The organism is Pedobacter sp. Bi27, assembly GCF_918698255.1.
Taxonomy (GTDB): Bacteria; Bacteroidota; Bacteroidia; order Sphingobacteriales; family Sphingobacteriaceae; genus Pedobacter.
Window position 1 is genome coordinate 865073 of sequence record NZ_CAKKMW010000002.1, and the last position, 57671, is coordinate 922743.

53 protein-coding genes (2 of these 53 running past the window's edge) are annotated in these 57671 nt (G+C 38.6%); 27 read left to right on the plus strand and 26 right to left on the minus strand.

Features of this window, described 5'->3' with window-relative positions; genetic code table 11:
- The 10 genes from LQ227_RS09110 to LQ227_RS09155 all read left to right on the plus strand — a co-directional run.
- Nucleotides 1–362, plus strand: the final stretch of a protein-coding gene (locus tag LQ227_RS09110; protein ID WP_230149095.1) for an HD domain-containing protein. The gene continues 862 nt to the left of window position 1, outside the view; only the last 362 of its 1224 coding nucleotides appear in the window; its start codon lies beyond the left edge, outside the window; its stop codon occupies nt 360–362.
- Nucleotides 363–484: 122 nt separating this feature from the next.
- Nucleotides 485–1561, plus strand: a complete 1077-nt coding sequence (gene lpxD, locus LQ227_RS09115; RefSeq protein ID WP_029274292.1) for a UDP-3-O-(3-hydroxymyristoyl)glucosamine N-acyltransferase — start codon at nt 485–487, stop codon at nt 1559–1561.
- Nucleotides 1551–2963, plus strand: coding sequence for a bifunctional UDP-3-O-[3-hydroxymyristoyl] N-acetylglucosamine deacetylase/3-hydroxyacyl-ACP dehydratase (locus LQ227_RS09120; RefSeq protein WP_108197090.1), 1413 nt, complete (start codon nt 1551–1553; stop codon nt 2961–2963). The genes lpxD and LQ227_RS09120 overlap by 11 nt, the downstream gene beginning before the upstream one ends.
- On the plus strand, nt 2963–3748 hold the full coding sequence (lpxA, locus tag LQ227_RS09125; RefSeq protein WP_029274294.1) for an acyl-ACP--UDP-N-acetylglucosamine O-acyltransferase: 786 nt from the start codon (nt 2963–2965) through the stop codon (nt 3746–3748). Before LQ227_RS09120 ends, lpxA begins: the two co-directional genes overlap by 1 nt.
- A 43-nt stretch (nt 3749–3791) precedes the next feature.
- A complete protein-coding gene (locus LQ227_RS09130; protein WP_230149097.1) occupies nt 3792–4274 on the plus strand; it encodes a GNAT family N-acetyltransferase in 483 nt (160 codons plus the stop codon).
- A 5-nt stretch (nt 4275–4279) separates the two neighbouring features.
- Nucleotides 4280–4894 carry an ABC transporter ATP-binding protein gene (locus LQ227_RS09135; protein WP_230142881.1) on the plus strand — a complete coding sequence of 205 codons (615 nt, stop codon included), beginning with the start codon at nt 4280–4282 and terminating at the stop codon, nt 4892–4894.
- Between the two features lie 461 nt (nt 4895–5355).
- Nucleotides 5356–5916 (plus strand): elongation factor P, encoded by a 561-nt coding sequence (efp, locus tag LQ227_RS09140; protein WP_029274298.1) that lies wholly within the window; start codon nt 5356–5358, stop codon nt 5914–5916.
- Between the two features lie 131 nt (nt 5917–6047).
- Nucleotides 6048–6608 (plus strand): elongation factor P, encoded by a 561-nt coding sequence (gene efp / locus LQ227_RS09145; protein WP_029274299.1) that lies wholly within the window; start codon nt 6048–6050, stop codon nt 6606–6608.
- A gap of 303 nt (nt 6609–6911) precedes the next feature.
- Complete coding sequence (locus LQ227_RS09150) at nt 6912–7496, plus strand: 5-formyltetrahydrofolate cyclo-ligase (RefSeq protein ID WP_230146644.1); 585 nt, start codon at nt 6912–6914, stop codon at nt 7494–7496.
- A 10-nt stretch (nt 7497–7506) separates the two neighbouring features.
- A complete protein-coding gene (locus LQ227_RS09155; RefSeq protein WP_157255332.1) occupies nt 7507–7665 on the plus strand; it encodes a hypothetical protein in 159 nt (52 codons plus the stop codon).
- A gap of 233 nt (nt 7666–7898) precedes the next feature.
- On the opposite strand, the gene LQ227_RS09160 is transcribed toward LQ227_RS09155, so the two are convergent.
- The 4 genes from LQ227_RS09160 to LQ227_RS09175 all read right to left on the minus strand — a co-directional run bounded on the left by LQ227_RS09160 (nt 7899) and on the right by LQ227_RS09175 (nt 11871).
- Nucleotides 7899–8858 (minus strand): formimidoylglutamase, encoded by a 960-nt coding sequence (locus LQ227_RS09160; RefSeq protein WP_230149098.1) that lies wholly within the window; start codon nt 8856–8858, stop codon nt 7899–7901.
- On the minus strand, nt 8851–10092 hold the full coding sequence (hutI, locus tag LQ227_RS09165) for an imidazolonepropionase (protein WP_230149099.1): 1242 nt from the start codon (nt 10090–10092) through the stop codon (nt 8851–8853). The genes LQ227_RS09160 and hutI overlap by 8 nt, the downstream gene beginning before the upstream one ends.
- A gap of 99 nt (nt 10093–10191) precedes the next feature.
- Complete coding sequence (locus LQ227_RS09170; RefSeq protein ID WP_230149100.1) at nt 10192–10959, minus strand: exodeoxyribonuclease III; 768 nt, start codon at nt 10957–10959, stop codon at nt 10192–10194.
- A 213-nt stretch (nt 10960–11172) separates the two neighbouring features.
- A complete protein-coding gene (locus tag LQ227_RS09175; protein WP_230149101.1) occupies nt 11173–11871 on the minus strand; it encodes a peptidylprolyl isomerase in 699 nt (232 codons plus the stop codon).
- A gap of 94 nt (nt 11872–11965) precedes the next feature.
- On the opposite strand from LQ227_RS09175, the gene LQ227_RS09180 reads away from it, so the two are divergent.
- From LQ227_RS09180 to LQ227_RS09215, 8 genes are all read left to right on the plus strand, one after another.
- The gene (locus tag LQ227_RS09180) at nt 11966–12367 is read left to right on the plus strand and encodes a hypothetical protein (RefSeq protein WP_230149102.1); all 402 of its coding nucleotides are present in this window, start codon (nt 11966–11968) and stop codon (nt 12365–12367) included.
- 87 nt (nt 12368–12454) lie between these two features.
- Entirely contained in the window at nt 12455–12991 is a 537-nt protein-coding gene (locus tag LQ227_RS09185) for a heavy-metal-associated domain-containing protein (RefSeq protein WP_230142893.1), read from the plus strand.
- Nucleotide 12992: 1 nt separating this feature from the next.
- Entirely contained in the window at nt 12993–13805 is an 813-nt protein-coding gene (locus LQ227_RS09190; RefSeq protein ID WP_230149103.1) for a hypothetical protein, read from the plus strand.
- 8 nt (nt 13806–13813) lie between these two features.
- Nucleotides 13814–14317: a DUF3347 domain-containing protein gene (locus LQ227_RS09195; RefSeq protein ID WP_230142895.1), complete on the plus strand. Its 504-nt coding sequence runs from the start codon at nt 13814–13816 to the stop codon at nt 14315–14317.
- Nucleotides 14317–14880 carry an AraC family transcriptional regulator gene (locus tag LQ227_RS09200; protein WP_230149105.1) on the plus strand — a complete coding sequence of 188 codons (564 nt, stop codon included), beginning with the start codon at nt 14317–14319 and terminating at the stop codon, nt 14878–14880. Before LQ227_RS09195 ends, LQ227_RS09200 begins: the two co-directional genes overlap by 1 nt.
- A 199-nt stretch (nt 14881–15079) precedes the next feature.
- Nucleotides 15080–15652, plus strand: coding sequence for a YceI family protein (locus LQ227_RS09205; RefSeq protein ID WP_230149106.1), 573 nt, complete (start codon nt 15080–15082; stop codon nt 15650–15652).
- A gap of 107 nt (nt 15653–15759) precedes the next feature.
- Complete coding sequence (gene ygiD, locus LQ227_RS09210) at nt 15760–16584, plus strand: 4,5-DOPA dioxygenase extradiol (RefSeq protein WP_230149108.1); 825 nt, start codon at nt 15760–15762, stop codon at nt 16582–16584.
- 279 nt (nt 16585–16863) lie between these two features.
- Entirely contained in the window at nt 16864–17583 is a 720-nt protein-coding gene (locus LQ227_RS09215; protein WP_230149110.1) for a heavy-metal-associated domain-containing protein, read from the plus strand.
- A 2-nt stretch (nt 17584–17585) separates the two neighbouring features.
- Here the strand turns inward: LQ227_RS09215 and LQ227_RS09220 are convergent, their stop codons facing one another.
- From LQ227_RS09220 to LQ227_RS09230, 3 genes are all read right to left on the minus strand, one after another.
- Nucleotides 17586–17948, minus strand: a complete 363-nt coding sequence (locus LQ227_RS09220) for a DUF6265 family protein (protein ID WP_230149112.1) — start codon at nt 17946–17948, stop codon at nt 17586–17588.
- A gap of 110 nt (nt 17949–18058) precedes the next feature.
- Nucleotides 18059–18583: a YfiT family bacillithiol transferase gene (locus LQ227_RS09225; RefSeq protein WP_230149114.1), complete on the minus strand. Its 525-nt coding sequence runs from the start codon at nt 18581–18583 to the stop codon at nt 18059–18061.
- A 132-nt stretch (nt 18584–18715) separates the two neighbouring features.
- Entirely contained in the window at nt 18716–20113 is a 1398-nt protein-coding gene (locus tag LQ227_RS09230; RefSeq protein ID WP_230149116.1) for an aldehyde dehydrogenase family protein, read from the minus strand.
- A 187-nt stretch (nt 20114–20300) separates the two neighbouring features.
- Between LQ227_RS09230 and LQ227_RS09235 the strand changes: the two genes are divergently transcribed.
- The 6 genes from LQ227_RS09235 (at nt 20301) to LQ227_RS09260 (ending at nt 26181) form a co-directional block, all read left to right on the plus strand.
- Nucleotides 20301–21488 (plus strand): hypothetical protein, encoded by a 1188-nt coding sequence (locus tag LQ227_RS09235; protein ID WP_230149118.1) that lies wholly within the window; start codon nt 20301–20303, stop codon nt 21486–21488.
- Nucleotides 21489–21638: 150 nt separating this feature from the next.
- Complete coding sequence (locus LQ227_RS09240; protein WP_230149120.1) at nt 21639–24023, plus strand: prolyl oligopeptidase family serine peptidase; 2385 nt, start codon at nt 21639–21641, stop codon at nt 24021–24023.
- 346 nt (nt 24024–24369) lie between these two features.
- Nucleotides 24370–25002 carry a peroxiredoxin gene (locus LQ227_RS09245; protein WP_025141704.1) on the plus strand — a complete coding sequence of 211 codons (633 nt, stop codon included), beginning with the start codon at nt 24370–24372 and terminating at the stop codon, nt 25000–25002.
- A 14-nt stretch (nt 25003–25016) separates the two neighbouring features.
- On the plus strand, nt 25017–25325 hold the full coding sequence (locus tag LQ227_RS09250; RefSeq protein ID WP_025141703.1) for a co-chaperone YbbN: 309 nt from the start codon (nt 25017–25019) through the stop codon (nt 25323–25325).
- Nucleotides 25325–25573 (plus strand): hypothetical protein, encoded by a 249-nt coding sequence (locus LQ227_RS09255; protein WP_010599336.1) that lies wholly within the window; start codon nt 25325–25327, stop codon nt 25571–25573. Before LQ227_RS09250 ends, LQ227_RS09255 begins: the two co-directional genes overlap by 1 nt.
- Nucleotides 25574–25728: 155 nt before the next feature.
- On the plus strand, nt 25729–26181 hold the full coding sequence (locus tag LQ227_RS09260; protein ID WP_230149122.1) for a hypothetical protein: 453 nt from the start codon (nt 25729–25731) through the stop codon (nt 26179–26181).
- Between the two features lie 122 nt (nt 26182–26303).
- On the opposite strand, the gene LQ227_RS09265 is transcribed toward LQ227_RS09260, so the two are convergent.
- From LQ227_RS09265 to LQ227_RS09285, 5 genes are all read right to left on the minus strand, one after another.
- Complete coding sequence (locus tag LQ227_RS09265) at nt 26304–28889, minus strand: phosphoenolpyruvate carboxylase (protein ID WP_230149124.1); 2586 nt, start codon at nt 28887–28889, stop codon at nt 26304–26306.
- Nucleotides 28890–29150: 261 nt separating this feature from the next.
- Nucleotides 29151–30698 (minus strand): DHA2 family efflux MFS transporter permease subunit, encoded by a 1548-nt coding sequence (locus tag LQ227_RS09270; protein ID WP_230142915.1) that lies wholly within the window; start codon nt 30696–30698, stop codon nt 29151–29153.
- A 7-nt stretch (nt 30699–30705) separates the two neighbouring features.
- Nucleotides 30706–31785 (minus strand): HlyD family secretion protein, encoded by a 1080-nt coding sequence (locus LQ227_RS09275; protein WP_230142916.1) that lies wholly within the window; start codon nt 31783–31785, stop codon nt 30706–30708.
- An 8-nt stretch (nt 31786–31793) separates the two neighbouring features.
- Nucleotides 31794–33113, minus strand: a complete 1320-nt coding sequence (locus LQ227_RS09280; RefSeq protein WP_230142918.1) for a TolC family protein — start codon at nt 33111–33113, stop codon at nt 31794–31796.
- On the minus strand, nt 33110–33736 hold the full coding sequence (locus LQ227_RS09285) for a TetR/AcrR family transcriptional regulator (RefSeq protein ID WP_230142921.1): 627 nt from the start codon (nt 33734–33736) through the stop codon (nt 33110–33112). Before LQ227_RS09285 ends, LQ227_RS09280 begins: the two co-directional genes overlap by 4 nt.
- A 116-nt stretch (nt 33737–33852) precedes the next feature.
- Between LQ227_RS09285 and LQ227_RS09290 the strand changes: the two genes are divergently transcribed.
- The 3 genes from LQ227_RS09290 (at nt 33853) to LQ227_RS09300 (ending at nt 37321) form a co-directional block, all read left to right on the plus strand.
- Nucleotides 33853–36357, plus strand: a complete 2505-nt coding sequence (locus LQ227_RS09290) for a glycoside hydrolase family 9 protein (protein WP_230149126.1) — start codon at nt 33853–33855, stop codon at nt 36355–36357.
- Between the two features lie 73 nt (nt 36358–36430).
- Nucleotides 36431–36616 carry a hypothetical protein gene (locus LQ227_RS09295; protein WP_025141696.1) on the plus strand — a complete coding sequence of 62 codons (186 nt, stop codon included), beginning with the start codon at nt 36431–36433 and terminating at the stop codon, nt 36614–36616.
- A gap of 135 nt (nt 36617–36751) precedes the next feature.
- Entirely contained in the window at nt 36752–37321 is a 570-nt protein-coding gene (locus LQ227_RS09300; protein WP_230142925.1) for a DUF2911 domain-containing protein, read from the plus strand.
- A gap of 194 nt (nt 37322–37515) precedes the next feature.
- Here the strand turns inward: LQ227_RS09300 and LQ227_RS09305 are convergent, their stop codons facing one another.
- From LQ227_RS09305 to LQ227_RS09370, 14 genes are all read right to left on the minus strand, one after another.
- Nucleotides 37516–37980 (minus strand): nuclear transport factor 2 family protein, encoded by a 465-nt coding sequence (locus LQ227_RS09305; protein WP_230149128.1) that lies wholly within the window; start codon nt 37978–37980, stop codon nt 37516–37518.
- A gap of 163 nt (nt 37981–38143) precedes the next feature.
- Entirely contained in the window at nt 38144–39601 is a 1458-nt protein-coding gene (locus LQ227_RS09310; protein ID WP_230142929.1) for a RagB/SusD family nutrient uptake outer membrane protein, read from the minus strand.
- Between the two features lie 11 nt (nt 39602–39612).
- A complete protein-coding gene (locus LQ227_RS09315) occupies nt 39613–42726 on the minus strand; it encodes a TonB-dependent receptor (RefSeq protein ID WP_230149130.1) in 3114 nt (1037 codons plus the stop codon).
- Nucleotides 42727–43013: 287 nt separating this feature from the next.
- Nucleotides 43014–43880 carry an AraC family transcriptional regulator gene (locus LQ227_RS09320; RefSeq protein WP_230149132.1) on the minus strand — a complete coding sequence of 289 codons (867 nt, stop codon included), beginning with the start codon at nt 43878–43880 and terminating at the stop codon, nt 43014–43016.
- A 4-nt stretch (nt 43881–43884) separates the two neighbouring features.
- Entirely contained in the window at nt 43885–44223 is a 339-nt protein-coding gene (locus tag LQ227_RS09325; protein ID WP_230149133.1) for a VOC family protein, read from the minus strand.
- 132 nt (nt 44224–44355) lie between these two features.
- On the minus strand, nt 44356–44982 hold the full coding sequence (locus LQ227_RS09330) for a response regulator transcription factor (protein ID WP_215165074.1): 627 nt from the start codon (nt 44980–44982) through the stop codon (nt 44356–44358).
- Between the two features lie 35 nt (nt 44983–45017).
- Nucleotides 45018–47882, minus strand: a complete 2865-nt coding sequence (locus LQ227_RS09335) for a two-component regulator propeller domain-containing protein (protein WP_230149136.1) — start codon at nt 47880–47882, stop codon at nt 45018–45020.
- 114 nt (nt 47883–47996) lie between these two features.
- The gene (locus tag LQ227_RS09340) at nt 47997–50366 is read right to left on the minus strand and encodes a phosphocholine-specific phospholipase C (RefSeq protein ID WP_230149141.1); all 2370 of its coding nucleotides are present in this window, start codon (nt 50364–50366) and stop codon (nt 47997–47999) included.
- A 169-nt stretch (nt 50367–50535) separates the two neighbouring features.
- Nucleotides 50536–52041, minus strand: a complete 1506-nt coding sequence (locus LQ227_RS09345; RefSeq protein ID WP_230142940.1) for a glycerophosphodiester phosphodiesterase family protein — start codon at nt 52039–52041, stop codon at nt 50536–50538.
- A gap of 220 nt (nt 52042–52261) precedes the next feature.
- Nucleotides 52262–53395: a thioredoxin family protein gene (locus LQ227_RS09350; RefSeq protein WP_230142942.1), complete on the minus strand. Its 1134-nt coding sequence runs from the start codon at nt 53393–53395 to the stop codon at nt 52262–52264.
- Nucleotides 53396–53399: 4 nt separating this feature from the next.
- Nucleotides 53400–54926, minus strand: a complete 1527-nt coding sequence (locus LQ227_RS09355; RefSeq protein WP_230146645.1) for a retropepsin-like aspartic protease — start codon at nt 54924–54926, stop codon at nt 53400–53402.
- Nucleotides 54916–56097, minus strand: coding sequence for a TlpA disulfide reductase family protein (locus LQ227_RS09360; RefSeq protein ID WP_230142945.1), 1182 nt, complete (start codon nt 56095–56097; stop codon nt 54916–54918). Before LQ227_RS09360 ends, LQ227_RS09355 begins: the two co-directional genes overlap by 11 nt.
- A 53-nt stretch (nt 56098–56150) precedes the next feature.
- Entirely contained in the window at nt 56151–57533 is a 1383-nt protein-coding gene (locus LQ227_RS09365; protein ID WP_230142947.1) for a TlpA disulfide reductase family protein, read from the minus strand.
- 37 nt (nt 57534–57570) lie between these two features.
- Nucleotides 57571–57671, minus strand: the 3' portion of a protein-coding gene (locus LQ227_RS09370) for a PKD-like family lipoprotein (protein WP_230142950.1). Its footprint extends 1423 nt past the window's final position; the window shows 101 of its 1524 coding nt (coding positions 1424–1524); its start codon lies off the right edge, out of view; it ends in the stop codon at nt 57571–57573.

The window sequence follows — 57671 nt, forward strand, 5'->3', positions numbered from 1 at the left end:
ATGCAGCAGTTAAGGTTTGGGCCAAACATCCCGATAAAATTTTGTCTACGTTATGTAAAATGCTTACTTCCAGAAATCTTTATAAGGTAGAAATGGGCAACGAAATGGCCAATCCCGACCGCGTAAATTTTTTACAGGATGCAGCTGTTAATTTATTAGAAATCAAACCCGAAGAAGCAAGGTATTTTGTTTTTACCGATTCGATTCAAAACCGCGCATATAACGCAGGGGTTGGAAATATCAAGATTTTGATGAAAAATAACGATATTGTTGATATTGCGAAGGCGTCTGATTTGTCTAATCTCGAGTCGCTGCAAAAAACTGTAGAGAAATATATCCTCTGTTACCCCAGAGGGATTTAAGGTTATTTAACAAAATATTTAACTTTTAGTGCCGTTTTAAGTCTTATTATTGTGTAAAATATACACCCTTTAACCCGAGCAGGTTTTTTTGTTCATATCAATTTAACATATACCTTTGTACGATGCAATTTACTGCCACGCAGATAAGTCAGTTTCTAAACGGTTCCATTGATGGTAACCCTGATGTAGCCGTTACCGAACTTTCTAAAATAGAAGACGGAAAGGAAGGCTCTTTGTCTTTTCTTTCGAACCCTAAGTACGAAAACTTTTTGTATTCCACTCAGGCCTCAGTCGTTATCGTATCAAAGGATTTCGCCCCTACGCAACCCTATACCAGTACATTAATACGTGTAGAAAATCCATATAGCGCTTTTACAATCTTGTTGGATAAATATAATGAAGCCGTTAATGCCCAGACTGCACAATCTGGAATTGATAAACTTGCATTTGTTCACCCTACGGCGAAAATTGGCAAAAACGTGTTTATAGATGCTTTTGCCTATGTAGCCGAAAATGTAGAAATTGCAGATGGCTGTAAAATAAATGCGCAAACCTTTATCGGCGCGAACTCTAAAGTCGGCGAAAACAGTACGTTTTTTCCCGGTGTAAAAATCTATCACAATTCAATAATCGGCAACAGGGTTGTTATTCATTCCAATACCGTTATCGGAAGCGATGGTTTTGGTTTTGCCCCGCAAAAAGACGGCACTTACAATAAAATCCCCCAGATTGGAAACGTTATAATCGAAGATGACGTAGAAATTGGCGCAAATACAACTGTAGATCGTGCAACAATGGGGTCAACAATTGTAAAAAAAGGTGCAAAAATCGATAACCTGATCCAGATTGCGCACAATGTAGAGATTGGCGAGAACACGGTTTTAGCCGCACAGTCGGGCATATCAGGAAGTACAAAAATTGGCCCTAACAGTGTTGTTGGCGGGCAAGTTGGTATAGCTGGGCACTTAACATTAGCTAAGGGCACTCAGATTGGTGCACAGGCCGGTATTAATTTTAATATTACAGAAGAAAATAAACAATGGCATGGCAGTCCGGCGCAACCATTACGCAACTGGATGCGTGCCTCAGTAATTTTCAAACATCTTCCCGATGTAGAAAAAAGAATAAACGCGCTCGAACAGGAATTGAAAAAGCTCACAGCTGAACTGGAAAAGAATACAATACACAATGAACGTTAGACAAAAAACGATTAAACAAGAAATATCAGCATCTGGTGTTGGTTTACACACAGGCGCTAATGTTACTTTAACATTTTGCCCGGCCCCCGAAAATCATGGCTTTAAATTTCAGCGTATTGATTTAGATGGCCACCCGATTATCGAAGCCGATGCAGATAACGTTACAGACACTTCGCGTGGAACAACACTTACCCAAAATGGCGCCAGCGTGAGCACCGTAGAGCACGTAATGGCATCGTTAGTGGGTATGGACCTCGATAACGTACTGATTAAATTAGACGGACCCGAAACCCCGATTATGGACGGGAGCTCTATCCAGTTTGTTGATTTACTGGAAGAAGTTGGTACAGTTGAGCAAAATGCAGATCGCGAGTACTTTACTATCCCCCATAACATTACCTATACCGAAGAAGATAGAAAGGTAGAAATTGTGGCAATGCCGCTTGACGACTATCGTTTTACCTGTATGATCGATTATAATTCTCCTGTTTTGGGCAGTCAGCATGCTGGCATTAATACCATTGCAGAGTTTAAGAAAGAAATTGCTTCATGCCGTACCTTCTGTTTCTTACACGAATTGGAATATCAGTTATCGCACAATTTAATTAAAGGTGGCGATTTAAATAACGCCATTGTAATTGTAGATAAAGAGGTTACCAAAGATGAATTGAGCCATTTGGCCAAATTATTTAACCGTAAAGATATCGATGTTGCCCCACAGGGAATTTTGAACAACATGGAATTGCGTTACCAAAATGAGCCTGCCCGTCATAAATTATTAGATATGATTGGCGATTTAGCTTTGGTTGGCATGCATTTAAAAGGCCATATTATGGCTGCCCGCCCAGGCCATGCAGCAAACGTTGCCTTTGCTAAAAAAATTAAAGCAGCGATTAAAAAAGAGAAAAACAAAAAAATACAAAAGGTTTACGACCCAAGTGCAAAACCATTATATGACGTTGTTCAGATTATGGATATTTTGCCTCACCGCCAGCCATTTTTATTCGTTGATAAAATATTAGAACTTTCTAAAAATCACGTGGTAGGTGTTAAAAACGTAACCATGAACGAAGAGTTTTTTAAAGGTCACTTTCCTGGTGCACCGGTTTTTCCGGGCGTAATTCAAATTGAGGCTATGGCTCAGGTTGGTGGTATTTTAGTGTTAAGTACCGTTCCAGATCCTAGAAATTATTTAACCTATTTCTTAAAAATAGATAACGTACGTTTTAGGGCCCAGGTTCTTCCTGGCGATACTATTGTTTTCCGCTGCGATTTACTTGAACCAATCAGAAGGGGTATTGCCCAGATGAAAGGTGTAGGTATGGTTGGCGAAAAAATCGTTGTCGAAGCCGAAATGATGGCTCAAATTTCAAAAGTTAAACAAGCAGAACCCGCCCAATAATGATACAACCTTTAGCATACATACATCCCCAGGCAAAGATTGCCGAAAACGTGGTAATCGAACCCTTTGTAGTGATACATAAAGACGTTGTAATTGGAGAAGGAACCTGGATCGGATCGAACGTAACCATTATGGATGGCGCACGTATCGGCAAAAACTGCCGTATCTTTCCTGGTGCTGTTATTTCTGGCGAACCACAGGATTTAAAATTTGCAGGTGAGGTTACCACTGCAGAAATCGGCGACAATACGACTATCCGCGAATGCGTAACCATTAACCGTGGTACAAAAGATAAATGGAAAACTACTATCGGTAGCAATTGTTTAATTCAGGCGTACTCACACATCGCGCACGATTGTGAAGTTGGCAACAACTGTATTTTCTCGAACAGCACTACTTTGGCTGGCCACATTACCATTGGAAACAATGTGGTTTTGGCAGGTTTGGTTGCGATACATCAATTTGTTAAAGTGGGTTCCTATGCTTTCGTTACTGGTGGTTCATTGGTACGCAAAGATGTTCCCCCTTATGTAAAAGCAGCCCGTGAGCCACTTTCGTATGCAGGAATTAACTCTGTTGGATTGCGCAGAAGAGGTTTTACCAATGAGCAGATTGACGAAATCCAAGAGATTTACCGTGTACTTTTTGTAAAACACAATAACGTAACCAAAGCTTTAGACATGATCGAAGCCGAATTTAAACCAACGGAAATCCGTGATGAAATTGTAGATTTTATCCGTAATTCTAACCGTGGTGTAATGAAGGGCTTTGGAATGGGCAGTTAAGCTTAAAGCAGAAAGACCAAAGCTTAAAGCAAAATAAATATTCATGAGTGATTTAATGCTAATCAGAACCGATTCAGACAATGCCGATTTTAGAACATTGGTCGCGTTATTGGATAAAGATTTAGCTGTTAGAGATGGTGACGATCATTCTTTTTATGCTCAATTTAATAAGGTTGATGCCATTAAAGAGGTTGTTGTAGGTTATCAAAATGGAGCCCCAGTTGGCTGTGGCGCTATAAAGCCTTTTTCAGCAACAGAAGCCGAAGTTAAAAGAATGTTTGTACATCCGGATTATAGGAAGCAAGGTATAGCTGCTAAAGTTTTAAATGAATTAGAAATCTGGGCTGCTGAACTCGGTTTTACTTCATGTGTTTTAGAAACAGGCAAAAAACAGCCGGAAGCCATTGCACTTTACCAAAAGGTGGGTTATCACATCACGCCCAACTACGGACAATACATTGGTGTCGATAATAGCGTTTGCATGGTAAAAACGATCACCGTCAAACTCCAAACGCCTAGCGCTTAAACCAAATGAATATCACTTTACAAAATGTTGGCAGAAGGTTTAATAAGGAATGGATTTTTAGAAATTTAAGTACTGAATTCACCTCTGGCAATAGTTATGCAATATTAGGACCCAATGGCTCTGGTAAATCGACATTATTAAGCGTTTTAACGGGTAGCTTATCTCCTTCGGAAGGAGAAATTTCATTCTCAGACATCAAAGAGATTTCTGTAGAAAATATCTATAAATACATCAGCCTGGCTGCACCGTATCTCGAACTGGTTGAAACATTTACCTTAAGAGAGAGTATAGATTTCCATTTTAAGTTCAAAAATTTTGCCTCAGGACTTGATTCAAAAAAGCTGATCACCATACTGGGATTAGAAAAAGCAGCGAACAAAGAAATCAAGTACTTTTCATCGGGAATGAAGCAAAGAACCAAACTAGCTTTGGCATGTTGTACCGATACACCAATTTTATTTTTAGATGAGCCAACGAGCAATTTAGACGTTCAGGGAATAAATTGGTACCGCGAACTGATTGAAAATTTTGGAAAGGACCGCCTAACGATAATTGGCTCCAACCAAATACAGGAATACGATTTTTGCACAAATCAGATACAAATATCTGATTACAAGTAGGTTAAACACAAAATCCACTCCCTACAAAACGTCTGTTTTGTCATACATTTGTATTAAAAATAAATTTTTTAAGAAACATTTTGTAATTCACTAATTATACTTACCTTTGCACCACCAAAAAGAGAAACATTATTTAATTTATCTCTTCAAGTAAAAGATCATATTTTCCGTATTTCGGAATCAAAATATATAGCCCGTAAAAGGCAAAGAGTTTTTCATAGTTTAGTTTGAGGTTTAGGTTGATTATGCCTTTGGAGTGGTTCCCAAAGGCATTTCTTTTATACGGGATTTTTTTCGGTGAATAGTCAATAAGACAAAAATCTGAATCATCATGCGAATGCATCAATACCAATGAACTAATGGCTACTGAACCAATGAACTACGGTTTTTCCTTTCAAAATCATCATTCCTTTTTTTAACTTTGGTGCTCAAAAATTAACAAAACTAGATTTCATTATAAAATGGCAAAGGCATCAGAAGTAAAAAGCGGAAATGTGCTTCGTTTTAACGGAGAGTTAGTAAGTGTAGAAGAGTACATTCACCGTACTCCAGGAAATTTAAGGGCTTTTTATCAGGCCCGCATGCGCAATGTAAAAACCGGAAAAATTGTAGAATACCGTTTCCGGACCGATGAAGAGGTGACCATTTGTCGTGTAGAAACCAACGACTATCAATATCTTTATGAAGACGGCGATTATTTGGTGGTGATGGACAACAATACTTTTGAGCAGTACAATATCCCCAAGCTGCTTTTCGGAAGCTCAATTAAGTTTTTAAAGGAGGGCATGAATGTAACCATCGCTTTTGAAAGTGACGAACCGATTGTTGCACAGCTCCCTAATAGTGTAGAGCTAGAAATTACCTACTCTGAGCCCGCTGTAAAAGGCGATACCTCTACCAGTGCACAAAAATATGCCACTGTAGAAACCGGCGCTGAAATTAGAGTGCCTCTATTTATTAACCAGGGAGATAAGGTTAAAGTTGACACTAAAACCGGCGAATATATGGAGCGGGTAAAATAGCATAGTTGAGGGTTTAAATTTCCTTAAACACTAAGCCTTATACCTTAAACCTTTATAGGTTTTTATCAAAATAATTTTACCTTTGCCGTCACGAAAAACTGAAATATAAATCCAATTTAGGATAACACAATATGGCAAAAGCATCAGAAATTAAAACAGGTAACATTCTTCGCATAAACAACGAACTGGTTACTGTTGACGAATGGAATCACCGTACACCAGGAAAAGGCGGAGCATTTTACACCGGTAAATTCCGTAACATCAAATCGGGCAGAATCGTTGAAGCACGTATGAATACCGACGAGGCTGTAGAAATCTGCCGCGTTGAAACCAATGATTATCAATATTTATACGAAGAAGGTGATTATCTGGTAGTAATGGACAACAACAACTACGAACAGTTTAACGTTGAGAAATCACTATTCGGTTCGGCTATTAAATTCTTAAAGGAAGGCATGAATATCATCGTTTCTATGGAAAGTGAAGAAGCGATTATGGCTCAATTGCCAAACTTTGCTGAATTCGAAATTACCTATTCGGAACCAGCTGTTAAAGGCGATACGTCTACAAACGCATTAAAAGCCGCAACATTAGAAAACGGTGTTGAGGTGAAAGTTCCGATGTTCGTAAACCAGGGAGATAAAATTAAAATCGATACCCGTACCGGCGAGTACGTTGAGCGTGTAAAATAATTTTAAGCAAAATAAATCGAAGCCTTTGAAGTGAATTCTTCAGAGGCTTTTTGGTTTATAAACCTGTGAGGTTTAAACCCATAATGTCAAATAACAGTATTTCTTAGATGTACTAGGATGACTAAGGTGGTCATTTTTTAGAAAAGCAAGGTTCGTGCGCTTGGGCTACGACAGTCCCGCTATTCGCTTCAAAACCTTGGCTCGTGCCTCACCTTCGGATTTTACGCTGCTATCGGGTTTATTTAACCAAAGCCTTTAGATCTTAGGCCACAAAACCTAGCGAGTTTTCGAAACCTGCGAGGTTTGAAAAACATTATCTTTGTTATTATGTTAAAAGCCGAAATCAGAAAGCAAGCGCTAAAAGAAAGGTTATCGCTGAGCGATACAGCATACGAAAGTCTATGCAAAAGCCTCTTAAATGAGTTTAAATCGATCGATTTTAGCCAAATCAAAACCCTCCATATCTTTTTGCCCATTACAGAAAAAAAGGAGCCCAATACTTTTTTACTGATCGAATGGCTTAATAAAAATCACCCAGAAATTAAAATCATTGTACCTAAAGCCGATTTTGAAACCGCTTTAATGACCAATCATGAATATTTAGGTGTAGGCGATTTAAGGAAAAACCTTTATAACATCTTGGAACCGCAAAAAGGAAACCTACATGAGGGCGAAGTAGATCTTGTTGTTATTCCGCTTTTAGCTTTCGATAAACAAGGCTACCGGGTGGGCTATGGCAAGGGCTTTTACGATCGTTTTTTACAGGATATAAATGCTCAAAAAATAGGCTTATCTTTGTACCCTGCTATTGAAAAAATCGATGATGTAAATGAACACGACATCAGGTTGGATTTTTGCATTACGCCAACAGAAATCATAAAATTTTAAGCTTACCAGCATGCCACAGGAAATCGTTATCAAAACCGAAAAACAATACGAAGACAATATGATTGCGGTATTCGAGTTACAGGAAAAGGAGGAATTAACCGCTGAAGACCTGAAACAGATTGAATTAATGCTGAAGGCTGGTGAGAAGTACGAAGCTGAGCACCTGTAAGGGCTCAGTAGTTCAGTGGCCTTTAATTTTTTGGTCTGGGTGCTTTATAAAAAAGTCTTCACCCTTCCCCGATTTTTCGTCATCTCGACTGGAACGGAGAGATCTAAATCAAAAGTAGCTCGAGACAGATTTCCCGGTTACGTTACACCCTGCTCGAAATGACGGCTTTGGCGAACAACTCACCACAGGAATAATCCGTGCGTTCTGTGCCTCCGTGGCTAAGGATAAAAGGCCTAAGAACTCTGTGCTTTAACAAAATCGCTCACCAGATAAGCAACCAGTTTAGCGGTTAACCTACTCACCCTCCCGTCCAACATTCGGGCTGCGCCTTCACTTAAGTGCAAATAAGAAAACTTCTTTGCGCTAGTCAAAATTAGCTTTCTAATATCGTTAACTGCCAAACCAGATGGTGTTTCGGCACTGGAAAGTACATTTTGAACGCAGTCCAGATCGATTTCCAAACCCGCAACTGAACCTATTTCATTCACCAGGTCAGTAAAGTCAGCCCCGGTTAAAATATCGTCAAAAAACACAGCCTTAAGCTTTGGGTTCGTATCTATTTGATTTAAAATAGCCTCATTATTATAGTTTTGATGCAAGCCATACATGAAATAACTATTCAGGTAGTTTTCTTTTAACGCATAAGAAAATCCGTTCCCGCTATGCCTACCTTCCAGTTCTCTTAAATCGGCATGCGCATCTACATTTAATACATCAATTGGGCCTTTACAGGCTAAGGAGGTACCCTTAATTATTGGGTAGGCATTATTATGACCACCACCAATTACAATAGGTATTTTGCCTGCAGCCACAATTTTTTCAATTAGGGGATAAACCAGCTCATCAATCTGCGCTACTTTGTTTCTTAAACCTTTTAAAGAAGAATCTTCGGGCTCATCGATTTCCAAATGACCTAAAACCAAAACCTCCTCGCCGTTTAAAAAGCGGTTGCTCTGGGTATTTAAAAAAGCCACCAAACTTGGCCGCCACATAGAGGCCGCGCCCGCAATACCTAAGTTTGCACGCACGCCTATGTCTTCTGGAATCCCCAACAATACAAATTTCGCACTTGCCCCTTCCAGTTCATCCCATGAGGATAGGACAGCAACTTTTTCACCCAGTTTGGTTTCGCCATTACGAGTAATAATTAAACGGTCGATATCGCCCTGCGAATATATTTTAAGGTTATCCATTATAAATTTCACCGTTTAAAATAACTGTCTCTATTTGAGTTTCACCAAAACTATATGGCAAATAGGCAATTGAAGGCATCGGTTTGGTTATAAACAGGTTCGCTTTTTTACCAACGGTAATGCTTCCATAATCTTCACTCATCTCCATTGCTGCCGCACCATTTAATGTTGCAGCATTTATCGCCTGTTCAGGAAACATCTTCATTTTAATGCATGCGAGTGACACCACAAAATTCATATTTCCTGAGGGTGTTGAACCTGGATTGTAATCGGTAGCCAAAGCAACCGGCAAATCAGCTCTTATAAAGCTTTTGGCATCAGCAAAAGGAATACCTAGGTAAAACGAACAAGAAGGGAGTAATGTTACAATGGTATCAGCATTTCTTAACGTTCGGATCGTTTCTTCATCACTTTCTTCGAGGTGATCAACTGAAATGGCGCTATTTTGCACAGAAACCTCTACTGCCCCCGAAACGGAAAGCTGATTGGCATGTACTTTTGGTTTTAATCCATATTTTGCACCCGCCTTTAATACCTGATCGGTTTCTTCGACAGAGAAAAACCCTTTTTCGCAAAAAACATCAATATAATCAGCCAGTTTTTCTTCTGCTATTTGAGGTAACATTTCATTAATAATTAAATCGATGTAACCTTGATGGTTGTTCTTAAATTCAGCCGGATAAGCGTGAGCGGCTAAGAAAGTTGCTTTTATAGGAATCGGGAACTGATTTTTTAGCCTGCGGATCACCCTGAGCATTTTGATTTCACTCTCTTTGGTTAATCCATATCCGCTTTTAATTTCAACGGCACCGGTTCCCAGATGGATCATTTGCTTTAACCGCACAGATGCGCTTTCAAACAATTCATCTTCTGAAGCTTTTTTGAGTTTATTAGCCGAATTTAGAATCCCGCCACCCGTCGCAGCAATTTCTTCGTAGCTTTTGCCTTGGATTTTCATTGCAAATTCTTCCTCGCGCGAAGCAGCAAAAACAATGTGCGTATGGCTATCGCACCATGAAGGGAAAATATACCTGCCTTCTGCGGAGACATGGGAGGAGAGATTTGAGATATGAGATGGGATTGAATCCATCTTACCAAAATCCTTGATCAGATCATCTTCAATTAAAAGCCAGGCATTTTCAAGAACTGGTAACGAATCTAATTCACTGCCACGCAGCACTAATTTATCTTTAGAATGTAAGCCCACCAGGCCTTTTATATTTATGATTAGCATTTGGTTAGATTAAGGTTAATTGTTTAAACTGTGCAAATTGGTTAATTGAGTTTTGGTTACAGTTAACCGATTTAAACAATTAACCAGTTAACCAAATACCTAATCGATCTCTAAAAGAACCGGACAATGATCTGAATGTATTGCGTCGGGTAAGATTCTAACATTTTTCAATCGGCTTTCCATAGGCCTGGTGGCCAAATGGTAATCGATCCGCCAACCCAAATTCTTTCCTCTCGAACCGGCACGGTAGCTCCACCAGGTATAATGGTGTGGGTCTTTATTAAAATGACGGAAAGTATCGATAAAACCATTATCCAAAAATAACTGCATCCACTCCCGTTCTTCTGGCAAAAAGCCCGATGAATTGGCGTTTGATTTTGGGTTGTGAATATCGATGGACGTATGACAAATATTATAATCGCCACTTACAATTAAATTTGGGATTTCTTTGCGCAATCCCCCAATATACACGTCAAAAAACCGCATAAATTCGTACTTTTTAACCTGACGTTCATCTCCGCTTGAGCCAGATGGCATATAGAGACTCATTAAAGAAAAATCATCAAAATCTGCCCTTAAAATTCTACCCTCTTTATCAATCCATTCTTCACCGCAGCCAAATTCGATATGATTCGGTTTAATTCTGGTCAGAATTGCCACCCCACTATATCCCTTTTTTTCAGCGGGGAACCAATAATGATGGTAGCCAAGTTGCTCAATCAGGACAATAATTTCAGGAATCTGCAATGGCAAGGCTTTTACTTCTTGCAGGCAGACCATATCAGCATCCGTAGCCTGTAGCCAACCAAAAAAGTTTTTGGTACTTGCCGCCCTAATCCCATTAACGTTATAGGAGATAATCTTCATTCAGTAAATTTCAATTGTTGTGGGCGGTAAATTTAGAAATTAATTAAATAAATGCTTAGTAATCCAATTAATGATATTTATTAGCAACCGTCATCTCGACTGAAACGCAGTGGAATGGAGAGATCTGCCTCAATAGATCTCTCGACTACGTTGCACTCCGCTCGAGATGACGCCAACCAGGGAAATTATCATCTAAATGAAGATTATCTTTGATCAACCAATCAATAGTCGTTTCTCTAACTTTTTTGCCGCTCTTCTTTTCAAAACTGTAACTTCCATCTTCACATCCTGTTTAGGGCGGTTGTTTTTATCAGTTGCCAGAACAGCTATTCTATCAACCATATCCAAACCAACTACTATTTCGCCATAAACGGTATAGTTTCTATCCAAATGAGGCGTGCCACCTATCGTTTTATATACCTCACGCTGCCATTCAGGAATTTTGAATTTAAGTCGCTTTTCTTCAACATTGTCCAATTGCTGGTCGGTAAAAACTTTTCCCTGAACCAGGTAAAACTGGCTACCGCTCGATGCTTTGGCCGGATTAACATCATCACCTTCTCTGGCCGCAGCCAGAACGCCTTTTTTGTGGAACAAGCTATCATTAAGCTCTGCCGGAATGGTATATTTAGGTCCACCCTCACCCAACAAGGAGTCTGGCTTGGCATTTTTAGAATCCGGATCACCACCCTGAATCATAAAATCTTTAATTACCCTGTGAAATAAAACACCGTTGTAATATCCCGATTTGGTTAATTTCAAAAAGTTATCGCGGTGTAAAGGGGTTTGATTATATAGCCTAACAATGCATTCTCCAAATTCGGTTTTAATGCGTACATATTGATTTTTGGGCTTTGCGGCAAAAGCTGAAAGTATCGAAAAGGTGCAGAGGAATAATAATATTTTCTTCATTTAATTGGTGTTTAAGGCTAAAGTAAGCTAAAAAATGAAATTCAATAAATAATTACCGGCATTATTCGATATTTTTTCCTTTACCTTTGTATTAATGAAGTTAAAACAAAAAATAGCACTTTCTTTGGCTGTATTCTATGCAGTTAGTGTTATGGGTTTGGCTTTAAGTCTCCATTTCTGTGGAGGCAAATTAGAAAACGTTAAACTTTTCAGCAATGAGGTTTCCTGCAAATTCTGCAAAGACATTCCTGCAGAAAAGAAAAATGATGGTTGCTGCAAAAATACGCAGGTAACGGTAAAAGTTAAAGATAGTCACCAAACAGCGGCACAAGTACAAATACCTAAGTTGTTTTCGATCCAGCTTTTTCTTCATCCACCTGTTTTAGAATTTCTTACTAATATTACCCCGCAGTTTTTCAGTAAAATATCGAATAAAGCTCCTCCACTCTCCTCGCGGGTTGCCTTGCATATTTTCAATTGTATTTTTAGGAATTAGGATTTTAAACATCGGCTCGTCAATGCATCGTTTTGCATTTCGACAGGCTCAATGTGACATTTTCTTAAATTCTAATTCAAAAAAATCATGAAAACAATAAAAATATTCAGCATCATTATGCTATTTTTTGCCGTTAAGGCTTCGGCACAACAAATATCTACAGCCGATTTACAGGTAACCGGTTTAACCTGTTCCATGTGTTCTAACGCAACGCAAAAATCGTTAGAAACGCTAAACTTTATCAGTAGCGTAAAACCCGATCTGAACAAAAATATCTTCGTTTTAACTTTTAAGAAAGATGCCAATATCAATCTTGATCTGGTTCGCAAAAAGGTTCAGGATGCTGGTTTTTCGGTTGGTGGTCTAACCGCAAGTTTCAATTTTAACCAGGTAAAAATAGACGATAAAGGTCAGGCAGTTGTTGATGGCAATGTATATCGTTTTGTAAATGCGAAAAGCAAAACACTTAATGGGACTGTAAAAGCCAGTGTTGTTGATAAAAACTTCATTTCTGGTTCAGCATTTAAGAAGCAAGCCACAACAGCTAATTCTGATGCCTATGCGAGCGGCACAGGAGTGGTTAACGGCAAAAAAACACGTATTTATCATTTAGTTCTTTCTTAAAATGAAAAGGATACTCGTATTGGCGCTGATGATTATTGGCGCCTATACAAATGGTTTTGCACAAGAACTCTATGTATTTACCGAGCCTGCCAGTAATATGCCTACCAAATCAATAGGTGTAAGAATTACGAATGAAGGCATGTTTAACAATCCAGATTTTGTTAGCAGGACCATTCCGGAAGTAATGATTGGCTTTAATAAAAACCTGATGATGCATGCACAAGGTTTTTTATCTGATATGGACGGAAAATACCGTTTAGAAGGTGGGAGTCTTTACGCCAAGTATCGGTTTTTATCACTGGATGAAGCACATAGCCACTTCAGGGCTGCAGCTTTTGGGAGAATAAGTTCAAGTAATCGCCCTAATTTTACGAGAGATATTAACTTAGAGGGGGATAACAGCGGATGGCAAACAGGCTTAATTTTCACGCAGCTTTTGCACAAACTAGCGCTTTCGGCCACATTGGGTTACGCTGATGCCATCATTACTGATAAGGTTTTGAGATTAAATACACCTCAGCCTGACAAAATGCTTTCTTACAGTTTATCATCGGGTTATCTGGTTTTGCCAGTGGTTTACAAGGATTACAAGCAGCCAAACTTTAATGTATATTTAGAGTTATTGGGAAAAACAGATCCAAGTAGCGGCCAGTCTTACTTGGATATAGCCCCAGCCATACAGGTGATTTTAAATAGCACAACCCGTATCGATTTGGGCTACCGTTTTCAGGCGACTGGAAATATGGATAACCGATATACCAAAAATATGTACCTGCTTAGGGCAGAATTTAATTTCTTTAACGTTTTAAAATAAAATAACAGATGAAAAAAATATTAGGAATAGTTGCCATCATGACAATCGCAACAACAGCTTTCACTTACGCACAAAGCAAAACAGATCTAGCTTTAAATCAGGTGCTAACAGCTTATTACGATGTGAAAAATGCTTTAGCAACCGACAAAAAAGACTTAGCCATCGAAAAAGTAAAGGTTTTATCGGCAAAAGTAAATGCGGTGAACCATAAAGATCTACCTGCAGATCAGCATAAAACATTTATGGAACAAGCGGCCATCATCAAAAGTAAAGCCGCTCAACTTGCAGGTTCTAATGACATTAAAACACAAAGAAAAGCCTTTGAAGGAATTTCTTATGCGATGATCAAAACCTTAAAGGGTTTAAAGTTTAATAGCAAGACCGTTTACATTCAACATTGCCCAATGGCAAAGGCAAGCTGGTTAAACGAAAAAGAGAACATCGAAAATCCATATTATGGAAGTATGATGTTTGATTGCGGTGACGTTTCTGAAACCATAAAATCGAACTAATGAAGCTGCATATCAAAAACATGGTATGCAACCGTTGTAAAATGGTGGTTAAAGCTGAGCTGGAAAAGCTCGGCTTTAAACCATTATTGGTTGAACTTGGCGAGGTTACCTTGGCTGAAAACATTTCTCCAGAGGATAAAATCAAGATATCGGATAATTTGACTCATTTTGGGTTCGAATTACTTGAGGATAGGAAAACCCAGATTGCAGAGCAGATTAAAACCGCCATTATTAATCTGGTACACTATACCCAAGAGCCATTAAAAATCAATCTTTCTGCCCATCTCAGCGAGCAGTTAAAATTGGAATACACGAGCTTAAGCAGCATTTTTTCAGACGTGGAAGACCAAACCATCGAGAAGTATTTCATTGCTCAAAAAATAGAAAAAGCAAAAGAGATGCTTACTTATGGCGAACTTACCTTGAGCGAAATTGCCTATCAACTTAACTACAGTAGTGTTGCACATTTATCGGCACAGTTTAAAAAAGTAACCGGAATCACACCCTCAGCTTACAAAGCAGCATCAATGGATAGCAGAAAAACACTGGACGAAGTGAAATAGTTGATCGCTCATGGTCGATAGTCTATAAGACGCCATATACTCACCCCAAATTTCTTATCATACGTCAAGACTGATTGGCTGATACTCAACTACATTTGTATCTAAATAAATTTACTAGTATGAAACCATCATGATTTTTCAAACCACATTGGTGAAAAACCTGATAGCTTCATCACAGTTAAAACTAAATTATAAACTTATGAAAAAGTTATTCTTATTTCTGATCGCTACCTCAATCAGTGTAGCATCATTTGCACAAACAAGCTGGAAAATAGATCCGATGCACTCGTTTGTTAACTTTTCGGTTAGACACATGGGTATTTCTTTCGTTGACGGTTCTTTTAAAAAATTCGACGGAACGGTTACGGCTTCTAAACCAGATTTGACGGATGCTAAAATCAGCTTTAGCGTTGATGTAAACAGCATTACTACAGGTGTTGATATGAGAGACGGACACTTAAAAACTGACGATTTTTTTAATGTGGCGACTTACCCTACGATGAAGTTCGAAAGCACTTCTTTCAAAAAATTAAGTGGAAACAACTATGAGTTAAGTGGAAAGTTAACCATCCGTGATGTAACCAAAGATGTAAAATTTGCTGTAGTTTATGGTGGTACGGCTAAAGATCAACAAGGAAACACTAAAGCCGGATTTGGTGCTACAACGACCATTAACCGTTTAGATTATAACATTAAATATGATCCAACTGGTGCCGGCGTTGCAAAAGATGTAGCCATTAAATTAAACCTTGAATTTGTTCAGGCAAAATAATTAAGGAGATCGTCATTCCGGGCTTGACCCGGAATCTTTCTCATCAGATCCTGAAACAGGTTCAGGAGGACGATTATTTAAATTTCTATCAGGCAAACCCAGTAATCATGTCTACACTATCTCAATTCAGAAGTTTTACTCAGCGCTTACCTCAAACCGAGCTGATGCCTGCACTTTTCATTGGTCACGGCTCCCCAATGAACGGTATCGAAAATAATGAGTTTAGCCAGAGTTGGGCAGAGCTGGCAAAAAACATTCCCATTCCAAAAGCCGTGTTGGTGGTATCGGCACACTGGTACACACACGGAACCTTCGTTACGGCTATGGATTTCCCGAGCACCATTCACGATTTTGGCGGTTTTCCACAGGCATTATTCGATGTACAATATCCGGCACCCGGCGATCCAAAACTGGCTGCAGAAATTCCGAATTTAATTCACTCCACTCCCGTTGGTTTGGATCACGATTGGGGTTTAGATCATGGTACCTGGACAGTGGTAAAACACATGTACCCAAATGCCGATATTCCAGTTTTGCAATTAAGTATCGATTATACCAAATCGCCTGAACAGCATTACGAAATCGCCAAAGAAATTTATGCGCTCCGTAAAAAAGGGATATTGATTTTGGGCAGCGGAAACATGGTACACAACCTCCGCATGTTAAGCTGGGAAATGATTAATGGTGGTGGTTATGATTGGGCAATTGAAATGAACGATAAATTTAAAAATTTAATTGCCAACGGCGACCATAAACCTTTGATCAACTATCGTAACCTGGGTACCGATGCGATGTTGGCCATCCCTACACCAGAGCACTATTTACCCCTGATTTATACCCTCGGAATGAAAAACGACAAGGAAGAAGTTTCTTTCTTTAATGACAAAGCTGTTGGCGGTTCGTTAACCATGACTTCGGTTTTGGTGGGATAAGAAGGGGTTTAGGGTTTAGGGTTTAGGGAAACAACTTGTCTAGTGGCTTGTTTGCTTTGTTTATAAACTGTTGATCAAACCTTAATGACCTTAATTTCTTAATGATAACTATTTAAACGGTGAGGGAATTATCGCACAATCACAGAGAACCGCCCGCAGCAGATAGAGATTCTTTCCTGCGTTCAGAATAAGAGCAGCCTAAAATTCTATAAAACTTTATGATTATTCTGTAACGCTTATGGCCCTATGAAGCGGTAAATTTGTATAAAGATTTTAATCATGACACATACCTATCAACTTACCGGCATGACTTGCGGCGGTTGCGAAAATAAAGTAAAAAGTAACCTGCTCGTTTTACCAGATGTAACTTCTGTTGAGGTTTCGAAAGATACCAATTCTGCTACCATTAGCATGGATAAACATATTGGCTTAGATACACTCCAACAAGCTTTGGGCGGATCAGAAAGCAAATATCAAATTTCTGCCACCCACCATAGCGAAACACTTGAAGAAGCAAAATCGTGGGCCGAAACTTATAAACCCATTTTATTGATATTCGGTTATGTTACTGCCATATCGCTTGTGGTTTCGTGGCAATCAGGCGGAATTAATTTCATGGTGTTCATGCGCGTTTTTATGGCGGGTTTCTTCCTCACCTTCTCTTTCTTTAAAATGCTTAATCTGAAAGCTTTTGCCGAAAGTTATGCCATGTACGATATCGTAGCCAAAAAATTTGGTGCGTGGGGTTACATCTATGCTTTTATCGAACTTGGATTAGGCTTATCTTTTGCTTTAAACTTATCTCCTGTTATCGTAAACTGGGTTACGCTAATTGTAATGACGGTAAGCATCCTTGGTGTTTTGGAAAGTGTTTTAAACAAGAAAAAGATTCAGTGTGCCTGTTTAGGTGCAGTTTTTAACCTACCCATGAGTACCGTAACCATTGTTGAAGATGCCATTATGATTGCGATGAGTGCAGCGATGCTGGTTTTGATGTAAGCCTATTGCCGCTTATACCTAAACTCCGATTTTCGGCTTTTACCATTAAGCTCGCCTTCAATCCAGGCGAGCATTTCGGCTTTACCTTGATTTTGATAAACTATCCGCTGCGGAAAATCGTGTGTTTTGTCTTCGAAAACATAGGTCTCATCTTTTGTGGCAATAAGTTTGAAACAAGTCTCTTTTCCTTCGTTCTGTCCTGTTACAGTTGAACAATAAAAAGTATCTTTTCCAATCTTTTTGATCTTAAGGGTTTCGGTAAGCGCACTATCACCTTTGGCATTTATTCGATAGCTTTTGCCGCTGAATGTTTTATCTGGATTTTGCACCCACTGTTCTACTATTTTACCCTTGGCGGTTTGCATTTACCAAGAGCCTAAAATAAAAGCAAAGGTTTTTGAAGGTTTTTTTTGTGCGTTAACATCAGTGCAAAACCCAATAAGGATTAAGGCCATAAAAATTAAACGAGTTCTTTTCATTTTGCTATTGTATTTGTAATGTGTGCCAAATGATGTTTTCCGTGCCAGGCGTACATGCCCAACATGTTTGCTAATGTAAGTTCTTTTCCCTGAGCTGGGTGAATGTACTTTCGCTGATAATCTTCTTGTTTCAATGTTTTTAAAAAAGAAACCCAACGTTGGTGCAAAGCAGCCAATAAATCAACAGATAATTTGATATCACCATTTTTTGCTTCCCCGGTTTCGGCCCAGCGTTCTTCGTAATAAGGCCTGATTACGGGAACATCTTCGGTAATGGCTTGTTTAAAACGGATATAAGCATTGATATGGCTATCGGGAATATGGTGAACAACTTGCCTCAACGTCCATCCTTCCGGGCGATAAGTTTGGTTTAATTCTTTTTCGGTCAAATTTTCGGTAGCTTTCCTAAGCTGATTAGGCAAAGCCTCTATTTCGGAAATCCATACGTCGATTTGTTTTTGATCGAAAATTTCGGGCATCAAAAATTGACCGATCGGGTATTTAAGCTGTTCTAAATCCATGAACCCAAAATAAGGAGAATTATTGGGTTATTAACCGCAAAGATCACAGAGAGGAAGGCAGCGTACGCAGAGGTGGTCGCATACTGTAAACACAAATCGCGTATATCTCCTCACATCTGCTGGATACTAAATCTACATCAATTTCTTCAGCCATTTTAACAAGCCTATTTTTTTTTCGTAAGGCGGATAAATCATTTTGGTTAACCCCAACTTCGACTGGAAAACGACTGCCCTTTCGTGCGAAAAGGTTTTAAAACCAAAAATACCATGACAACTGCCTATGCCGCTATTGCTTACCCCGCCAAAAGGCAAATTAGGATTACCGATATGGACCAATACATCATTTACGCAGGTTCCGCCTGCACTTGTTTCAGTAATAATTTTATTTTGGTTCTGTTTATTGTCTGAGAAGATATAAAGCGCCAAAGGCTTTTCTTTCCTGTTTACAAAATCAATTGCCTCCTGTAGATTGTTGTAAGTAATTACAGGCAAAATTGGTCCAAAAATTTCTTCCTGCATAATCCTGCTGCCCTCGGCTACCGAAGTTAAAAGCGTTGGTGTAATGGTTAAATCTTGCTCATCCGATTTTCCACCTAAGGCTAGCACAGCACCATCATGAAGGGCTTCTTCAATCAATTTATTTAAGCGCAGATACTGTTTTGTGTTGATGATTTTAGCATAATCTTTTTTGTTAATTTCCGCTTCGCTAAAGAACATTTTTTGAACCGCAGACTTGTAGTGCATTTCAAAATCGGCCAGCTTATTTTCTTTAATTAATACATAATCCGGGGCAATACAGGTTTGTCCGGCATTAACCAATTTGCCCCAGGCGATTTTTTCTGCGGCTCTTTTTAGGTCACAGGGTTCATCTACAATAGCTGGTGATTTACCACCAAGCTCTAAGGTAACCGAGCTCAGGTTTTTTGCCGCAGCTTCCATCACCACTTTACCAATTGCAGTGCTTCCGGTAAAAAATATATGGTCAAACGGAAGTTTTAACAGCACTGTCGAAACTTCGGCATCACCTTCAAAACAGGCAATTTCTTTTGGATCAAACGTATTGGAGATCAGTTTGTTCATTATACCCGCCGTCGCAGCACTCAATTCAGACGGCTTTAGGATGACGCAATTTCCTGCTGCTATGGCAGAAATCAACGGACTCATAATCAATTGTAACGGATAGTTCCATGGTGCAATAATCAGGCAAACACCTTTTGGTTCATAATAAATTTTATTGCCGGCAAAAAGATTGCTCATGGTCCTGCCTGCCGATTTTGGTTTCATCCAGCTACGCAGCTTTTTTATGGCGTGATCTATTTCGGCATAAGTAAAAAACAGTTCAGTTACTGCGGTTTCGAAACGGTTTTTGCGCAAGTCACTCTTCAATGCGACAAATATTTCTTCCTCGGCATTTTCTAACGCCTGTTTAAGCTGCCTTAGTTTTCCAATGCGCGTTTTAGCATCCGTTTTGCGCAACCCGAATTTATGTTGCTGCTGTAAAGCGAAAACTGATTTTATCTGTTCTTCCATAATTACCAAAGCCTCATAATTTTTATTGTTTAAGCAATTTAAGAAAATATAAGGTTCGTAAGGTTATATGAAAATTAAGTGATTATTTGAGCTGGCTAGCGTTGTGCGTTAATTTTAGTTAAAATGCACCCATTTCATTAAAAATTCATTCATTTAAAGCATATTGCAGCAAATTTTAATATTCAAGATGAAAAGATTGTTTTTTGTTTTCGCATTCATAATTCCGATGGTTATACATGCCCAAACCTTAAAAACAGATGTATTGGTTATTGGTAGTGGCGATGCCGCTTATTCAGCATCTTTTCAATCATTCAAATCAGGTGTTAAAACAATTCTGCTTACGCAAAAGGAACAGCTTGATCTTAAGAAAATTTCTGAAAGCAAGCCCAAAGAAATAACTCTTTTTTATCAAAGCTTTTTAAAAAGGGAGATTGAAAACGCTAAAAACTTAGATGCACCTAAACCAAAGCCAGACAAAAAGAAACCACTAAAAGTGACAGTTGATAGCACTCAGCTTTTCAATGTAATCAATGGTATTCCTTACATCGAAATCAAACGATTAGGCAGTGGTTGGGAAGTGAAACTCACGAAAGACAAAAGCATTAAAGCAAAAGTTCTGGTCATGGCCGATAATCCAGAAAAATTAATGACTGCATTAAAAATTACGGGCTTAAATCCTGCAACTTCAAATCAATTAAATTATAGTAAGAATTTATATAGAACAACAGTAGCAAGTGTTTCGTCCAAAGGGGCCAGTTTTTTATCATTATACAGCTTGCTCATCCCAAACCAAGAAAACCTTTTATATATTTCTGCCGATCAGTTCGAAATTGGCCCTGCTGCTGGTGCAATCGCAGCCTATGCTGCATTTTTCGACACCAAAACCAGTTTATCAAATTTAAAAAGGATCCAGGGTGAGTTATTAGCCTATAAACATACGTTAATGCCTTTTGAGGATGTAAAATCAATTGATTCTAACTGGCTGGCCATCCAAAAAGTGGGTATAACGGGAATTATCAAAGCGGAAATAAAACAGGATAAAGCATATTTCAATCCCGAAAAAGATGTTACCTACGATGAAATTAAGCAACCGATCAAAGATTATTATTACAAAGCCCAGATCTGGTTCGATGATCATCAGCATATTCCCATCAATTTAGAAAATACCATTGCGATGGTTTGTTATGTGGGCAATAAATCGGTTGAGGCAATCAAAACCGAACTGCAAAAAAAGTGGAACAAAAACTACAAGTTTACTTCTAAATACGAGCTTAAAAAAGTATTAACCAGACGAGAATTTGCAGTAATCATCAACGAGTACCTAAAGCCTTTCGATGATGTGAATGTAGATAAAACCGGAGGAGTAATCCGCTAGGACTAAACCACAGATCTGATATCTAATTTAAAATTTCATCTGTGTTCATCCTTTTTATCTGTGGTTAATTAAAAACGGCACTTGTAACATTTCCATTTCCTGTTAAAATTAGCAAGTCCATTCCCTAAATTGCAGCCAAACCTAAAATTCATGAAGAAATATTTACTTTTCCTTTTGCTTTGCACAGGCGAATATGCTTTTGCGCAACAATTAGTACCTTTAACCGTCGAAAAGATAATGCGCGATCCAAAGTGGATGGGCGTTGCACCAACTAATTTCCGTTGGACTGCGGATAGCAAAACCCTGTACTTCAACTGGAACCCTGAAAATAAAGCTAAAGAAGAGTTATTTAAAGTTTCGGCAACAGCTACCAAACCCGTTAAAGCGGCAGAAAAGGAAGATGAAAAGCTTTTAAGTTTAAACTATACCTATAACACTGACCGCTCGCTCGGTTTAATCGAAAAAAGTGGCGATATCTATTTACAGAATTTTAAAAACAATAAAGAAACGCGGTTAACCAGCACACAAGAGCGAGAGAACAGCCCTGTTTTTTTAACCAACGGAAATATCGTTTATCAATTGGGCGATAATCTTTTCGAAGTGGACCTAAAATCTGCCGAAACCAAACAACTCACCAATTTCGTTAAAGGTAAAAAAGCAGGCCGACCAGAAACCAAGCCGCTTACCGAGCAGGATAAATGGTTAAAGGCACAGCAAACCGAATTGTTTGATATCATTAAAAAAAGAAATGCAGAAACCAGAAGTGGCGCCCGTGGTGGTAGAGGCCGTTCTGGCACAACATCTGCAGATTCAAAACCATTAAAAGAGCTTTATACAGAAGATAAGTTTTTAAATGGTGTAACCATTAGTCCTGATGGCCATTTTATTACTTATAAGCTAACCACGCCAGCCCAAAATAACCATAGCACTGTTGTTCCGAATTATATCACATCATCAGGCTATACCGAAGATATTCCTGGCAGAACAAAGGTTGGGGAAAATGAAAATATTTCGCAGGGCTTTATCTACGATACTCAAAAAGATTCTGTTTATGCCATTCAGACTGCTACCATACCGGGCATTAAAGATCTACCCGATTACCTTAAAGATTATCCTAAAGAATTGGATACACTAAAAAAGAAAAATGCAGACAGACCTGTAAATTTCTTCGGCCCACTTTGGAACGATAACGGAAATACAGCAATTGTCGTAGCTACGTCTACCGACAATAAAGACCGCTGGATCTTAAAACTAGATGCATCTACAGGGAAGTTTTCTCTAATAGACCGTCAACGGGATGAAGCCTGGATTGGTGGCCCGGGTATTAGTGGCTTTTACCAAGGTAGCACCGGATGGATAGACAATAACCGCTTCTATTACCAAAGCGAAGCTACCGGATTCTCACACCTTTATGTAGCCAATGTTGCCACAGGCGATAAAAAACAACTAACATTTGGCAAATGGGAGGTACAATCTGTTCAGCTCTCAAAGGATAGAAGTACATTTTATCTTAAAACAAATAAGGAGCACCCAGGGATTACAAACTTGTTTAAAATCAGTGTAAACGGTGGTGAGCTTGTTCAGATTACCACCATGAAAGGCTTAAATGATATCACCCTCTCTCCTGACGAAAAATACATAGCCATTAATTATTCCTTTATGGATAAGCCTGGAGAGTTATATCTTCAGCCAAATAAGGTTGGTGCCAAAGCCGAAAAAATTACCCAATCTACCTCTGCCGAATTTAATTCTTACAAGTGGCGTCAACCGGATATGGTAAGCTTTAAAAACCGTTATGGCGCAGACGTGTATGCAAGGGTGTATAAATCTGATAATCCACATGCTAACCATCCTGCAGTAATTTTTGTTCATGGAGCAGGCTATCTTCAAAATGTACATTTCGGCTGGAGCACCTACTTCCGTGAGTTTATGTTCAATAATTTACTAGCCGATAACGGTTACACAGTAATCGATATCGATTATACCGGAAGTTCTGGTTATGGTCGCGATCACCGTACAGGCATTTACCGCCATATGGGTGGAAAAGATTTAACCGATCAGGTTGATGGCGTTAAGTTTTTGGTAGAGAAATATGGTGTTAATCCTCAGCACGTCGGTTTATATGGCGGCTCGTACGGCGGCTTTATTACTTTGATGGCAATGTTTAATGAATCGGATGTTTTTGCCAGCGGTGCAGCATTACGTTCAGTTACCGATTGGGCGCACTATAATCACGGCTATACTTCGAACATTTTAAATGAACCATTTAACGATCCTATTGCTTACAAAAGAAGTTCTCCGATTTATTTCGCCGATAAATTAAAGGGCAACCTTTTAATGGCGCATGGAATGGTTGATGTGAATGTTCACTTTCAGGATATTATTCGTATTAGTCAACGTTTTATAGAGTTGGGCAAAAACAATTGGGAGCTGGCCGTTTATCCTGTTGAAGACCATGGTTTTATCGAGCCAAGCAGTTGGACCGATGAGTATAAGAGAATATTTAAGCTGTATGAAAATACGTTGAAGAAGTAGCCTCCCATAAATAATTCGTCATTGCGAGGAGGCTTTTTCAGCCGAGGAAGCAATCTTACAACGACCGCTCCTAGCGCGTTTACATTAGGATTGCTTGCTACCTCGCAATGACAACATTGCATTTAATCGCCTAGGGTAGCCACAAAGCATCTTCAACCTACGAAAGGATGCTTCGTACCTCAGCATGGCAGCCAAGAACCCAAATAGCACACAACTATATTTCACCCTAACAATATAGTTTTCATCTATATCGTTATCAATAAATACAATTAACAATTAGTAAAACTGGGTTGCTTAACACCTGTTTTAGCCTTACCTTTGTGGCATAAAATTAAAGACAAAAATTATGGCAATAGTAGGCAAAAAATTCCCAAGTGTTAGTATTGATGCAATGTCAGACATGGGTGATGACTTGAAAATCAATGTATTTGAAGAGGCTGTAAATAAAAATAGCAAAGTGTTATTGTTCTGGTATCCAAAAGATTTTACTTTCGTTTGCCCTACAGAATTACATGCTTTCCAAGCTGCTTTACCTGAGTTTGAAAAAAGAAATACAATTGTAATCGGTGCATCTTGTGATACCAACGAAGTTCACTTCGCCTGGTTAAATACACCAAAAGATAACGGTGGTATTGAAGGTGTTACTTATCCAATCTTAGCTGATACCCACAGACAGTTATCTGGCATCCTTGATATTTTAGATCAGGAAGTTAACTATGACGAAGAAGGAAACGAATCTTTCTCAGGATCAAATGTTTCTTTCAGAGCTACTTATTTAATCGACGAAACTGGTAAAGTTTTCCACGAAAGTGTTAACGATATGCCATTAGGTAGAAACGTTAAAGAATATTTACGTTTAATCGATGCTTACGCTCACGTTCAAAAACACGGTGAAGTTTGTCCTGCAAACTGGGAAGAAGGAAAAGAAGCAATGAATGCGAACAGAACTGGCGTTGCTGAATATTTAGCCGCTAACTAATTAAACAAAACGTTATGTTTTTAGAATTAACAGAAGATAATCTTCAACAATATTTGGCCGATAACTCAAAGGTTATGGTTCAGTATGCTGCATCATGGTGTGGAAACTGCAGAATCATGAAACCGAAGTTTAAAAAATTGGCTTCAGAAAATGAAGATGTAGCTTTCTTGATTGTTGATGCCGAAAAACTTCCAAACTCGCGCAAATTTGCAAACGTTGATAATTTACCAACTTTCGCAGCTTTTGAAGGCGGTAGCTTGGTAGATCAGGTGCAAACAAACAAAGCAGAAGGTTTAATTGAACTATTTAACAAGATAAAGTAATGAAGATTCCGGTTATAAGACAATTATTTCAAAACACCACTCCAGCACAACTGGAGACCACTTTGGAGGTTTTAGAGGCTTTTTGCGAGTTTAGAGGGGTTAGTGAGCACGAGGTTGATGTTGCAGGTGAAATGATTACCAATATCTGTGGTGCCTTAGAAGTACACCAGATGGTAAGCGAAGGTGCTGCCGAAAAGGACGCATTAAATGCTTTCGGCCAAAAGGTAATGGGATCGATTGATCGATAATCGTTTTAAAGCTTAATCTGACTTTTATAATATAAAATCCCTCGCTGATGAAAATCAGCGAGGGATTTTTGTTTGTTAGCAATCTGTCATTCTGAACGCAGTGAAGAATCTGCTAAGCAAACTTGAAGACGATTAAATTAATTATACTTTTGGATATGAGCATGCTACTCAAAATAGGCAAGTGGTACTGGATGGCAGTTTTTATAGTTGTTGCGGTTTTAGAAACTATACATGCATTTCAACATGAAAGTCTCTTAAAATGGACATTATATTACTCACATATTCCGCTAATGCTGTTTATAACTCTCTTAATTTTCCATCGCAATTGGCTATCGTGGTTGTTTATGATTACCCTATGTGCTTTCGGATTATATAATTTATTTACATGGGGTCTGATTGCTAGCGGTCCAACAAGTATGGATTTTGGTTTTTGGCCATCTTATCTTTCTAATATATATCCATACAGAAGGATTATTAAAATTTCAACAAGCCCAGAATTTTTCTACTTCTTTACCCTAATTCTGTATTTAACAAAACCTGTTAGAAAAAAATATTTTAACCCAGAAAAACTAGCCAGTGAAGAATCTATCTTACCGCAATCTTCATAACCCATCACAGTAAGATTGCTTCGTAGCTCCTCCTCGCAATGATGAAATTATTAGAACAGTAAAAAAGGTCCGTGAGGACACAGACCTTGGATTATATTTCAAAACCTGAAGGTTTCGCTTAATTAAGCCAAATTCCTACCCGCATTTACAATACCGAATACCGTTCTTACCGCCAACTTTTCTAAAGCATGCTGATCTTTCTCGTTCTGATCGTGTTGCAGTTTTTCTAAAGCGAAATGCTGAATCAATACCAATGGCAAGATGATTTTTTCGCGGGTGGCGATTGATTTTTTATCTACAGGATAATTAGCCATTAATGTTGGCTGTCCGGATAGTTTTAAAAGCATCTCCTTAGCTAATTCGAATTCGTTATGTAATTGAGTCCAAAAAGCACCAAACTCCTTATCTGCGGCCAAATGCGCTGTAATGGTAAAATCTGATTTACTCATGCTCATCATACAGTTATCTACAATCGTTTTCAGATAATCAGAATCTTGATAAACTTTAAGCACTTTATCCCAATTCCCAGCTTTTTCCTGATTTTTTAAAGCTGTTCCCATCCCATAGAAACCCGGAACATTCTGTTTCAGCATACTCCAGGCGGTAACAAAACTGATTGCCCTTAAATCTTCGAGTTTCATTTCGCCTCCACCGTTTCTTTTAACCGGGCGGCTACTAATGTTAGCTTGCGACAATAGTTTTAAAGGAGATAATTTCTCTAAATAACTCACAAATAATGGGTGCTCGCGCAAGTCGACAAAAGCCTTGTAGCTTTCTTCAGCCATTTCGTCAAGCAGCGTTTTATTCTCAGAATCTAACAGAATATTGTGTTTCTCTTTTAATCCGGAAGTAAGTCCTGCATTGATTAATTGCTCGATATTAAATTCAGCACTTTCTATCGAACCATATTGAGAACTGATGGTTTGCCCCTGAACGGTTAACTGCATGTTCTTGTTCGCAATTTCCTTACCCATAGAAGCATAAAAACGGTGTGTTTTACCTCCACCGCGTGCAGGCGGACCACCACGGCCATCAAAAAATGCCAGCTGAATGTTGTGTTTTGCAGAAACCGCAGATAATGATGTTTTTCCGTTAAAAATAGACCAATTGGCCATTAAGTAACCACCATCTTTGGTGCTGTCAGAATAACCAAGCATAATATCCTGCTTATTTCCACGGCTGGCTAAATGTGCCTTATAGAATGGATTACTATAAAGCGTATCCATAATTGCAGCTGCTCCCTTTAAATCGTTAACGGTTTCAAAAAGCGGCACAAAATCAATAGTCAACGACTCTTTACTCCAGCCATTCCAAAGGAAAAGCTCAATCAATTGCAAAATATCGCTCGCTTGCTGGCAATTACTGATGATAAAACGGTGACAAGCTTTTTCGCCATTACGTCTTTGAATGCCTTTAATTTCTTTGATTACTTCAATGGTATCTTTTGTCAAAGCATCAGGCTCACTGGCGTAAACAACTGTTGCCTCTTTAAAAGAAATCAAAGCTAATTTCTCTGCTTCCGAAAGTTTATCATAATCGGCAGGATACAGCGAAGAAATCGGCTTATTTGCGCGGCAATAAGTATGCACGTTTCTGAGCACGCGGCTGTCCTGACGAATATCTAGCGACGCAAAGTAGTTACCATATAAATCTATCTTACGGATCAGATCATTAACCAGGTCAACAAATAAACCTTCATGTTCGGCTAACAATGTTTCTTTAATTTTATTCAGGTTATCCCTTAGTTCATCAGAAATATCATGAAGTTCACAGGTCTGGTCGAAAGCATTCAGATACAGTACATCGTGCAGTTTTGCGATATTTTCTTCAACACCTCTAAAGGTGATACGGCGTTTAATTACCCTGAAATCGCGGTAATAACAACGGAAAAGGATCTGGCGCAACATTTTAGAAACTTCCAAGGTGGTATCAGCATGAATGTTCGGATTTCCATCTCTATCTCCCCCCGGCCAGAAACCCAGCTCTAAAATTTTCTTGGTCTCCAGGTTGTATTCATCAAGGTTCTGGTCTATCTCTTCCTGAATATTCGCCGCAGCAAAATAAAATGTATTCTCTAAAAACCAAGCCAGGTTTAAGGCCTCATCAACCGGGGTTGGCGATTTTTTATTAAAAAACGGCGTTTTACCCAATTGCTGCAATAAAGAGTTCATCGAAGTAAGGTCGTTATCACGAATGGCCTTGGTTAAATCGGTAATAATGGCCAATACACTTCCAGGATAAAACTGGGTTGGGTGCGCGGTTAAAACCAAACGGAGCGAAAGTTCATCAATCAACTTCTCAATTTTTGATAACATCGGTTTGTTATCGGCATTCTTTTTTAAGATAAATGCCAATGTACTCTGTTCATCAGTTGTATTTAACTTGGTAAAAGAAGCATCTTCTACGGCATCAAAAAGTACCACCTGCCGTTCGATATACTGGATAAAACGGAAAAGCAGGTCAACAATATCCTTAGGGTCGGTATAACTGGTATACTTGGCAAAAAATTCCTCGATAATCTGTGCAGGTTTTTCTCCGTTTGCAATGCCTTCTTCACAGCTCTTAAAAAACAGCGGAAGCAATGTTCCGGTATCTTTAATTTTGTAGAAAGGCAAGGTGAGAAATAAACTGTTAAATAGTTCGAATTTTGAGATTACCTCATTATTAAAAATAGATTCTCGTTGCGTAGTTAAACGAAGTTTAGGCATAGCTTATGCAATAGTTTTGTATACCGTAATACTACAAAAAATGCGTAAGGTATTAAAATTCTAAGGCTTACAATTTGGAAAATTGTAGAATAAATTTTAATTTTAGAATCTTATTTGGCCACTATGTGGTTAAGTAAGAACATTTGCAATGTTTAAGGGCATTGCATTGATTGTTAATTTTTTGGGTTAAAACAGCCGATGTAATAAAATACACCGGCTGTTTTTGTTTTTTGCCATTTTTAGGGCATTTCTTTGCAAATTTTAGTGCGCATCTGTCACAATGTTTGCATTCTTCTTAAATTTCTGAAGATACAACAAAGGTATAGAAAACAACATGATCAGTCCTGCAACCCAATAGGCATCGTTATAAGTAAGCAACATAGTTTGTTTGGTTACCGCACCCTCTATTGCTTTCATTGCCATTAATTTTGCATCCATAAACGAAGCGCCTTTAGCCATAAAATTACTGGTTAAGCCATTTACCCGTTGCATAAATGCAGCGTTGAATTCGTTTATGTTCGCCAACAGATTGCTTCTGTGAAAACCTGAACGTATATGGATCAAGGTGGTTAACGCAGCGATTCCGAAAGAACCACCTAATTGTCTGCTCATATTGTTTAATCCAGAACCTTGTCCAATTTCAGGGCCAGATAAATCCTGCATAGCCAATGTTGTTAACGGAACGAATAGCAAAGCCATTCCAAACCCTCTGATTACCAAAGGCCAGAAGAAATCGCCCGTTCCAGATGCCAATGTTGATTTACTCAACATCCAACAGAAAACGAAGAATAAAAACATCCCACCTGTAGCCATAAACTGAGCTGGTACGCCCTTCTTAAGCATTATACCAATAAACGGCATCATAGCAATGGTACAAATACCTCCGGCAATAAATAGCTTTCCGGTTTGTAACGGCGTAAACCCTAAAAGATTTTGGGCAAAAACCGGAAAAACAAATACAGATCCATAAAGTCCGAATCCTAAAATAAATGACGTAAACATTCCGATAGAAAAACTTCGTTTCTTCATGATCTTAAGGTTTACAATTGGATGGTCGGTACTTATTTCTCTCCAGATAAACAGAAGCAATCCAAAAACCGATAATACAGCCAAGGCGACAATGTAAGGTGTAGAGAACCAATCTTCGCTTTCACCTTTTTCTAATAAGGTTTGTAAGCTGCCTACTGAGATTGCCAATAATGCAATACCCCACCAATCAACGGGTTTTCCTTTTCCATCTTTCGGTGTCTCTCGGATAAAAGTTATGGTACAGTAGGCCGCGAGGATTCCGACGGGAATATTTACATAAAATATCCAAGGCCAATCTGCTATCTCCAAAATATAACCGCCAATCGTTGGACCCACGGTTGGACCAACAACGGCACCTAAACCAAATAATGCAGTTGCAATACCCACATCTTCTCTTGGCCAGGTTTCGATCAAGATTGCCTGAGCGGTAGAAATTAAACCGCCACCGGCTACACCTTGTAAAATCCTGAACAAAATAAGCTCGTTTAATGAAGTTGCGTTACCACACAAAAATGAAACGAGTGTAAAAACAATAATTGAGGTTAAGAAATAATTTTTACGCCCGAAACGACTGCCCAACCAGCCCGACATAGGCAGGATGATCACGTTCGCAACGGCATAACCAGTAGATAACCAGGCGATATCCTCAAGGGTAGCGCCCAGGTTTCCCTGTATTTGAGGGATTGCCACATTTACAATAGTGGTATCAATCAGCTCCAACAAAGAAGCTGTGATTACCGTAAACGTAATAATCCACTTTTTTAAACCTACTTCGGCCATTTTAATATTATTTAGTAGATACTGATGCTTTAACGCTCATTCCTGGGCGCAACTTAGCCAACAGTTCTTTTGATGGATGGATTTTGATTTTTACCGGAACACGCTGTACCACTTTAACGAAGTTACCAGTCGCATTATCGGGAGGTAATAAAGACCCTTTTGCACCAGTAATCGGAGAGAAATTATATACTTCGCCTTCAATTTTTTCGTCTGGATAAGCATCAACCTCAATTTCTACTTTAGAACCTTCTTTAATTTTCTCTAACTGCGTTTCTTTAAAGTTTGCCGTTACATAAATGCTTCCGTCATTCACGATAGAGAATAAAGATTGACCAGCCTGAACCAGTTGTCCTTTTTGAACATTCTTTTTAGATACAATACCGGTTGCGGGGGCTTTAATATCAGTATATGATAATTGAAGCTTTGCAAAATCGATATCACTTTGACGCTGGCTGATTACATTGCTACTCACTGCCAACTGCGATTGTGTAGTACCAACTTGTTTAACCGCAGCATTATATTGATCTTGTGCCGCACGATATGCTGCCAGAGCAGATTGTCTGGCCGCTTCTGCTGATTCCTTACTCGCCTTAGCCTGATCGAAAGCTTGTTGAGTGATTGAACCGTCTTTCACCAGGTTTTCGTAACGATTGTAATCTTTCTGCGCTAAATTTAATTTTACATTTGCAGCTTCAACATTTGATTTTGCAGCATCAACGTTTGCTTTTGCAGTACCGGTATTTGCCTGGGTAGCTACAATTTGCGATTCGGCAACACCAACACCCGCACTTGCACCTTTCTGTCCAGATTCTGCCTGCTCCAACTTAACTTTGTAGTCTTTATCATCGAGCTTCACCAAAACCTGTCCTTCGGTTACATGTGTATTCTCTTCAAAATTAATCGCTGCAACATAACCACCAACACGGGCAACAACAGGACTGATATCGCCATCAATCTGAGCATCATCCGTATCTACGTGTTTGCTATAATAATTCCATTCTGTAATCCCGAAGATTATGCCTATTACTAGTAAAACACCTAAAATGATGGGTACTACTTTGTTCTTTTTTTTCTTTTCAGTTGTCATTGCTGTATTTATTGCGTTATTTTTCCTGTTGATTTTAATAGGGTATAGTAAGCCAAACCTGCGTCTGCCTTAGCTATCTCTAAGTTAATTTTTGCCTGGTACAATAAGGTTTCAGCATCGATACGATCGGTAACCGAAGCCACATTGTTTTTGTATTTAGATGCCAATAACTTATCATTTTCTGTTGCTTGTGCAATTGAAGTTTCCAATACCTGGATTTTGTTCATCGCCACCTGGTAACCTTGAAAGTTTTTGTTGATATCTGTTTTTACCTGATCAGACAAAATGTCTTTCTGAATGGTGATTGCACTTTTCTGAACCTTCGCTTCGCTTACCTTGTTCTTGTTTGTCCAAAGGTTGCCGAAATTCCAGGAAACCGTTGCGCCTAATGTAATGGGCATTAAATACTGGTTGGTTGGCGGGATAAAATTGCCGCTTGGATTAATGTAATATAAGTTTGCACCAACACCAACGGTAGGCAATGTATTTGCCTTGATTGTTTTAATGTTAAAATCGGCAACTTTGTTCTGCACATCAAGTTGTTTTAACTCCTGGCGGTTAGCCATTGCTTGATTAATGTATTCATTTAACGAGCCTGGCGTTTTTAAGCCAGCCGTTGGGTCAACAATTTTAACTTCAGTATCTTCTGGTAAACCCAACAAGATATCCAGGTTATAATTAATCACTTTACGGTTGCTCTCGATATCCATTTGTGTTAGCGTAACATTTGCCTGTTGCAATTGGAAACGCAACACATCGTTTTTAGTTACAATGCCTTGTTCGAAGAAACGTTGTGCCTGTTTAATCTGTGCAGCAATTGATTCTATATTCTGATCAACCACTTTTCTGCTCTGCAATACTTTGTATAAAGCGTAATAGGTATTAATAACAGCATAAGTAATTTCCTCTTTGCTTTTATCCGCATCTAAACGTGCCACATCGGCCAATAATTTGGTCGATTCTTTTGCATATCTTAATTTACCTCCACCGTACACCAATTCTTGTACCGCTGCCGTTCCTACAAAAGCATCGGCTCTTTTAGGCAAGTGGAAAGACGATTCGCTACCGGGTAATGTAAAAGTAGTGGTTGGTATTTCAGCGTGATTGTACATAAAACTTGCGTTTGCCGTAGGCAAAACATTGTCTTTTACAACCTCCAGCTGTGCAACAGCCTGATCGATCTTGTTTTGAGAAAGTTTTAAGTTTTTACTATTGGCTATGCCAAGTTCTATTGCCTGGTTGATATTTAATTCTTTCTGGCTCTGTGCAAATAAAGCTGTCGGAATTAATGATGCCGCAAGCATTAATCTTATTGATCTGGGTATCATTTTTTTGTTGTTAAATAAACTGTTGTTAGATCTTGTAAGTGAGCAATTGTCCGCTCCTTAATCATTTTTTTATCTTTCGGATTGTTCAAATCGAAGTTGGAGCACGATATCACCTTGTGGGGAGCAATAACAATGTTAGTTATGGTGCCCATAATGGTGGCGATTACCATCCGAACGTCTACCTTGTTAAAGGTCCCATCTTCAATCCCGTCTGTAATAATGCGATCGATAAGCTGCATGTTGTGGCTCATGGCGTCTTTTATCTTATCGTACATTTCTGGCCTTTGGGTTAAAGAAAGCTCTCTGTGCATCATTTTATGAAATGCCGTGTTATTCAGTATTCTATTTACATAGCCCTCTATAACCCTGTGCAATTTTTCTAATGCCGAAATCTTATCTTCATTGATGATTTTTAACTGAGAAGCAAAACCTGCAATGCGCTCGTTCATGATCTCTACAAAAACCCCTTCCTTAGAACCGAAATAATAATTTATCATCGCCATGTTTGCTCCAGATTCCTTGGCAATCTGGCGGGTGGAAGTACCTTCGTACCCGGTCTCGCAAAACAGCTTTTCAGCTGCCTCGAGAATGGCCTGTCTTTTATCTACTTTTTCTGTTTTCATTTCTTTTTGACGGCACAAAATTAATCAAACGATTGATTAATTTCCAAATGTTTACCTACTTCTTTTACATTATCTTGATAAAACCCTATTTTTAAATGAAATAATCATCAGTCACAATGAAAAATAAGTTCTTTTTAGCCTCAACTTTCTCATTTGCCCTATGGTTCTTTTGTTCATTTATTGGTAGCCAGAGAAAAATCCAACAGAGTTGGATCAGAATTAATTTGCTCGGTTACCCCACCGGGGGCATTAAAGTTGCGGTATGGGCAAGCAAAACAGGCGAAATTCCTACCCAATTTGAAATTATAGAAAAGGAAACCAATAAAATTGTTTATACCTCGACCAATATTAAAAACTTCGGCAGCTATGGTCCTTTTAGTCAAACTGCCCGATTAAATTTTAGTGATTTTAAAAGCACAGGGCGTTTCTACCTCAGGGCAAATGGTATTGTTTCTCCCCTGTTGTTGATCAATAACGATGTGTACAAAGGTGCAGCAGATTTCTGTTTACAATATATGCGCCAGCAACGGAGCGGTTTTAATCCGTACTTAAAGGATAGCTGCCATACCCACGATGGCTTTGTTTTATATGGCGCCAAAGCTGGCATTAAAGACAGTACACATTTTGATGCTTCTGGTGGTTGGCACGACGCCAGCGATTACCTCCAATATTCAACTACTTCGGCAAATGCAGCCTATCACCTACTAATGGCCTATCGCGACTTCCCTCAGGTATTTAGCGATAGGCAAACGGCAAATGGTTTGGATGGAAAAAACGGCCTTGCTGATGTTCTGGACGAAGCTAAATGGGGATTGGATTGGCTGTTGAAAATGCACCCACAAAAAAAGATCATGTTCAACCAACTGGCCGATGACCGTGACCACATCAATATGCGGATTCCAAAAGAAGACAGTCAATATGGAAAGGGTTTTGAGCGCCCGCTCTATTTTATTACCGGCGAGACACAGCAACGGGGCAAATTTATGAACAACACCACCGGTACCAGCTCTACTGCAGCTAAATTTACGAGTGCTTTTAATTTAGGATCCGTTTTATTTAAAGATATAGATCGTAATTACGCCGAATTACTTGTTAAAAAGGCCAAAACAGCCTATAAATTTGCATTACAAAAACCCGGGGTAACGCAAACAGCCGCTGTAAAATCGCCGTACATTTATGCTGAAGACAACTGGGTTGATGACATGGAGCTGGCCGAAACATCATTCAATTTCGGAAGAGAAAAGATCGATCAAAAGAAAATAGCACAGGCCTTAAGCTACGCCCAACAAGAAAGTATCACGCCCTGGCTACAAAAAGACACCGCAGCGCATTATCAATATTATCCTTTTATCAACCTTGGTCATTACGAAATCGCTAAGCAAGATTCAACAGACAAAACAGCCATCAACTATTATCAACAAGGCATATCGCAAGTTTGGAGCCGTGCGAAAAACAATGCCTTTTATCGTGGTATTCCTTTTATTTGGTGCAGCAATAACTTAACGGTTGCCTTTGCCATGCAGTGTAGCTGGTACTCGGCACTAAGCGGCGATAAAACTTATGCGGAACTGGATCAGGCTAATTTCGACTGGCTTTTTGGCTGTAACCCCTGGGGAACGAGCATGGTTTATGGCTTACCTCAATGGGGAGATACACCAAGCGATCCGCACTCGGCTTTTACCCATTTAAAGAATTACCCCATTAACGGCGGATTGGTTGATGGACCTGTTTATACCAATATTTATAAGGGTTTAATCGGGATCAAACTCAATGACGTTGATGAATATGCTGACTTTCAGAGTGACCTGGCCGTTTACCACGATGATTATGGAGATTATAGCACCAATGAACCTACAATGGACGGAACGGCATCTCTTATTTACTTATTAGCGGCAAAAGAAGCACAGGCTAAACCCTTACCCAACCATAAAACTTATAGCCTGGGTGCGAACATTCGGGGCGATTCTACCCAAAAGAAAATCTACCTGGTTTTTACAGGTGACAAATATGCAGATGGCGGCGAAAAAATAAGCAAGGTGCTGGCACAGGAGAAAGTTAAAGCATCCTTTTTTCTTACCGGAAATTTTTATCGGAATCCTAATTTCCAGTCATTGATTAAAAAACTAAAAAACGACGGGCATTACCTGGGTCCACATTCTGATAAACATTTATTGTACTGCGATTGGAATAAACGCGACAGCCTCTTGGTTACAAAAACAGATTTCGAAACCGATTTAAGCAACAATTATCAGGCAATGGCCGGTTTTGGGATTAACAAAGAAGCGGCGGGCTATTTTTTGCCGCCTTACGAATGGTACAACCAAACCATAGCCAACTGGACCAAAGCGCAAGGCTTACAATTGATTAATTTCACTCCTGGAACACGCGCTAACGCTGATTACACCTACCCCGAAATGGGAAAAAGTTATCGGTCGAGCGATGAGATATATAGGTCGATTACTACTTTTAACGAAACAAAAGCCAATGGTTTAAATGGTTTTATCTTGTTGTTGCACATCGGTACCGATGCCAGAAGAACTGATAAATTTTATAACAGGCTGGCAGAATTGATTACTTATCTGAAAAAGGCTGATTATAAATTGGCTAGAATTGATAATTAATTAGAATATTGGCTACAATGACAAATTAAAATTTAAAATAAATATTAACTTTGCCTCCAAATAACAAAAAAACATGAGTGTACAAGAGAACAGCAGCAATAATTTCAACTGGTTATATTATGCTTTAGGTTTATTCTTCGGAGTTTTAACTGGAGCAATCATTACGCAAAACTATATTTTCGCTTTGTTAGGTGGTGTTTTAGGTTTGTTAACAGCAGGCTTATTTTTAAACGCTATCGTAAAAGGAAGAAAATACTAGTTTTTAGTCCTTTTATACAAATTAGATCCTTTTAAGGATTAAAAATTTAATTCCACAGCACATGAGGCCGTTATGATTTTACCGATAGCTGTAAAATCATGATTGCTCATCGCTACTGAAAACAAAAACCTACAAATGAAAAATATCTTCATTGTTGTTTTCGCTCTTCTTTGTTTTAGCGCAAAGGCTCAACAGGCCCCTACCGCTGAAGTAAAATTTCCTGTTGCAGACCCAAGTCCTGCAGATATTGTTTATTTTCCCCTTAATGCTCCAAAGGCAAAGGCTGGAGATCCAACAAAACCGGTTATAAAGATTGTTTATTCGCGCCCACAGAAAAAAGGACGTGATATTTTTGGCGTTTTAGAACAGTACGGAAATGTTTGGCGTTTTGGTGCCAACGAAAGTACAGAGATTCGTTTCTTCAAAAAAGTAAGCATTGGCGGTAAAAAAATCAAAGCAGGTACCTATAGCTTATTCGCTATTCCAAACAAAGATACCTGGACGATTATTGTAAATAGCGAAACCGATAAATGGGGTGCTTTTACTTACAATCAGGCTAAGGATATTGTTCGTGTAAATGTTCCGGTTAAAACCTTGGCTAAACCGATCGAATATTTCTCCCTAACCTTTGCAGAGATTACTGGAGGCGCTAATCTGGTTATTGGCTGGGATAGAACGCAGGTAGAATTACCAATTAACTTTTAAGTCGAAAAGAAAGAAAAATATAAAGTCCAGGTTTTGCCTGGACTTTATATTTTAATCGCTTTTTATCTTCTTGCACCTATTAAACAGATTATAAAAATCAGTTGTCATTTCGACTGAAGCGCAGTCCCGAACATTGGGAGATAAACCTTTTACTTTTTAACGGAAGCTGGCCAACGCGAAAAAGGGCTTTAAGGTTAATTTGAAACGAGCTTTTTAGCCTCGCTTTCGCCAGTGATGAATACTTTGTAAACCTGGGTAATTTTCCATTCGCCTTCTTTATCTTTCTCGATGATCACAAAGTTTTGTTGTGCGCCATCAAACAATTCGTAATTAATATCTACGCGTGCAATTACCAGGGCATCGGTTTCAGAAACAATTGAAGAGCTGATGTTGCAGTCTTTCTGAATTACGCCTTCATTTTTCTTCATTTGATTTAACACATCACTTGCTTTATGTTTAATTACCCTCACATCTCTATTCGACGTAAAAACAGCATCCTCACTTAAAACAGCTCTTAACTTTTTATAGTCAGAATTCATATAGCTGTCCATATAATAATTGATAACCGATTTATGGCTTGCGGTTGGTTTTTCAGCTGCAAAAACATTATTTGTGATTGTAATACCTAGTAATAAAATCACCAAAGCTTTTAGTCTCATAACTATCTGTGTTTTTTTATTAAAGGTCGGCTGGAATAAAAGAAAATAATATGCCGATAACACCATAATGCTGAGGTAACTAAAATGTGATATTAAGCAGAAAGCCCTTTCAAAATGAATTGAAACGGCTTTCTATCGCTTAGATTTTGTTTGTTAAAAAGAACTAATATCCAGGGTTCTGTTGTGGTTTCAACACTGGATTTGCATCTAATTCTGCTTGTGGAATTGGAGAAACCAATCTGTTATCGCCAGACGGAAAGTTTACAATTTTCCAGTGTACAGTAGAGCCGGTTCTGTCGACACCTTTTTTCGTACGCAACAAATCAAAAAACTTATGTCCTTCACCATATAACTCTTTATTGCGCTCCGTTAGTATCTCTTCAATTAAAGCATTACCTGTGTTCACAGAAACAACTGTAGCTATCCCAGCGCGTTGTTGAATAGCCAATAACGCCTGTTTAGCTGCGGGTTCGTTACCTAGTCTTGCTTCAGCCTCTGCTTCAATTAAATACATCTCTGAAGAGCGAATTAGCACCTGATTATTAGCAGGCGTAGTTGTAAAGTCGAACTTATTGATCAGATACCCCTCACCCCTTCTTCTATATGCTGCGGTACTTGCAGCTGCCGTTGGGCTACTTTTAACCAGAAATTGCTTTTTACGCTCGTCGTTTGCTGCAAAAGAATTAAAGAAATCATCAGTAACCCTAAAGCTTGAGTAACCTGAATCGTAAGGGTCGTAAAATGATGATACCGCAAGGAAACCCTGGTTATCATCTGTTCTTACATTGATGGCGTAAATCCACTCAGAAGTTGGATTATTAAAACCTGTTAACAATGCGGCTGCCGTACTTAATGGTTTGGCCGCACGCGCTAACTTAGCATAGCGACTAGCTTCGGCCCAATTACCCATGTTTAAATAAACACGAGCTAACATACCTTGTATAGCAGGAACACTCATTCTATAAATACTGGTCCTGCCTGTTGTTGGTAAGTTTGTTTCCGCATATTTCAAATCATCAATAATAAAAGCGTATACATCTTTTACTTTATCCCTTGCCGGAGATGTTTCATCTGGTCCAAGTGGTTTTCTTAAAATGGGTACACCAAGGGCTTCAGGATTTACGCTGTAAGGTTGGGCAAACCAACGCACCAGCCAAAAGTAAGTATAAGCTCTCAATGCACGTGCTTCCGCTAAATATTCTGTTTTTAGGGCATCGCTTATAGGAGCATCCGGAATATTAACAACAAACTGATTTGCATTTGAAATCACTTTATAACTGTACTGCCACCAGGCATAGGCATCGCCGTTGTTTACTGTTTCTACAAACTGATATTGTGCTACAAAACGGTTATAGTTTCCAGCACCGCTGACAATCATTACATCGTTACCCTTAACATCGGCACTTAATATCATGTTATTAGTATAGCCCGAAAAGGTAGTAAGATCGTAAATACCAGTCATGGCTGCCTGTATTTTTGCTCCTGATGAAAAAGCATCTTTAGCATTTATTTGTTGTGTTGGGGTTACTTGCAAAAATTCTTTCTTGCAGGATGTTGCCCCAACAAGAAGAAGCATTACTCCAGTATATAAGGCCGTTTTATATGTTTTTATCTTTCTCATTACTTTATCAATTAAAATCCAACATTAAGACCTAACGTGAATGTTTTAACATTTGGAATATCGTTATCAGTTAAACCGGTAAGGGCTGATTCAGGATCCATACCTTTATGTTTAGCCCATGTAAATGGATTTTCAGCCATTAAATACACCCTAACATTCGACAAATGGACGGTTTCTAACCAGTTTTTCCTTAAAGAGTAGCCTAAGGTGATATTTTTAACACGCATAAACGATCCGTCGTACAAGAAACGGCTTGATTGGTTGTTTCCTAAATCAGTATTATTGATTACAAAGCGGGGCACATCGGTTATGTCACCTGGTTTTTGCCAGCTGTTAAAATTATCTATTGATAATTGCTTACCTACAGAACCCCCACTATGCATCAGATTACCATATAAGGTGTCGTAAATTTTAGCACCGGTAGAAAAATAAGTGAATACGCTTAAATCAAATTCTCTATATCTAAATGTATTGTTAAAACCTCCGGTGAATTTTGGTAGCGAAGAACCTAAACCATCATAACGTGTTGCGGTTGACCAGTTTTTTGTGGTAATTCTGTTGCCTGTAGCCTGACCATTTACAATTTCGTCGGTATACCACATTGGCCGGCCATCTGCCGGATCAACCCCTGCATAATCGCGTAGATACCACTGATATCTATCTTCACCCACTTTCCATCTTTTGGTACCATCAATTACCTCATTTTGGGTCATTGCATTGATTTTGTTTCTATTAGAAGTAATGTTAAAAGAGATATTCCAATCGAAATCTTTGGTTTTAACCGGGTTTCCGTTTAATAAAATCTCTACACCGTAATTATCCATTGAGGCAAGGTTTGTAGTCAAATTATCAAAACCAGTCAATCTTGTAAGAGGCTGATCAAACAATAAGCCTTTAGATCCTCTTTTATAATATGAGGCTTCACCGCTAATTTTTCCTTTCAGGAAAGCGAACTCCACACCAATATCTAAAGTTGAATTCTGTTCCCATTTCAGGTTTACATTTTCGAGTTGAACGTAGTTAATACCCGATTGTCCTTCGTAGTTTTTACCCAGGCCATATAAACCTTGGGCTGCATAACGATCAATTCTGTCATTACCTGAAGTACCATAACTGGCTCTTAACTTTAATTCATCAATCCAGTTTACATCTTTTAAGAAATTCTCTCTGCCGATGCGCCATCCACCACCAACAGAATAAAATGTTCCATATTTATTGTCATTTCCAAAAACAGATGAACCGTCTCTTCTTAAACTCCCAGATAGATAATACTTACCTGCATAGTTATATTGCAAACGCGAAAAATACGAGGCAAACCTTTGTTGAGTATAATAAGATTGTACTGTTGACGGTGTTGATGCTGCTATTTGCTCATTAGTACCCGGGAAAGGGAATCCTGTAACCTGCGAGTAGTTAAAATCACGCTTTGAACGGTACGCTTCCTGCCCTAATAAAACATCGAAATTATGCTGATTGAAAGTTTTGTTATAGGTTAAAGTATTTTGAAACGTTACAGTAACATCCTCTTTAGAATAACGGTATGCGCGTCCTTTTACACTCACCCCGTCGCCATGCTCCATGTTGTAGAACTGGCGCTCCCGGTTGTTGATATAATCAACTCCTACCATACTTTTAACAACAAAATCTTTTAAAAACCGAACCTCCGCATAAGGGCTGGTAATAACCCTGTTGGTTATGGTATTGTATTCATTCAGTTTAGATAAACCAACGGGGTTAAAATCTGGTGTAACCGGGTTAATGTAGTTGTAGACAGGGTTTCCGACTGCATCGTACACTACGTTTCCGTTTGTATCACGTACATATAACGGATAAATATTGGCTGTTTGATCGGCAAAGTTTACCGGGTTATCAGAACCAGTACTTCCGGCCGGGGTGTTTTGTTCGGTACGGGTCAAACTGTTGTTAATACCCACTTTTAAGAAATCGGTAACATCGGTATTGAAGTTAAACTTGCCTGAATAGCGTTTAAAATCAGAGCGAATTACAATGCCATTTTGCTCAAAGTACCCCCCAGAAACAAAGAATTTACTTCTGTCATTACCGCCGCTAGCTGATAAATCGATATTTTTAGTTACACCTCTACGTAATACTTCATCACGCCAATCGGTATCGTAAAGCAATGATGCTCCATTAGCCAATACTCCATTTGCTGTGTAAGGATTAACTGTGTTGTATGGATTTACAACTAATTTAGCATTAGTTAATCCGTTTGCAGCAGTAGCTGCGGCATCAGGAGCTAAACCCGCTGCTAAACGCTGCGCATAATAAACATCCCAAAATGTTTTGTAATATTGTGTGGCATCCATTACCTCGTGTTTATCTACTGCCTGGTAAGAATATCCGGTGCTAGAGCTTAGATTCAATTTAGTTTGGCCTGCCTTTCCTTGCTTTGTTGTGATCAATACCACACCATTTGCTGCCCTAGAACCATAAATAGCTGCAGCGGTCGCATCTTTTAATACCGTTACCGAAGCAATGTCGTTGGGATTTATTGAAGAAAGTACATCAGAAGTTTGTGCAACTGAACTTAAATCGCCATTAGTAATGGCAATACCATCAACTACATAAAGCGGGGTACTCGAAGCTGTGAAGGAACCTACTCCACGAATCCTAACAGTAGAAGTAGCGCCTGGCTGACCAGATACACTGGTAACTTGAACACCTGCAGCTGCACCCTGTAAGACCTTTTCAAAAGAAGTAACCGGACGGTCTTTGAAAACGTCCTCTTTAACTACCGCTGCAGAACCCGTAAAGTTTTCTTTCTTTACTGTTCCATAACCAATAACCATAACATCCTGAAGATTTCTAGCTGATGATACCATGCGAATATTTAACGTTTCGCCGGTTATTCTTACTTCCTGCTCGGTATAGCCCACATAACTTAGCACTAGCGTTTGTGCATCTGAAGGTATGGCAATAGAAAAGGTTCCCTGTCCAGTGGTTTGCGTCAACTGTGTAGTACCCTTTACTTTTATTGATACGCCGGGCAATGGTAAACCATCATCAGCATCAACCACCTTTCCGGTTATTGTTTTATTCTGCGCCAGGGCGTTGAAATAAGACAAAACCGCAACCATTAAAATCAATAGTAATTTTTGTTTCATGTTTCGAAATAAATAGTTAGTAAATAATTTGTTCTTTAGTTTTAGCAGATACGCATGAAACCAAATCAACAGGCAATTTAGGCGCTGCCGAAATTCGAAAATGTGCGAAAATCACCATTTTAGAAACGGTCGGTATAAACGCAAAAAAGCAAACCCCAATCCTGGCAGTTTGCTTTTTTAATCATTATTAACCTAAACAGGAAAAAACTTCTACAAATTGTCCTGCAAGAGCTTCAAAAATAGTTTCATCCCAACATTCTAAATATGCAGAAATCACTATTTATACTTTAATTCAACCTACTCTTTCTATATTTTAGCGGGGTAATATTGAACGTGTGTTTAAATAACCTGATGAATGAACTTGGGCATTCAAACCCAACTAAACCTACTATTTCGTTTAAGGAATAAGTAGTAGTTTGCAATAGTTTTTTAGCCCTGTTTAATCTTAACTGCACTAAAAACTGGTATGGGCTAATCTCATATGCTTCTTTAAATGTTCTTAGCAAATGGTTAACCGATAAACACGCCTGTTCGGCAATGTTTTCTAATGTTATATTTTGATTGTAATTGCTGCTAATGTATTCTTTAGCAAGTGTTAATCTTTTTAAAACCTCTTCGCGGGTTTTTGGTTTGATAAAGCTGAGTTTATCCAATTTCTGAGCTACCTCTTTATCATAAATTTTATAATAGTTTAAAAGGCAGTGGTACAGGTATTCATTAATCAGCATTTCGTCTTTCAAACCTTTATCGAGCTGACTTTTTAAATGCAGCACATTAAAGCGCATATCGCCAGAAAACGGATAAAGTGATTCGATAAAAGGAGGTGTTTCACCAGCTTCTTTTCCGGCAAGCAAACTTTCGTTGCTGTTCGAAAAAGTGTGGTGAAAATCTTTAATAAATTTTTCGCCAAAAGAAACTGAAAATGTATTTACCGGACTTATCGAATCTATTTTGCTGCTAAAATTTGTTCCGGCATTTACTACAGCGAAAGTATCGGGATAAATGCTAAACTTACGCTTGTTAATTTCGCAATTTTCGGTTCCGTTAAAAACGAATTTAATGGTATAAGCATCGTTCTGTTGCTCATAAATGGCCTCACAGGTGCTTTCACTTATAATTTTATTCCTATTGCTCAATTCTTTTACGTACCTCATAACATTAATCCTCATTGTAGTTACGCTGTTCCAATATGATAAAATGATTACCATAAGGATCAGAAAATTCGATACTTAAACCCTCACTTAAGTAAGCTGGTCTGTTTTTAAAAATAACCCCTCTCGATTTTAGTCTGCAGTAATCTTCTAAACAATCATCGCTGGTTAATACAATTTTATTGGTCTGGTTTTGATGCTTTTGTTCTGACAGGAAAATATTGGTCTCGTGATCTGCCCTAACCATGATTCCTTTTTCCTTTTCAGAAATCATTGTCGATTCTGTCGGCATCCCTAAACAGTTGGCATAAAATGCATCTGCATCATTTAGTTGCTTTACTTGCATATAAAAGAATTTTACAGATTGGTTCATTGCCTTGTTTAATTGTATGATGTAAAATTAAACTGAAATTGAACCCAAAGCATCACCCAAAAAGGGTGATTTTCGCATTATTTTTTAGAAAAATATAGGTATAGATTAAATAAAGCGCTTTTCTTTGGCTGTTTTAATCGCTTCTGATTTGGAGTTTACATCGAGTTTGATGTAAATATTTTTTACATGGCTCCTTACGGTTTCCTGATCAATAAAGAGATCGTTTGCGATTTGAGATTTTGTTTGTCCATTTGCAATCCGATCTAATATTTCGGTTTCGCGTTTAGTTAAAGGAGAATTCAGGTTTTTTTGAAAAGAATGCATTACAATGCGCGCTACATTTGTACTCATGGCCCCTCCGCCAGTACTCACTTCTCTTACGGCATCTATAATTTTTGAGGCGCTCGAATTTTTGGTGAGGTAGCCACCTGCGCCCATGGTTAGGGCTTCGAAAACCAATTCGGGCGAATCAAAAACGGTGAGGATAATAATATTCGCGTTAGGTAAGGCCTTTTTGATAAAAGGTAAGGCCTGCAGCCCGTTGGTGCCTGGCATCTGGATATCGAGCAAAATCACATCTGGATGATCGGCCTCTAAGTATTTTTTGGCCAAATCGTATGATGCATAAGCGTTAACGACTACAAAATCTTCAACATCGCTTAATAACGATTCATAACCCATTCTTAAAATATCGTCATCTTCGATTAGAACAATTCGTAAATTCTGGCTCATTTTTGTGGTTGGTTTTAATTAAGACACTTTTAGTGCTATTTTGTAACAGGAATTCTGGTAGAAATTGTTGTAGTGGTGCCTTTCCCCTTTATAGAAGAAATCTGAAAGGTCGATTTTATACGTTTGCAGCGTGTTTGAATATTGTTTAATCCTCTTCCTTTCTGTACCGTTTCAAGGTCAAAACCTTCGCCATCGTCTGTTGTTAAGATGTTTACTGTATCATGATCGGTTTCAATAACCATAATCAATACCTGGCTTGCTTTGGCATGTTTTAACACATTGTTTAACATCTCCTTAAAAATTAATGTTAGGTTTCTGTTAAACTCCATCGATAGGTGTAGTTTTTGATATTTGCTTAACACGCCTTCCATTTTAAATGTAACGCCGGTGTTTTGGAAAAGATCGATTCCAAAATTTTTAATGTGCATCAATATCTCAAAAAGATTATCGCTATGTGGGTCTAGCGCCCAAAGAATATCTTTAGTTCCGGTATAAAGCAGGCTGGCATTCTCTCTGATTAGCCTGATCAGTTCTTTTTGCTCTTTTTCGGTTCCAGCTACCTTTTTATCCAAAATTTCGGATAAAACATTAATCCGGGTCAGTTTATTGCCAATGTCATCATGAAAATCTTCTGCAGTTTGCTTTCTTATTTTTTCCTGCTCTTTTAATTTTAACTTTTCGAACTGATGTTTTTTACGTTCTCTGGTTTTAAAAATGAGATAAAAGATAAGCCAGATCAGGAAAATAAGCACCAAAAATGCGCCAATCTTAAATATAATGGTATCATAATACGGCGGTACAATGGTAAAGCTAAACTGTTCGATATTTGATTGCTCGCCATTTGCAATAGCATAAACCTGAAAAGTATAACTACCTGGTCTTATGGCCGAATATTCGATCTCTGTGTTGGGTACAGGTTTGCTGAAATCGTTATCTACCCCGACCAGTTTGTAGCGGTAAAGTACACTTTCTGGATTGGTGAGATAAACCCCTTTAAAACTTATCGAAATGTGGTTTTGACTGTAGTTAAGTTTATAAAATTTATCGCCTTTTCCGTTCAGATCTACTGAAAGATCTTTTGCCCGATCATTTTTATGAAAAACACTAACCTGTTGAATATGGATAAAAGGATTTTTTTTATTCCCTGGGAGTACATTGGTTTTGCATTGAATGAGTCCATTTATAGTACCTACCAAAATGCTGTTTTTGTAATTGATAATTGCGTTTTGGTTACACTCAACAATTAACGGATGATCCCTGAAAACTTCATAACTTTGTTGTTGCCTATTAAAAGTTAATTTGTTAATCCCCCGCCCTGTTCCGGCCCATAAATTATTTTCATTATCGGTTGCAAGGCTATAAATATCATTTGAGTTTAACCCATTGGCAACAACATAACGTTTAATGGCTTTTGTTTTTAAATTCCAGGTGATGATCCCATCGCCAAGCGTAGCAAAAATTAAATTTTCACCCTGCCTTATAATGCTCAGTACGTAAACATTGGTGAGCGATTTGATACGAAATGTTTTATCTATCTTTTTGTTTTTGATAAGTGTAACGCCGTTTGAGGTGCCAAGAAACACGCTATCCTTCCGCAAGGGGTAAATACACGATAAATAGCCATCAAATCCGCTTATCCGTTCGGTTTTCCCATCCTTTAAATAGGTAGATGACATGAGACCGTTTATCCAGATCCCTCCTTCCTCGTCTTCAGCTATCGAGCTGTTATCAAATTTATCTGGCTTTAATACCTGACTAAATTTCTCTCCGTCGTACTTCCAAATGCCTTTACCATAGGTAGAGAACCAAATATTTTTGGCTTTATCGGCATAAACGAAGTAGATTTTTTTATCCTTAAAGGCGGGAATATTAACGTTTTGTACCTCTTTACCATCATACTTAAAAACACCTTTATTAAAAGTGCCAAACCAGAGGTTATCATTTTTATCTGCCGCTATTCCGCTTATCGGATAAGCCAGATTCTTGCCCTTAAACCTATTGTAACGAATAAAAGCATCGCCTTCATATTTGTAAATACCATCACTAAAACAAGATATCCAGATATTATTTTCGGCATCGCTAAATATTTCGTTAACCTGGTTATCGCTCAATCCATTTTCTCCGTTAAAATTTATGATCGCCCCGTTTTTATTGATCAAGTAAGCTCCTTTTTCTGAGCCTACCCACATATTTCCACGATGATCCTGCGCGATGGAATAATAGGTATCAATGCCCTCTTTTTTAAAAAACGGCTTAATTATTCCGTTTTCCAGCACATAAATTCCGCCACGGTCGGTTAAGAGATAGGCCTTGTTGTTTACTGTTTTATCGAATAAAATCTTCCGGATAGATGAAGTATTAATGGCTGACGGTAACTCCTGGTAGATTGTCCAATTGTTATTCTTTAGCTGATAAATCCCTTTTCCTGATACAGCGGCATATAGGTTTCCATCGTTATCGCTGTTTATGGTATTAATATTTTTATTGGCAATGGAATAAAAAACAATTTTATTCTTTTCAATTTTGAAAAGCTTATGTTCACTTATTCCCCAAATAACACCCTCTTTGTCTTTAAGCAAATGGCTTACCCCTTTACCCGAAAACAGGGTGCTTATTTTTCCGCGTTTAAGAATGCTGATACCTGTTTCAGTACCAAAAAGCATTTGGCGCTGGTTATCCTCGGCAATACAGTTTACTGAATTTGAACCTAATCCATCGGCTTTACTGTATGAGGTAAATTGCCTGCCATCGAAATTACTTACACCACCAAAAGTACCCAGCCAAAGCGTCCTGTCTTTTGCTTGATAAATTACCATTACCTGCGATTGAGGCAAGCCATCTTTTAGGCTGTAATTGGTAAAATTATAGCTTTGGGCCGATAGCTGAAGGCTAAAAAGCAAAATGAAAGAAACTATGAAATTTATTTTGATTATAGACAGTTTACTGCACATGTAATACAAAATAAGCATAATTTCTTTCAAAAGCCATCCCCCTTTTTGGGGGATATTATATTATTATGCATTACCCATGTATGGGTCGGTTTGGGTAATTTCTCCGGTTTCTATTTTACCTGCATAACGGTGTTTAAATGTGGTATTGCCTGCCTGCACAATACTGAAATCGTACCAATTCGCATTTTTAGCCAGATTAAACGAGATGTTTGTACCCGATTTTGGCTTGATTGTTACCGTTTTGCTCCCTGATTTGTATTTGTTATCTACAATTTCAAGCGTAACTAAACTCGCGCCCTTGTTCTCAATAGCGAAAACCAGGGCACCCGTAAGTTTTTTGCTTACCAAACCAGCTTGCTCTGGATATGCTTTTACAATAACGGAAGGATTTTTTTTGCCGCCTACGAAATGTCTGTAAAAACCATTCGGACCACTTATTGTAAGATCATAAACTTCGTTATCAAAATCATCCAGTTTAATGCTGTCATTTAACACATCGCCAGCTTTTACAGCATAGGCCCATGTTTTGCCCGCAACACCTTTAAATTTGGCTATGGTATTCATGTTGAAAGGCGCACCAACAGTTTCTGTTTCGCTACCGAACAAGGTTTTTGCCGATTGAAAAGTAAGTACTATTTCGTTGTTAACCAGATTTGCATCAACCATTAAATGATAAGGCAAGGCACAGGCATGTTTTGTTCCGTTCTCCTGCTTAGGGGCATGATTAGATGTCTCAGCAGAAAAGGCCTCAAATTTATTTATTTTTGCAATTTCTGTTTTATTAAGTGCCGTAGGACCAACCTGGGCAGGTTTGTTTTTTGCATTACCGATGTTGGTTACTACCACATCGCGTTTTAGTGGTTCAGGAGATTTAATTTCTTCTCCATTGTACGGTCTGAACACCGAGGTTAAATCGCCACAGATATTTCTTCGCCAATCGCTAATGTTGTTACTTTTAATGGTTTTACCTGTTTTTCTAGCCAGCCATTTTTCCATAAACATTAATGATGAAGTATGATCGAAAACCTGCGAGTTTACAAAACCACCCTTGCTCCAGGGTGAGGCAATAACCAATGGTACACGATAGCCCAAGCCGATCGGGCTTCCCTTTCTTGCTTCAAAATCAGTGGCATAGTTTATTCCTTCAGATACCTTTCCGCTGGTTGAATCATCAGGGTTTGGCACCACAAAAGGTGGCTGATGATCAAAGTAACCATCATTTTCATCGTAGGTTAAAACAAAAATTGTTTTTTTCCAAACCTCTGGGTTTTTGGTTAAAATATCGAGGGCTTCACTTACATACCAGGTTCCATACAATGGTGAGCTGGTATGATCGGAAAAACGTTGAGGCGCAACCAACCACGAAACCGTTGGTAATTTCCCGCTATCTACATCTTTTCTAAACTGATGGAAAATATCGCTTTTAGGCACATTAATCGTTTCAGACTTACCTTGGTCGTTCTTAAAAGTAAATGGTTCAAGATCGAGATAATCTTTTTGAGAAATGTTTGTGGTAAACGCTTTATCTACCAAGTTTTTTTCCTTTTGTGATAACTTATCGTATTTCTCCTGAACCTCTTTTGCGGTTAGAGCCGGTTCAACGGTATTATCGCCGTTTTTTCTAAAGTAAGCCGATAATTTAACGTTATGCCTGCTGATGTACTCTATAGGATTATCGCCATAATTACCCAACCAATCATCTATTTCGCCTTCGGGAAGTTTGGAAGTCCATAATTCGTTTTGGTAAATGCGCCAATCGATACCATTATCTTCTAAGGTTTCCTGAAAAGTTGGCCAATCTACAAATACATTATTTTGCGATTCAGCCTGATCGTTATTGACCACCGCAACCCGGTTTGCGCTTTTTTCTCCGCGAACGGTTCCTGTAAAAAAGAACAGTCTGTTTGGCGTTGTTCCCGTTAGCGATGAGCAAAAATGCTGATCGCAAATGGTAAAAGCATCGGCCATGGCATAATAAAAAGGAATATCATTCCGATCGTAATAAGCCAATGTCATTGGTGTTTTAACCGGCAACCATTTATCGTAACGGCCACCATTTCGTGCCGCAACCTGGTCGTTCCATGAATGCGGTAAACCACCTTGCCAGCTGATTTTCGTTTTGTTGATATCCACGTGAAAAGGGGCATAGGTATAACCCTGACCGTCTTTTTGCAACCAAACTTTGTTTCCATCAGGTTGAATGTGTGGGTGAGGATCGTTAAACCCGCGAACACCTTTCATTTTACCAAACATATGGTCGAAAGAACGGTTCTCCTGCATCAGGAAAACAATGTGTTCGGCATCGTAAAATGTACTGCCCGGCTCAGGATTAATCGACATGGCTTTTAGCACCGAACTGGGCAAGGTATTGGCCATGCCAGTGGCTCCGGCAAACAAGGCCGCTTTTTTTAGAAATTCTCTACGTGAGTCCATAAATTATACAATATAGCTTAGATACCGCAAGTTATAATTTCAATTGCCAATTAGCAATTTTCAGTAGACAGTTAATTTATGGTGCTCATCAGCATGAAGTTCTTAGTCAATTTAATTATGACCGTCGACTAATAACCAATGGCCGATGAACCATTGAACTAACAAAATATTACTTCTGAAACACCCTTACATAATCAACCTTCATACTTGCGGGAAAAATAGATTCGTCTATTCCTTTTTTTCCACCCCAACCACCGCCAACAGCTACATTTAAAATAAGATGGAAGTTTTGATCGAATGGCCAATCGCCAGATCCTTTTTTGGTATTTTTAAAAGTGAGGTATTTTTGGTTATCAATAAAGAAATCTATTCTATCTGCAAACCATTCTACCGCATAAATATGATATTCGGTATAAGGATTATCAACCTTTAAGGCCTTGCCAACCTGCGTTTTAATTACGTGGTTAAATTTTTCGGTATGTACCGTTCCATGAACGCTATCCGGATCATAACCTACATGTTCCATAATATCAATTTCGCCGCTCTTTGGCCAGCCGCCGTATTTCCCTTCGGTTGGTAAAGCCCATATAGCAGGCCATAAGCCCCTGCCTTTTGGCAACATGGCGCGAACTTCTACCCTTCCGTATTTAAAATCGAATTTATTTTTCGTTACCAATCTGGCCGAAGTATAATGGTTGTTTTCCTTGTCTGCTTTTACCGCAGTAATATTCAGACTCCCTTTTTTTACAATTGCATTTGTGCTATCTGCATCGGTATAATATTGAAGCTCATTATTGCCCCAACCTTTTCCACCTACATCGTAACTCCAATTTTTTGCTAATGGTAATCCCGCATCGTTAAATTCATCAGCCCATTTCAATTTCCAACCCCTTGCAACAGGTGTTTTTTTGAGCTCTTCGAAGGTCAATTCTGGCTCATTAGTGGTAATATAATCAACCTGATGTGCCAAAAGCCATTGAATTTCGGGAACAGTGTTTACCGTCCAGGCATTTACCTTTAAGCCTAACTTGTGGGCATTTTCAATCCACCCATCTTTTTGGTAAACACTAAAATGATAATCAACCCCGGTTAATTTATCTGCTTTCATTTGCTCAGCACTGATTTCGCCTTTTAAGTAGGCCACTTTGGCTTTTGGTAAGAGCGCTAGAATCCTTTTACAGTAATCGTAGTCAAAACTGATATACTCCGTCCACTCCACTACCTTGAGTTTCTGAACCATTTCAACACATTTATTGGTCACCTCAATTCCACGTTCTTTACTAACTAATGAAGGTTTGATCTCTAAAATCAGTTTGGTTGTTCTTTGCTTTTTACCTTCCAATAAATAAGCCTCAAGCGTAGGAATTTTTTCGCCATTGCTCATGGTTTTCGTCAATAAATCAGCATAGTTTACTTTTTCGATAACCAAACCCTGAAATTCAGGATCGTGATTAATGACCAAAACATTGTCTGCAGTCATCCACACATCGAATTCCGATCCATAACAACCCAGCTTTACAGCTTCGTTTAATGAAGCGATAGAATTTTGAGGAAAATTATTTTTCTTCCATGCCCCACGATGGGCAATCACCTGGTTTTTGTTCCAGTTAAATTTTTGAGCAAAAGAGGCGGTAAAAATGAACAACATTAGTGCAGAAATAAATACTCGTTTCATATTTTGGTTTTATTATGATTGACCTGAAATCATGATCGTTCCATCTCAATTGAAAACAATTTTATAAAATGGAAGATCAAAAGTAGATTTTTAGCCCGAAAACAAAATAAAGTTAATGTAACCATTATATGAATAAAAACAAAAAAGCTTATCCATCCAGATAAGCTTTTCGATCATTAACTATTTAACATGCACCCCTTCTACAAGGTGTAATTCTTATTTATTTTGAACCGCTTTCATTAATGGGTTCTGTTTTCATTTTATACTTGCTGGCATAGCTAGCTGCCATTTTTATAAACCTGTTATAACCAGCTTCATCCTGCGCTATTTTATTTACCGCCGCAGCTGTTTTCATAAATTCAAGGCCGCTGTCTTCAGTAACAATGGCATCGGCCCATTTACAGAAGAGCGTGGTAACCTCTTGGTTAAATCCTTTTTTAGCCAATAAAGTGCTATAAAGCGCATTAAAATGGTATTGATATAAAACTGGATTTTTTATCGAGAATTTCAGAAAACCAACGGTATCTTTTTTCATTCCTAAGAAATATTTATTGCCCAAAGTTTGGAGGCATACTTTCCATGTTTTTTCTGTGAAGTATTTTTTCTGGCCAGTTAAAAAGTCTTCAAAAGCAGTATCATTCAAATTTGTTTTCATTGCTTTGGCCAGCCTTTGATTCAATCCGTAATCTATCACTGGTTGTAAAACTTCTTCACCATAAAGTGAGGCATATCCATTATAATCGGCAAAAATGGTTTCAATAGCCTTTTCATCTGCCGATCTGGTAACCAGATAAGGCAACAAGGCATTCTCAGCCTTAAAGTTTTTTAAAGTATCGCTATAGGTTGCTAAGATAGCTGGGGTTATTCCCTTCCTGGTTTTACAGAATTCTACATAAAACGACGGATATTTTTTTTCATCATATTGTGTAGAAAAACCAGTTAAAAACTTCTGTTGATTTGCTTTTTGGCGCGCATCGGCAAACAATGCGAGCAAATTCCCCGGATCTTTGTAGCCAGATGATGAGCTGATTAATTTTCCATCACTGTTTAACACCAGGAAAGTTGGGAATCCATTTAAAATATGCTGCACTTTTAAGGTATCGCCAAGCTTATCCTTAAAAATATCTACTTTGAGCATTAGGAAATTTTTGTCCATTTCTGCTTTAACAAGCACATTTGGAAAAACATTTTCATCCATTTGAGCACATGGGATACAGCCTGTGAAATAACAATCAACAAAAATGAGTTTATTTTCTTTTTTGGCTTGTTTCAATACGCTGTTTAAGGATTGATTTTGTGCCAGACAGCCTATAACAGCGAACATCAGACAAATAGTATGGATTATTTTTTTCATAAATCTATTTTTTGGTTATTGAGATATTTTGTTTTTCTCCATTTGCGGTGTAGGCAATTTTGAAGCTTTTGCCAGAGGGTGCTGCTAAAACCGCAAGCATTTTCTTGCTGTCTTTAAGCAGAACTGATGCGGCGACGCCATCAATACTTTCAATTGTCTGCCCCGCTTTTAATGTTTCGCTTTCAACCGGAGCAACCACACTTAACAACTTTAATTTTCCATCCTGATCGAAGCCGAATAAATAAGCGCCCAAAACAAAATCGTTAGGGAAATTTAACGTATGGTTCGGGACGAAATGGATTTCCTTTTTCTGCAGATTAATGGTGAAATTATAACGCCCTATGGTTCTGATACCGATTGATCCATCAAAGCCCGGATTCCAGTTTTCGCTCTGGCCACCTCCGGCCATGAGGGTAACCGGAAAATCGGCTAGCTTAGGCATATTTGAAAAAGAAAACGATGCTGCCCTGCCGCTGTAGGTAGGTGTGCTGATACCCATGCTGGTTGTGGTACCATTATATTCGGGTTTAAAACCACTTACCAATAGTTTATTCTTTTTTACAAATGGCCTGAAACAAATGAGATTATATGCCGCACCGGTATCGAAAACAAATTCGCCTGCATGTTCCTGGCCAGGTATTATGCTTATCTCACCCGGAATAATAAACAACCCGGCAGGCACGATAACCGGAACCGATTTCCCCTGGTCTTGGTACTCGTAATCGCCAAAATTATAAAGTGAAAGTTCTTTTTTATCGAAATCTACTTTGGTAATGTAGTTTTTGGCAATACTATTGCCAATGATGCCATCGCTTCCTTTGTGCATTTCAGGGAAAATAGCAAAGCTTTGGTTTTTTAAAAAGAATGTATCCAGCTTGATGGTGTTTCCCTCTGAAACAGATATTTGCATATTCCCGCCCACTACAGATGTACTTTGCTGGCGGGTAGCTTTTATACCTACAGAATCGGCAAGGGCTTTGGTAATGGCCATTCCATCTGCTCCGGTATCAAAAAGCAGTTTTAGCGGTCGCTGGCTATTGTTTACCTTAACTGTTAAAATGACAGAACCATCTTGTACTTCGAAGGGGATTTTAGCAATCAATACCGATTTTTTATACCGGTTCATGCCATAAAGTTGGTCGAAAATATCAGCGTAGAGAAGTTTGTACTGCGCGTCGGTAAAAATAAAGCTTTCTTTGCCTGCCTTTCCTTTGTTAAACGGAAATACGGTAAGTTGAATATTTTCGTTTTGTTTTGCCTCACTTTTCAATTGTAGCGAATCGCAGGCGTAACGCTCCACAATAGCTTTTAACATCTTATCGGTTGAGGGTCTGGAATAAGCAGCAACAGAAAATTTGGCGCTTAAACTCTCCATTACAGGGTCAATAGATTTTTGAGCGAACATTTTGTTCAAGCTTTCGATTGTCGTTTTGGCGTTTTGTGCCTGCACGTTTAGCGCCGATACCAAGACGCTCAAAAACAGTATTGCTTTAATTTTCATTTTATCTGAGTTGGTGGATTTAAAATCCATAAATTTTTTCGAGGGCCTGGTCAATATCATCAGTAGCACTCGAGGTAATACGGAGTATTATTTTACCCTCGCTGCTGAGCAGTATCTTGGTTGGAAAAGCCACAATGTTATAGTCTTTTACCAAATTCTGCTTATCCATATCCTCATTATTAAGCACATTGATATAGGTGAGTCCATCTTCTTCAATAGCCTTAAGCCAGGCTGTGCGTGCCTCGCTAAGTAATTTTTTCTGCTCTTGTGCTATGGCTATAATTTCAAAACCTTTGGATTGGTATTTTGCGTATAATGCCTTAAGATGTGGGTTACTGGCTCGGCAAGGCCCGCACCAGCTGCCCCAAAAATCGAGCAGTACAGTCTTTCCCTTAAAATCAGCCAAATTGATGGTTTTGCCATGATTGTCGGTTTTCTGAAAACCAATGGCATCCGATCCTTCAGGAGTAGCACTTATTTTTTTGATGTATGCCTTGATTCTCTCTGCGATAGGATGGTTTTTATATTTGGACGATAAACTGTTCCACGTGGAAATAAAATCGCCTGCGGTATACAGGTTTTGCATTCGGGTTAATAAAAATACAGAAGCAAAGGCATCCCGATGGTTTTTAACAAAGTCGCGCTTTACGTTAACCAATTTTCTGTTTATTGCAGTAGCCTCAGCGCCAAGCGCCTTTGATTGCGCCGCATTCGTGTTTTTTTCTCCATTAAAAAGCAACTGCATAATTTCGTAATTACGCATTTCCTCTTTTTTTACCAGCTGTTTATAGCTGTCAAACACATTGTTTTCTTCATCGCCGCTTACCTTTGCAAACTGAACCAATAAGGCATCGCCAGTTATTTTAATCCCTTTATCGAAAACGAATAAATCAAGAACGGGAGATGGATTCGAAACGGTTTTGTCATTGTTCGTAGCATTTAAACCCCTTGATACCGAAACATCAAAACGGGCAATGGCTGGTTTTTGCAAGCGGGGTACCTTTAAAGAAAAAATATCGTTAATGGCATTTGCTCTATAACTTCTCGATACACCAGCATCATCAGCAAAAGAAATCCAAACCGATTTATTTCCCAGGCCTTTAAGTTGCCCGCTAATTTGTATACTATCATTCTGGCAATAGGCTTTGGGTAAAAAAAAGAGCAAAAGCGTAGCCAGCAATAGTTTTTTTATTGTTATCATATACGTAAGAAATGTAAAAAGCTTTGCCGCCGATATAGCGGCAAAGCAATGACCTAATTGGCCAAAGTTTTTTGCAATAATGCTTTTAACTCTGGCTGAGAAGGACGGGGTGAATCAACGGTTACAATTTTGCCCTGTTTATCGAAAACCAAAAAACGGGGAATGGCATTAATTTTATAATATTTAGAAAACTCATTAGCTGGTCCGCCGGCAAAAAGCTGTAAGCCGCCCAAATTTTCATCCTTGATCATTTTAAGCCACTTTTCTTTATCCTTTTCTGCATCGGTAGATAAGCTGATAATCTGAACATCTGTCCCTTTCATTTCTTCTTCCAGTTTTTTAAGAAATGGGATTTCAGCTTTACAAGGTCCGCACCAGGTTGCCCAGGTATCAACCAACACCACTTTTCCCTTAAAATCTTTCATGCTATACACTTTACCGGTATTATCTGCATAAGAAAATTCGTAAGCATCGGTACCTGGTTTATAGGTTAACAAAGGGTTCATAATGTTACTGCTACGCTCTTTTTGTGCTTTGGTAATCACGTATTTATCATATTTTGCCATTAAGGTTTGATAATCACCTATTGTTTTATATCCTGCTGCATTATCTAAAGCCAGGTCTCCTTTTAAGGTATCGTTCGGAACAAAAGAAGCAAAAAGGTCTACACCTTCAACCCCTCTTTTATAGGCTTTTCCCTGCTGGCGCATATTTACACTGATGATGGCAGATAGCGTACGGAAACCCCATGGATAAGTATAAACTTTATTGGTTGTTTTGGCAAAATCTTCTGCTTTTATGGTGCTATAAAAATTGCTGTACTCTTCTACCGAAGGGTGGGCAGATCGGGGAGTATTCAAGAAATTGGTTGCATAACTGGCTAAATCCCATACCATTATTGCCTTAATTTCCTTATCGAATTTAACGTTGCCGGTTGCCTTTCCATTTAAGAAAGTTTTACTCTTGGCCACAATTTCTTCTTGTTCCGGAAAATAATCAACAAAAGTACTCTGCACTTTCATAAAGTTGATGGCCTTTTGCTCTAACGGAAAAGTTAAATCGTGCCACTGGGTTAATACCACATTTTCTTTTGAGTTTAGTTTTCCGGTTAACACATAACTAGAATCCAATAGATTTACAGATAGTTGTTCCCCTCCCTTAAAATAGAATTTATAGTTATCATTAGGCCCGTTTTCGTTACCAGTACCGATTACGTATAAACCTTCGTATTCAGGGTAGAATAAAAAACCAAACTGGCCTGTAGCAGCTGGGGTTGTATTGGCAATTTCTACACTCTTACCATCCTTTACTTTAAACAGTTTTACAGCTGATGATCTTTTCTTTTTTAAGAGCCCTTTTACCTCTACTGGCTGTTGTGCCATTGCAGATATGGTTGCGATGCACAAAAGCGTGCTTAATAATGCTTTAATTTTCATTGGTTTAATTTGTATGTTTTTAATGCAGTGTTTTTGTTTAGCGTTCTCTATAGGTTAAACTCTTAATTTTTCCGAAACCGCTATAATTGGCATATGGTACCAAATCGCCGTTTACAGGTGGAACCGTATAAGTGCTAA

What these genes read in the sequence shown, in the direction of transcription:
- LQ227_RS09180 (WP_230149102.1), top strand. Translation starts at nt 11,966, where the DNA reads ATGAAGTTAAAACAAAAAATAGCACTTTCTTTGGCTGTATTCTATGCA.
- LQ227_RS09255 (WP_010599336.1), top strand. Translation starts at nt 25,325, where the DNA reads ATGAAGATTCCGGTTATAAGACAATTATTTCAAAACACCACTCCAGCA.
- LQ227_RS09200 (WP_230149105.1), top strand. Translation starts at nt 14,317, where the DNA reads ATGAAGCTGCATATCAAAAACATGGTATGCAACCGTTGTAAAATGGTG.
- LQ227_RS09340 (WP_230149141.1), bottom strand. Translation starts at nt 50,366, where the DNA reads ATGGACTCACGTAGAGAATTTCTAAAAAAAGCGGCCTTGTTTGCCGGA.
- LQ227_RS09310 (WP_230142929.1), bottom strand. Translation starts at nt 39,601, where the DNA reads ATGAGAAAGATAAAAACATATAAAACGGCCTTATATACTGGAGTAATG.
- LQ227_RS09185 (WP_230142893.1), top strand. Translation starts at nt 12,455, where the DNA reads ATGAAAACAATAAAAATATTCAGCATCATTATGCTATTTTTTGCCGTT.
- LQ227_RS09320 (WP_230149132.1), bottom strand. Translation starts at nt 43,880, where the DNA reads ATGAGGTACGTAAAAGAATTGAGCAATAGGAATAAAATTATAAGTGAA.
- LQ227_RS09135 (WP_230142881.1), top strand. Translation starts at nt 4,280, where the DNA reads ATGAATATCACTTTACAAAATGTTGGCAGAAGGTTTAATAAGGAATGG.
- LQ227_RS09215 (WP_230149110.1), top strand. Translation starts at nt 16,864, where the DNA reads ATGACACATACCTATCAACTTACCGGCATGACTTGCGGCGGTTGCGAA.
- LQ227_RS09315 (WP_230149130.1), bottom strand. Translation starts at nt 42,726, where the DNA reads ATGAAACAAAAATTACTATTGATTTTAATGGTTGCGGTTTTGTCTTAT.
- LQ227_RS09220 (WP_230149112.1), bottom strand. Translation starts at nt 17,948, where the DNA reads ATGCAAACCGCCAAGGGTAAAATAGTAGAACAGTGGGTGCAAAATCCA.
- LQ227_RS09360 (WP_230142945.1), bottom strand. Translation starts at nt 56,097, where the DNA reads ATGATAACAATAAAAAAACTATTGCTGGCTACGCTTTTGCTCTTTTTT.
- lpxD (WP_029274292.1), top strand. Translation starts at nt 485, where the DNA reads ATGCAATTTACTGCCACGCAGATAAGTCAGTTTCTAAACGGTTCCATT.
- LQ227_RS09240 (WP_230149120.1), top strand. Translation starts at nt 21,639, where the DNA reads ATGAAGAAATATTTACTTTTCCTTTTGCTTTGCACAGGCGAATATGCT.
- LQ227_RS09235 (WP_230149118.1), top strand. Translation starts at nt 20,301, where the DNA reads ATGAAAAGATTGTTTTTTGTTTTCGCATTCATAATTCCGATGGTTATA.
- LQ227_RS09260 (WP_230149122.1), top strand. Translation starts at nt 25,729, where the DNA reads ATGAGCATGCTACTCAAAATAGGCAAGTGGTACTGGATGGCAGTTTTT.
- ygiD (WP_230149108.1), top strand. Translation starts at nt 15,760, where the DNA reads ATGTCTACACTATCTCAATTCAGAAGTTTTACTCAGCGCTTACCTCAA.
- LQ227_RS09195 (WP_230142895.1), top strand. Translation starts at nt 13,814, where the DNA reads ATGAAAAAAATATTAGGAATAGTTGCCATCATGACAATCGCAACAACA.
- LQ227_RS09205 (WP_230149106.1), top strand. Translation starts at nt 15,080, where the DNA reads ATGAAAAAGTTATTCTTATTTCTGATCGCTACCTCAATCAGTGTAGCA.
- LQ227_RS09120 (WP_108197090.1), top strand. Translation starts at nt 1,551, where the DNA reads ATGAACGTTAGACAAAAAACGATTAAACAAGAAATATCAGCATCTGGT.
- LQ227_RS09225 (WP_230149114.1), bottom strand. Translation starts at nt 18,583, where the DNA reads ATGGATTTAGAACAGCTTAAATACCCGATCGGTCAATTTTTGATGCCC.
- LQ227_RS09345 (WP_230142940.1), bottom strand. Translation starts at nt 52,041, where the DNA reads ATGAAACGAGTATTTATTTCTGCACTAATGTTGTTCATTTTTACCGCC.
- LQ227_RS09130 (WP_230149097.1), top strand. Translation starts at nt 3,792, where the DNA reads ATGAGTGATTTAATGCTAATCAGAACCGATTCAGACAATGCCGATTTT.
- LQ227_RS09290 (WP_230149126.1), top strand. Translation starts at nt 33,853, where the DNA reads ATGAAAAATAAGTTCTTTTTAGCCTCAACTTTCTCATTTGCCCTATGG.
- LQ227_RS09350 (WP_230142942.1), bottom strand. Translation starts at nt 53,395, where the DNA reads ATGAAAAAAATAATCCATACTATTTGTCTGATGTTCGCTGTTATAGGC.
- LQ227_RS09365 (WP_230142947.1), bottom strand. Translation starts at nt 57,533, where the DNA reads ATGAAAATTAAAGCATTATTAAGCACGCTTTTGTGCATCGCAACCATA.
- LQ227_RS09295 (WP_025141696.1), top strand. Translation starts at nt 36,431, where the DNA reads ATGAGTGTACAAGAGAACAGCAGCAATAATTTCAACTGGTTATATTAT.
- LQ227_RS09325 (WP_230149133.1), bottom strand. Translation starts at nt 44,223, where the DNA reads ATGCAAGTAAAGCAACTAAATGATGCAGATGCATTTTATGCCAACTGT.
- LQ227_RS09250 (WP_025141703.1), top strand. Translation starts at nt 25,017, where the DNA reads ATGTTTTTAGAATTAACAGAAGATAATCTTCAACAATATTTGGCCGAT.
- LQ227_RS09280 (WP_230142918.1), bottom strand. Translation starts at nt 33,113, where the DNA reads ATGATACCCAGATCAATAAGATTAATGCTTGCGGCATCATTAATTCCG.
- LQ227_RS09160 (WP_230149098.1), bottom strand. Translation starts at nt 8,858, where the DNA reads ATGGATAACCTTAAAATATATTCGCAGGGCGATATCGACCGTTTAATT.
- LQ227_RS09285 (WP_230142921.1), bottom strand. Translation starts at nt 33,736, where the DNA reads ATGAAAACAGAAAAAGTAGATAAAAGACAGGCCATTCTCGAGGCAGCT.
- LQ227_RS09265 (WP_230149124.1), bottom strand. Translation starts at nt 28,889, where the DNA reads ATGCCTAAACTTCGTTTAACTACGCAACGAGAATCTATTTTTAATAAT.
- LQ227_RS09330 (WP_215165074.1), bottom strand. Translation starts at nt 44,982, where the DNA reads ATGAGCCAGAATTTACGAATTGTTCTAATCGAAGATGACGATATTTTA.
- LQ227_RS09155 (WP_157255332.1), top strand. Translation starts at nt 7,507, where the DNA reads ATGCCACAGGAAATCGTTATCAAAACCGAAAAACAATACGAAGACAAT.
- LQ227_RS09170 (WP_230149100.1), bottom strand. Translation starts at nt 10,959, where the DNA reads ATGAAGATTATCTCCTATAACGTTAATGGGATTAGGGCGGCAAGTACC.
- lpxA (WP_029274294.1), top strand. Translation starts at nt 2,963, where the DNA reads ATGATACAACCTTTAGCATACATACATCCCCAGGCAAAGATTGCCGAA.
- LQ227_RS09275 (WP_230142916.1), bottom strand. Translation starts at nt 31,785, where the DNA reads ATGACAACTGAAAAGAAAAAAAAGAACAAAGTAGTACCCATCATTTTA.
- LQ227_RS09190 (WP_230149103.1), top strand. Translation starts at nt 12,993, where the DNA reads ATGAAAAGGATACTCGTATTGGCGCTGATGATTATTGGCGCCTATACA.
- LQ227_RS09230 (WP_230149116.1), bottom strand. Translation starts at nt 20,113, where the DNA reads ATGGAAGAACAGATAAAATCAGTTTTCGCTTTACAGCAGCAACATAAA.
- LQ227_RS09355 (WP_230146645.1), bottom strand. Translation starts at nt 54,926, where the DNA reads ATGGATTTTAAATCCACCAACTCAGATAAAATGAAAATTAAAGCAATA.
- hutI (WP_230149099.1), bottom strand. Translation starts at nt 10,092, where the DNA reads ATGCTAATCATAAATATAAAAGGCCTGGTGGGCTTACATTCTAAAGAT.
- LQ227_RS09245 (WP_025141704.1), top strand. Translation starts at nt 24,370, where the DNA reads ATGGCAATAGTAGGCAAAAAATTCCCAAGTGTTAGTATTGATGCAATG.
- LQ227_RS09175 (WP_230149101.1), bottom strand. Translation starts at nt 11,871, where the DNA reads ATGAAGAAAATATTATTATTCCTCTGCACCTTTTCGATACTTTCAGCT.
- LQ227_RS09300 (WP_230142925.1), top strand. Translation starts at nt 36,752, where the DNA reads ATGAAAAATATCTTCATTGTTGTTTTCGCTCTTCTTTGTTTTAGCGCA.
- LQ227_RS09305 (WP_230149128.1), bottom strand. Translation starts at nt 37,980, where the DNA reads ATGAGACTAAAAGCTTTGGTGATTTTATTACTAGGTATTACAATCACA.
- efp (WP_029274298.1), top strand. Translation starts at nt 5,356, where the DNA reads ATGGCAAAGGCATCAGAAGTAAAAAGCGGAAATGTGCTTCGTTTTAAC.
- LQ227_RS09270 (WP_230142915.1), bottom strand. Translation starts at nt 30,698, where the DNA reads ATGGCCGAAGTAGGTTTAAAAAAGTGGATTATTACGTTTACGGTAATC.
- efp (WP_029274299.1), top strand. Translation starts at nt 6,048, where the DNA reads ATGGCAAAAGCATCAGAAATTAAAACAGGTAACATTCTTCGCATAAAC.